This window comes from Rhodothermus bifroesti (assembly GCF_017908595.1).
GTDB classification, from domain to species: Bacteria; Bacteroidota; Rhodothermia; order Rhodothermales; family Rhodothermaceae; genus Rhodothermus; species Rhodothermus bifroesti.
The window spans coordinates 112485-169269 of sequence record NZ_JAGKTL010000004.1 but is presented as its reverse complement, the minus strand read 5'-3'; the positions used below and the strand labels follow the sequence as shown (position 1 = coordinate 169269).

Annotated in this window: 52 protein-coding genes and 1 tRNA gene (2 of these 53 only partly in view); 25 read left to right on the top strand and 28 right to left on the bottom strand. The window is 56.1% G+C overall.

What is annotated here, in order from left to right; translation table 11 throughout:
- Positions 1-53, bottom strand: the 5' portion of a protein-coding gene (locus tag J8E65_RS09920) for a cupin domain-containing protein (protein ID WP_210375597.1). Its footprint begins 421 nt before the window's first position; 53 of the gene's 474 nt are visible here — the first part of the coding sequence; it begins with the start codon at positions 51-53; its stop codon lies beyond the left edge, outside the window.
- 87 nt (positions 54-140) lie between these two features.
- On the opposite strand from J8E65_RS09920, the gene J8E65_RS09915 reads away from it, so the two are divergent.
- The gene (locus J8E65_RS09915) at positions 141-548 is read left to right on the top strand and encodes a hypothetical protein (RefSeq protein ID WP_210375596.1); all 408 of its coding nucleotides are present in this window, start codon (positions 141-143) and stop codon (positions 546-548) included.
- Here the strand turns inward: J8E65_RS09915 and J8E65_RS09910 are convergent.
- The 14 genes from J8E65_RS09910 to J8E65_RS09845 all read right to left on the bottom strand — a co-directional run bounded on the left by J8E65_RS09910 (position 545) and on the right by J8E65_RS09845 (position 15392).
- Positions 545-1999, bottom strand: coding sequence for a lipopolysaccharide biosynthesis protein (locus J8E65_RS09910; RefSeq protein ID WP_237181883.1), 1455 nt, complete (start codon positions 1997-1999; stop codon positions 545-547). The two genes, J8E65_RS09915 and J8E65_RS09910, sit on opposite strands and share 4 nt — an antisense overlap.
- A 6-nt stretch (positions 2000-2005) precedes the next feature.
- Positions 2006-2953 carry a GNAT family N-acetyltransferase gene (locus J8E65_RS09905; protein ID WP_237181882.1) on the bottom strand — a complete coding sequence of 316 codons (948 nt, stop codon included), beginning with the start codon at positions 2951-2953 and terminating at the stop codon, positions 2006-2008.
- Positions 2954-2969: 16 nt separating this feature from the next.
- Positions 2970-4397, bottom strand: coding sequence for an ATP-dependent protease ATPase subunit HslU (hslU, locus tag J8E65_RS09900; RefSeq protein ID WP_237181881.1), 1428 nt, complete (start codon positions 4395-4397; stop codon positions 2970-2972).
- A gap of 36 nt (positions 4398-4433) precedes the next feature.
- The gene (locus J8E65_RS09895) at positions 4434-5381 is read right to left on the bottom strand and encodes an NYN domain-containing protein (RefSeq protein WP_210375595.1); all 948 of its coding nucleotides are present in this window, start codon (positions 5379-5381) and stop codon (positions 4434-4436) included.
- Between the two features lie 54 nt (positions 5382-5435).
- Positions 5436-5984, bottom strand: a complete 549-nt coding sequence (gene hslV / locus J8E65_RS09890; protein WP_210375594.1) for an ATP-dependent protease subunit HslV — start codon at positions 5982-5984, stop codon at positions 5436-5438.
- 75 nt (positions 5985-6059) lie between these two features.
- Positions 6060-7556: a D-alanyl-D-alanine carboxypeptidase/D-alanyl-D-alanine endopeptidase gene (dacB, locus tag J8E65_RS09885; protein WP_210375593.1), complete on the bottom strand. Its 1497-nt coding sequence runs from the start codon at positions 7554-7556 to the stop codon at positions 6060-6062.
- A gap of 22 nt (positions 7557-7578) precedes the next feature.
- Complete coding sequence (gene mreC, locus J8E65_RS09880; protein WP_210375592.1) at positions 7579-8400, bottom strand: rod shape-determining protein MreC; 822 nt, start codon at positions 8398-8400, stop codon at positions 7579-7581.
- A 3-nt stretch (positions 8401-8403) separates the two neighbouring features.
- Positions 8404-9414, bottom strand: a complete 1011-nt coding sequence (locus J8E65_RS09875) for a rod shape-determining protein (RefSeq protein ID WP_210375591.1) — start codon at positions 9412-9414, stop codon at positions 8404-8406.
- A 152-nt stretch (positions 9415-9566) separates the two neighbouring features.
- Positions 9567-11162 carry a bifunctional phosphoribosylaminoimidazolecarboxamide formyltransferase/IMP cyclohydrolase gene (purH, locus tag J8E65_RS09870; protein ID WP_210375590.1) on the bottom strand — a complete coding sequence of 532 codons (1596 nt, stop codon included), beginning with the start codon at positions 11160-11162 and terminating at the stop codon, positions 9567-9569.
- Positions 11163-11166: 4 nt separating this feature from the next.
- Complete coding sequence (purN, locus tag J8E65_RS09865) at positions 11167-11829, bottom strand: phosphoribosylglycinamide formyltransferase (RefSeq protein ID WP_237181878.1); 663 nt, start codon at positions 11827-11829, stop codon at positions 11167-11169.
- Positions 11830-11923: 94 nt separating this feature from the next.
- Entirely contained in the window at positions 11924-12868 is a 945-nt protein-coding gene (locus tag J8E65_RS09860) for a S66 peptidase family protein (RefSeq protein WP_210375589.1), read from the bottom strand.
- Positions 12859-13950 carry a magnesium/cobalt transporter CorA gene (gene corA / locus J8E65_RS09855; protein WP_210375588.1) on the bottom strand — a complete coding sequence of 364 codons (1092 nt, stop codon included), beginning with the start codon at positions 13948-13950 and terminating at the stop codon, positions 12859-12861. The genes J8E65_RS09860 and corA overlap by 10 nt, the downstream gene beginning before the upstream one ends.
- Positions 13947-14240 carry a LapA family protein gene (locus J8E65_RS09850; RefSeq protein WP_210375587.1) on the bottom strand — a complete coding sequence of 98 codons (294 nt, stop codon included), beginning with the start codon at positions 14238-14240 and terminating at the stop codon, positions 13947-13949. The genes corA and J8E65_RS09850 overlap by 4 nt, the downstream gene beginning before the upstream one ends.
- A gap of 78 nt (positions 14241-14318) precedes the next feature.
- Positions 14319-15392 (bottom strand): glycosyltransferase family 2 protein, encoded by a 1074-nt coding sequence (locus tag J8E65_RS09845; protein ID WP_210375586.1) that lies wholly within the window; start codon positions 15390-15392, stop codon positions 14319-14321.
- 75 nt (positions 15393-15467) lie between these two features.
- On the opposite strand from J8E65_RS09845, the gene J8E65_RS09840 reads away from it, so the two are divergent.
- A complete protein-coding gene (locus J8E65_RS09840) occupies positions 15468-16148 on the top strand; it encodes a WbqC family protein (protein WP_210375585.1) in 681 nt (226 codons plus the stop codon).
- Positions 16149-16284: 136 nt separating this feature from the next.
- Here the strand turns inward: J8E65_RS09840 and J8E65_RS09835 are convergent, their stop codons facing one another.
- The 6 genes from J8E65_RS09835 to J8E65_RS09810 are packed head-to-tail and all read right to left on the bottom strand — an operon-like array spanning position 16285 to position 25097.
- Positions 16285-17727 (bottom strand): NADP-dependent isocitrate dehydrogenase, encoded by a 1443-nt coding sequence (locus J8E65_RS09835; RefSeq protein ID WP_210375584.1) that lies wholly within the window; start codon positions 17725-17727, stop codon positions 16285-16287.
- A 20-nt stretch (positions 17728-17747) separates the two neighbouring features.
- Complete coding sequence (locus tag J8E65_RS09830; RefSeq protein WP_210375583.1) at positions 17748-18356, bottom strand: NUDIX hydrolase; 609 nt, start codon at positions 18354-18356, stop codon at positions 17748-17750.
- Positions 18357-18361: 5 nt separating this feature from the next.
- Positions 18362-20401 (bottom strand): TonB-dependent receptor family protein, encoded by a 2040-nt coding sequence (locus tag J8E65_RS09825; RefSeq protein WP_210375582.1) that lies wholly within the window; start codon positions 20399-20401, stop codon positions 18362-18364.
- Positions 20402-20414: 13 nt separating this feature from the next.
- On the bottom strand, positions 20415-21779 hold the full coding sequence (locus J8E65_RS09820) for a SpoIID/LytB domain-containing protein (protein WP_341481758.1): 1365 nt from the start codon (positions 21777-21779) through the stop codon (positions 20415-20417).
- Positions 21776-22600: a LytR/AlgR family response regulator transcription factor gene (locus J8E65_RS09815; protein WP_210375581.1), complete on the bottom strand. Its 825-nt coding sequence runs from the start codon at positions 22598-22600 to the stop codon at positions 21776-21778. Before J8E65_RS09815 ends, J8E65_RS09820 begins: the two co-directional genes overlap by 4 nt.
- Before the next feature lie 28 nt (positions 22601-22628).
- Positions 22629-25097, bottom strand: a complete 2469-nt coding sequence (locus tag J8E65_RS09810) for a histidine kinase (protein WP_210375580.1) — start codon at positions 25095-25097, stop codon at positions 22629-22631.
- Positions 25098-25248: 151 nt separating this feature from the next.
- Between J8E65_RS09810 and J8E65_RS09805 the strand changes: the two genes are divergently transcribed.
- The gene (locus J8E65_RS09805) at positions 25249-26034 is read left to right on the top strand and encodes a TatD family hydrolase (RefSeq protein ID WP_210375579.1); all 786 of its coding nucleotides are present in this window, start codon (positions 25249-25251) and stop codon (positions 26032-26034) included.
- Positions 26035-26109: 75 nt separating this feature from the next.
- Here the strand turns inward: J8E65_RS09805 and dnaK are convergent, their stop codons facing one another.
- Entirely contained in the window at positions 26110-28020 is a 1911-nt protein-coding gene (dnaK, locus tag J8E65_RS09800) for a molecular chaperone DnaK (RefSeq protein ID WP_210375578.1), read from the bottom strand.
- Between the two features lie 206 nt (positions 28021-28226).
- Between dnaK and J8E65_RS09795 the strand changes: the two genes are divergently transcribed.
- From J8E65_RS09795 to J8E65_RS09775, 5 genes are all read left to right on the top strand, one after another.
- Positions 28227-28820, top strand: coding sequence for a CDP-alcohol phosphatidyltransferase family protein (locus J8E65_RS09795; RefSeq protein ID WP_210375577.1), 594 nt, complete (start codon positions 28227-28229; stop codon positions 28818-28820).
- Positions 28810-29466 carry an orotate phosphoribosyltransferase gene (pyrE, locus tag J8E65_RS09790; protein WP_237181876.1) on the top strand — a complete coding sequence of 219 codons (657 nt, stop codon included), beginning with the start codon at positions 28810-28812 and terminating at the stop codon, positions 29464-29466. The genes J8E65_RS09795 and pyrE overlap by 11 nt, the downstream gene beginning before the upstream one ends.
- Positions 29463-30722, top strand: coding sequence for a competence/damage-inducible protein A (locus J8E65_RS09785; protein ID WP_210375576.1), 1260 nt, complete (start codon positions 29463-29465; stop codon positions 30720-30722). The genes pyrE and J8E65_RS09785 overlap by 4 nt, the downstream gene beginning before the upstream one ends.
- Before the next feature lie 94 nt (positions 30723-30816).
- On the top strand, positions 30817-31860 hold the full coding sequence (gene recA, locus J8E65_RS09780) for a recombinase RecA (protein ID WP_210375575.1): 1044 nt from the start codon (positions 30817-30819) through the stop codon (positions 31858-31860).
- Positions 31857-32447, top strand: coding sequence for a phosphatase PAP2 family protein (locus J8E65_RS09775; RefSeq protein WP_210375574.1), 591 nt, complete (start codon positions 31857-31859; stop codon positions 32445-32447). The genes recA and J8E65_RS09775 overlap by 4 nt, the downstream gene beginning before the upstream one ends.
- Before the next feature lie 47 nt (positions 32448-32494).
- On the opposite strand, the gene J8E65_RS09770 is transcribed toward J8E65_RS09775, so the two are convergent.
- The 3 genes from J8E65_RS09770 to J8E65_RS09760 form a co-directional block, all read right to left on the bottom strand.
- Positions 32495-34387, bottom strand: a complete 1893-nt coding sequence (locus J8E65_RS09770; protein ID WP_210375573.1) for a methyl-accepting chemotaxis protein — start codon at positions 34385-34387, stop codon at positions 32495-32497.
- Between the two features lie 21 nt (positions 34388-34408).
- Positions 34409-34972 (bottom strand): ABC transporter substrate binding protein, encoded by a 564-nt coding sequence (locus tag J8E65_RS09765; protein WP_210375572.1) that lies wholly within the window; start codon positions 34970-34972, stop codon positions 34409-34411.
- Positions 34973-35113: 141 nt separating this feature from the next.
- Positions 35114-35186: transfer RNA gene (locus tag J8E65_RS09760), tRNA-Met, on the bottom strand.
- Between the two features lie 144 nt (positions 35187-35330).
- On the opposite strand from J8E65_RS09760, the gene J8E65_RS09755 reads away from it, so the two are divergent.
- The 6 genes from J8E65_RS09755 to J8E65_RS09730 all read left to right on the top strand — a co-directional run bounded on the left by J8E65_RS09755 (position 35331) and on the right by J8E65_RS09730 (position 42008).
- Positions 35331-36554, top strand: a complete 1224-nt coding sequence (locus J8E65_RS09755) for a DUF1015 domain-containing protein (RefSeq protein WP_210375571.1) — start codon at positions 35331-35333, stop codon at positions 36552-36554.
- Between the two features lie 17 nt (positions 36555-36571).
- Entirely contained in the window at positions 36572-37780 is a 1209-nt protein-coding gene (locus J8E65_RS09750; protein ID WP_210375570.1) for a phosphoglycerate dehydrogenase, read from the top strand.
- Between the two features lie 14 nt (positions 37781-37794).
- Complete coding sequence (gene serC, locus J8E65_RS09745) at positions 37795-38913, top strand: 3-phosphoserine/phosphohydroxythreonine transaminase (RefSeq protein ID WP_210375569.1); 1119 nt, start codon at positions 37795-37797, stop codon at positions 38911-38913.
- A 139-nt stretch (positions 38914-39052) separates the two neighbouring features.
- Complete coding sequence (locus tag J8E65_RS09740; protein ID WP_210375568.1) at positions 39053-40186, top strand: Re/Si-specific NAD(P)(+) transhydrogenase subunit alpha; 1134 nt, start codon at positions 39053-39055, stop codon at positions 40184-40186.
- Positions 40187-40206: 20 nt separating this feature from the next.
- On the top strand, positions 40207-40527 hold the full coding sequence (locus tag J8E65_RS09735; protein WP_210375567.1) for an NAD(P) transhydrogenase subunit alpha part 2: 321 nt from the start codon (positions 40207-40209) through the stop codon (positions 40525-40527).
- A 23-nt stretch (positions 40528-40550) separates the two neighbouring features.
- A complete protein-coding gene (locus J8E65_RS09730; protein WP_210375566.1) occupies positions 40551-42008 on the top strand; it encodes an NAD(P)(+) transhydrogenase (Re/Si-specific) subunit beta in 1458 nt (485 codons plus the stop codon).
- Here J8E65_RS09730 and speE read toward each other — a convergent pair.
- Positions 41995-42846: a polyamine aminopropyltransferase gene (gene speE / locus J8E65_RS09725; protein ID WP_237181874.1), complete on the bottom strand. Its 852-nt coding sequence runs from the start codon at positions 42844-42846 to the stop codon at positions 41995-41997. The two genes, J8E65_RS09730 and speE, sit on opposite strands and share 14 nt — an antisense overlap.
- Positions 42847-42997: 151 nt before the next feature.
- Between speE and J8E65_RS09720 the strand changes: the two genes are divergently transcribed.
- The 11 genes from J8E65_RS09720 (at position 42998) to lepB (J8E65_RS09670) (ending at position 55610) form a co-directional block, all read left to right on the top strand.
- The gene (locus J8E65_RS09720) at positions 42998-43729 is read left to right on the top strand and encodes a YggS family pyridoxal phosphate-dependent enzyme (protein WP_210375564.1); all 732 of its coding nucleotides are present in this window, start codon (positions 42998-43000) and stop codon (positions 43727-43729) included.
- Between the two features lie 69 nt (positions 43730-43798).
- Positions 43799-44623: a DivIVA domain-containing protein gene (locus J8E65_RS09715; protein ID WP_210375563.1), complete on the top strand. Its 825-nt coding sequence runs from the start codon at positions 43799-43801 to the stop codon at positions 44621-44623.
- A 2-nt stretch (positions 44624-44625) separates the two neighbouring features.
- Positions 44626-45495, top strand: a complete 870-nt coding sequence (locus J8E65_RS09710; RefSeq protein ID WP_210375562.1) for a purine-nucleoside phosphorylase — start codon at positions 44626-44628, stop codon at positions 45493-45495.
- Positions 45496-45508: 13 nt separating this feature from the next.
- A complete protein-coding gene (locus tag J8E65_RS09705) occupies positions 45509-46186 on the top strand; it encodes a hypothetical protein (protein WP_210375561.1) in 678 nt (225 codons plus the stop codon).
- Between the two features lie 112 nt (positions 46187-46298).
- A complete protein-coding gene (gene ileS, locus J8E65_RS09700; RefSeq protein WP_210375560.1) occupies positions 46299-49508 on the top strand; it encodes an isoleucine--tRNA ligase in 3210 nt (1069 codons plus the stop codon).
- A 66-nt stretch (positions 49509-49574) separates the two neighbouring features.
- Complete coding sequence (locus tag J8E65_RS09695) at positions 49575-50024, top strand: TraR/DksA family transcriptional regulator (RefSeq protein WP_210375559.1); 450 nt, start codon at positions 49575-49577, stop codon at positions 50022-50024.
- Positions 50025-50052: 28 nt separating this feature from the next.
- Positions 50053-50649: a signal peptidase II gene (lspA, locus tag J8E65_RS09690; protein ID WP_210375558.1), complete on the top strand. Its 597-nt coding sequence runs from the start codon at positions 50053-50055 to the stop codon at positions 50647-50649.
- Between the two features lie 81 nt (positions 50650-50730).
- Complete coding sequence (lepA, locus tag J8E65_RS09685; RefSeq protein WP_210375913.1) at positions 50731-52536, top strand: translation elongation factor 4; 1806 nt, start codon at positions 50731-50733, stop codon at positions 52534-52536.
- Positions 52536-53357, top strand: a complete 822-nt coding sequence (locus J8E65_RS09680) for a hypothetical protein (protein WP_210375557.1) — start codon at positions 52536-52538, stop codon at positions 53355-53357. The genes lepA and J8E65_RS09680 overlap by 1 nt, the downstream gene beginning before the upstream one ends.
- A 45-nt stretch (positions 53358-53402) precedes the next feature.
- On the top strand, positions 53403-54536 hold the full coding sequence (gene lepB, locus J8E65_RS09675) for a signal peptidase I (RefSeq protein ID WP_210375556.1): 1134 nt from the start codon (positions 53403-53405) through the stop codon (positions 54534-54536).
- A 12-nt stretch (positions 54537-54548) separates the two neighbouring features.
- Entirely contained in the window at positions 54549-55610 is a 1062-nt protein-coding gene (gene lepB, locus J8E65_RS09670; RefSeq protein ID WP_210375555.1) for a signal peptidase I, read from the top strand.
- 52 nt (positions 55611-55662) lie between these two features.
- Here lepB (J8E65_RS09670) and J8E65_RS09665 read toward each other — a convergent pair whose 3' ends face one another.
- Both J8E65_RS09665 and J8E65_RS09660 read right to left on the bottom strand, forming a co-directional pair.
- Positions 55663-56640, bottom strand: coding sequence for a L,D-transpeptidase (locus tag J8E65_RS09665; RefSeq protein ID WP_210375554.1), 978 nt, complete (start codon positions 56638-56640; stop codon positions 55663-55665).
- Positions 56641-56777: 137 nt separating this feature from the next.
- Positions 56778-56785: the 3' portion of a hypothetical protein gene (locus J8E65_RS09660; RefSeq protein ID WP_210375553.1), read on the bottom strand. The gene runs 496 nt beyond the window's last position; only the last 8 of its 504 coding nucleotides appear in the window; its start codon lies beyond the right edge, outside the window; the stop codon is at positions 56778-56780.

Sequence of the window (56785 nt, the reverse complement as noted above, 5' to 3'; positions counted from 1 at the left end):
GAGTGCGCCTGAAAGCGCCGTAACGTAGCCGGTAGTGTCTGCACTTCTGTCATGGGCGGTCGAACTTTGAAAAATGCACTTATTGGTCGATACAGCCCACAGGTGGAGAGAGTTTCCTGTTAGGCTTTTTTTGAAGAAGCATGCTTGGCTGTGCACCTGAAGGGCAATGGAGCCCGCAAGAAGGGTTGGCCTTGCTATGGGCCGCCTTTGCAGCGCAAGCTCGGCAAGAAGACCCCGAAGGGTACTGGTTGGCGCGGCTTTGTCCTGAGGCTACAGCGTACGAGTTGCAACGTTTGATGCAAACTGGGCGCACAGGGTATGCCACAGATAACGGTCCCGCACTGGTGCGGTGGGTCGTGGAGAGCCACATGCCGCACTGGCCGCGAAAATATCGTCGCCGCGCGTTGCGGGTGCTGACCGATTGGGCTGTGGCCTGCGGTGCACCCCGAAGCCAGGTACAGCTCCTACTAAAGTTGGAGCAGCTGCAACGGAGCAAAGCAACACAACGCGTTCGGTCGGTCCGTAGAGGAGATCGACCACCACGTTAAGCCTGCCAGGGGTGGCGTCGGTCTACCCAGGTGCTTAACGCGAGATAGAGCAGAAAGCTCAGTACGACAAGTCCAAAAAGCAGTGCAGGAGTGATGGTAGCGGCAAGGCTGTCTAAGATCAGCACCAACGGTAGACTGCAAAGCCCATAACGCCCAATGAGAGCCAGGGCGGCCTTTTGAGGAAGCTGCGCCAGGTGAAAAAGTAGCCCAAGCTGAAATGCGCGTCCAGCAAAGCCCGCAAGCCCGAACAACTGAAGGGTGATTTCTGGGTTGCCCCGCAGGCCCCCGGCGATGAGTGCTAGCGTTTGCAGCACAAATAAAAACAGGCTGGCGATAAAGTCAGCACGCTGACGTTCCAGCACGTCAAACAGACGACTCAAGGGTGAAGCTATTCCGGCGAGCAACAGCCAAGGCGCAATCCATCCGGCATACAGCCCAGCTTGGCGCCAGGGCGCGCCGAATACGAACGCAAAGAGCTCGGGACCCAGCGTGACAAGGAGCAACGTAGGATAAAGCCCTAATTGAAACAAGGGTTTTACCACACGGGCGGTTAAATGGGCCAAGCTCTGCGCTTGGCGACGTAGCGATGCTGCCCGCACGAAGAAGACTTGCCCTGTGGCCCCACCAAGCAGGTTAAGCGGCACGCTGAGCACCATGAATGCGCGTCCAAAAAGGCCCAGCACGTGCGCGTCGAAAAAAGTAAGCAGCAACAAGAACGGTAGGCGCATGCTGAGCGCATTAAGCAAAGCGGCTGGAAGCGTAAATAGCGGAAAGCGCCGATATCGATAGGCAAGGAAGGCTAGCGAAGGTAACGCGGTTGCAGGGGACATACCTGAACGGCGTAGGCGCCAACCGTAAAACAGCAAGGCGCTTAGGTGTCCAGCCAGAAATCCCCCAATTAATCCGCTGGCGCTGGTCTGCACAGGGGGAATGCCAGCCGCCAGGCGTAGGGCCGTGGTGCTGAGCGTACGCAATGCGGTCCCGGCTGCCAGCGTGCGAAAGTGTTCGCGGCGCATGAGCCACAGTTCAGCCAGGCGTCCGCTTCCCATCAGCCAGAGGGCTGGGGTTAGCCAAAGCGCCCACGGCAGGAGTGCTTCACCTCCCAGATGCTGGATCAACCCTGCACCCCAGAGGCTAAAAACCCCCCAGACCAACCCCGTGCTTAGCAACATAAAAAGGCATAGGCGCAGCAAACCTCGGGCCTCCAGCTCATTCTCGGGTAAGAGCAAGGCGTCCTCATAGCGCAGCGTGCCTACCACCAGGAGCAAGCTGGCCAGCGCAACAAATGCATCCGTCACTCCAAACGCTTCGGGTGTGTAGAGACGTGTCAGGACCGGCTGGCTTAGGTAAGCAAGCACAAGTGTCAGCGAAGAGCCCGAAAGCAGCGTTAGGAGTGGACCTCGGAGCGAACGGGCAGCCATGGGTGAAGGATTGGCATCAAAAGCAGCCATAGGCGTTTAGCGAAGCCCGGGCAGGCGACGCAGCAGCGTGTGCAGGGCAGATCGGTCGTATTCCAACCGAAAATACAACCGTAACTTTGGTTTAAAGCGCCGCTTAAATTCTGCAATAGAGGGCGTATTGGCGCCTACAAAGTCGAATATCTCGAATCCTTCTGCCTGTAGGCGTTGCCAAAGCTCCCCCAGCAGCACGGTCATGGCTGGTCCAGGCTCACTACCCGCTAGCCAATACCAGGCATGGGGAGGGTGAACTAGTAGGGCTACGGCAGCTTCAGGATAAGCCCGGTCATTGACCACTCCGAAAAGGCGCAGTAGACCCGAGGGAAGGAGCTCTTCAAGCAAGGTCCTCAGTTGCGTTTCTGGCAAAGGGGGGTGTCGGCGATGTCGCGCGTAGCTTAAGCGTACAAGTTGGGCTAATGCAGGTGCTAAGGCGGCGTCTTCTACGAAGTGATACTGAGCGCGGGCTTTTCGGAAAAGACGCCGAGGATTTTCTGACCAGTGTTCCGGTCCGCTGTGGGTGAGTGAAAGTTGATAAGTATATAGGGGCCGAGCTCGCCAACCGCGCCATAGCGCGGCACGTACATCAACCCATCCTGGGGGCAGGTGCAGGTCGATGCGGGCGTAGCGATGCTCCAGCAACTCGAGCAGTGCCGCAAGTTGCTCGGGGCTAGGCGCAGTAGCTGCGTGGCTGCGTAGGGCTGCATAAGGCAACAGGGGCAACTGCGCAGCCACGTGCCAAAGATGTTGGTGACGGACAAGAAGGGCTGTCGCCAGTACGTTTCTGTCAGCATCCGACAAAATCACCTCAACCCTGCGTCCAAAGTGCCGTGCCAGTGTTGTTAGCACCAAAGTCTGCGCAAACGGTGCAGGGCAAAGAAGCTCTAAGGCTTCCCACCGCTGCCGACAGAGGGGGTCGTCCAAGGTGCCTATGAACGCCTGACCTTTCAAAGTAAAGCCAAGCCGCTTACAGGATGTATTGGCTCAGGTCACGATTTTGCACAATCCCTGAAAGCCGTTTTTCGACCATGTCGGCATCGACCACGATCTTGCCGCCTTCAGGCACTTGATCGGGCACGTGAAACAGAATGTCTTCAAGCAGTGTGGTCAGCACGGTGTGCAGGCGCCGTGCCCCGATGTTTTCCACCTCTTCGTTGACGCGCGCGGCAATTTCGGCAATTTTACGTACAGCAGCGTCGGTAAACTCTAGCTCCACCCCTTCTGCTTGTAGCAAAGCTTGGTATTGCTTGAGCAGAGCGTTTTTGGGCTGCGTTAGAATCTTGTAAAAATCTTCTTCGGTTAGGCTTTTGAGCTCAACGCGGATGGGGAAGCGGCCCTGCAATTCTGGAATCAGGTCACTGGGCTTGGCTAGGTGAAAGGCCCCGCTGGCAATAAAGAGGATATGGTCAGTGCGGACCATACCGTACTTGGTCATTACGCTGCAACCTTCAACAATAGGTAGCAAGTCGCGCTGCACGCCTTCGCGCGAGACGTCGGGTCCACCATGCATATGGTCGCGTGCAGCGACTTTGTCGATCTCATCAATAAAGACAATGCCCGACTGCTCGACGCGCTGCAAGGCTTCACGGGTGATCTTGTCCATGTCGATCAGCTTTTGGGTTTCTTCCTGCGTCAGCAGCTCTCGGGCTTCAGCCACGGTTACGCGCCGTTTTTTGCGGCGTTGTCCTGCCAGGTTGCCAAACAGCTCTTGCAGGTTGAGCCCCATTTCTTCGATGCCTAGCGGGCCAAAGACCTGCACCATGGGGACAGTGTCGGCGGCAACTTCAATTTCAATCTCCCGATCGTCCAGCTCTCCAGCCTGCAGCTTTTCGCGAAAGCGCTGACGTGTGCGTTCCCGGGTTTCGGTTTCAGCAGTACTGTCGGCATTGGCTGGGGGTGTGGTTTGCAGGAAAAATCCGGGGCCAGCCACCATTTCCTTTCGGGACGCGGGTTGCGGTGGGGGAACCAAGATATCCAGAATGCGCTCTTCGGCCAATGCGCGGGCACGGTCGCGCACGCGTTGCTCGTGCTCTTCGCGTACCATATTGACCGCAATGTCAACCAGCTCACGGATCATGCTGTCTACATCGCGGCCCACATAGCCTACTTCGGTGAATTTGGTAGCCTCAACCTTGATAAACGGAGCCCCTGCTAGCTTAGCCAACCGCCGCGCAATTTCGGTTTTGCCCACTCCGGTTGGGCCAATCATGAGAATGTTGTTGGGCATAATCTCGTCCCGCATTTCCGGAGCGGCGTTGAGCCGGCGCCAGCGGTTACGCAGCGCAATAGCTACGCAGCGTTTTGCTTCTTCTTGACCGATAATGTATTTATCCAGCTCCGCAACAATTTCCTGAGGCGTTAATTCTCGCTGCTTCATGCCAGGCTCGCGTTCCATAGTAGGTTCCTCCAGCCGCTATTTGTAACCGTCAGCTCAAGACGTTGAAGGAGCAGGCGTGTTGAGCGCTTCAACGCGTGCTGTGTTAGAGAGCTCTTTGGTTTCGGTTATCTGTGTGGTAAAGGTTTCCCGGACGCGCTGCACATCCGGGTGCGCACTTTCTACAATAAGTACGGTATAGTCATAGGGGAAGCCGCGCCGCCGCTCTAAGCGAACGGCACCAGCAGCTTCTAAGCGATTAATCACTTCTTTGGGATCGATTTCGGGGGCAAAGGTTTCCGACATTTTACGAAGTAAGGGTGTAAGGTAAACTTCCTCGTAGCGACCAAAATGCTCTTCAATGAGCGCCAGCGTTTGAAGGGCTATAGGATCGTCGCCTAGCGCATGAAACGTGGGCGTAGCGGCTGATCGGCTTTCGGCAGTGCTTTCCAGGCGGGCTAGCAGGTGTCGGCTGCCTGTATGGTCCATGAGCATATGTGGGTCTAGCAGAGCCCGCTCGCCCAGTCGTTCCAGCACGTGGTCTTCGGGCGAAAGCAGCTGCAACAAGGCCACCTGCCGGCCACGCGCTCTGAGGTGCTCCAGTAGGGGTAAATACGAGCTGCGCCCGCTTACCACAATAAAAGCTTGAATTTCGGGATAGCTGTTTAGCGTGCTTAGGGCATCGACGCACAATTGCAGTTTGGCATCCAGGTGGTCGAGCTGAGGGATAAAGCACGGTGTTAGCCCTTGTTCAGCCAATGAACGTTGAATAAACAACCCGTCGGGTAAAGCCTCAAAGTCGCCGTAGACGCGGGCATGCACAACGCGCCACCGCCGGCGCAGTAAAAGGTAGCGCCGCAGGTTATAAAGTAAATCCGAAAGATAGCGGTCTGCAGGGGCGTCAGTGCTTACTTTCTGGGCAATAAGCGGGTACAGCTCTTCATAATCTACGAACAGGGCAGCGGGATAAACGGAGGGTTTGGAAGAACGCAAGCGATGCGGCATAGCACAAGGTTATTTTCAATTCGTGAAGGACCCAATCAAACAACGCCAGAGGCTTTAGGAAGCTTCAATTTCAAGGATTGTTAGCTCATGGTTGGTATAGATACAAATGTCGGCAGCAATCGAAAGCGCCTCTTGAACAATGGCCCGGGCAGACATATCTGGGCGATGTCGGCAAAGGGCGCGGGCAGCTGCCAGGGCGAACGGTCCGCCAGAGCCAATAGCCACGATGTCGTCGTCGGGCTCAATGAGGTCCCCGTTGCCGCTGATGAGTAAGAGCCGTTCTGGTGAGGCTACCGCCAACAAGGCATCCAGGCGTCGCAGGTAACGGTCGGTACGCCAATCTTTAGCCAGCTCGACGGCAGCGCGGGTCAGGTTGCCTCCGTGTTGCTGGAGCTTGTTTTCAAAGCGTTCAAACAGCGTTAGCGCATCGGCAGTTGATCCGGCAAAGCCAGCTAAAATCTTGCCATTGTAAAGGGAGCGCACCTTTTGGGCGCGCCGTTTCATAACGGTCGTGCCCAAGGTAGCCTGGCCGTCGGCGCCTAAAGCTACTTTGCCCTGATGCCGCACGCCCAGTACGGTGGTGCCATGTAGCGTTTTCTGCATAGGCTTGTCTGTGTGCAATAGCATGCGCAAAACTCGCATCGTGAACGGCTTCAGCACAGGGGTTGATCCCAGCGCTTACGGTCGGTAGCGGGCTAGGCGTTCGACAATGGCGTCTTGTGTGGCACGTACGCGTGCGGTTGAGACCGTATAGTGATTGCAAAACAAGACAAAAGCCAGCAGGCGTCCATCCGCGGCGCGGAGGTAGCCTGCCAGGGAGCTGGCGTTGCTTAGCGTGCCAGTTTTGGCCCGCACATTTCCTTGGGCCATGCCCTGACGGAGGCGATACTCCAGGGTGGTTCCGATTTGGCCACCAGCAGGCAACGACGCATAAAAAGCCTCCCAGACGTCGTGTTGCGGGTGCAGGGCCATGTAAGCCAGCAGGCGCACGGTAGCCTCGGGCGAAAGAAGATTCAGCTGCGAGAGGCCGGAGCCGTCGACCATTCGGATTTGGCTGGTATCAATCCCGGCCTTTAGCCAAGTGCGAGCTGCTGCAGCTAAGCCCATGGCAGCAGATCCTGGCGTACGTGTCGTGTCGGCAACCGGGCGTTCGGTGCCTAACGTGCGCAGTACCATCTCAGCATAAAGGTTTTGGCTGCGCTGGTTGACGATGCGGATCATCTCCCGCAGCGGTGGTGAAGTGTAGGTCGCTACGATCCAAAAATGGGGTTGGGTGTAATCAGGTTTTTCGGGCAGCTCGTCCACATCGACGGGCCGGCCCTGCACAACGATACCTTCGCGCGTCAGCACCTCCTGAAGGACGTGCACAAAGTAACGTGTGGGGTTGGATATGGTTAAGGATTCGGTCTCCACACGTCCTTCTGGCACTTGGCTGCGTAGTAGGATTGTGTTGGTGCCCGGCTTGCGTTCATAGCGTTCCCGGAGGGAGCGGTTGGGTGGCACGGTACGGGTTTGGTTAATAAGCTGCACGTAGGTTGTACGTAGCGGCTCCCAATGCAAGCGAGCTGGCCTCCCCGCGCGCGTTCCCTCAAGGGTGATATCGACACAATTATCATTGAACGAGAGGGCGCTGATTTCGGCAGCATACCAATAGGTTAAGTCATCCCAGCTCCACCCTGCGCCTAAAGGGGTATCGTCGAAGTAGTCGTCGTCACCAATGAGATCGCCGGCAATTGTGTGAATGCCGCGTTGCCGCAGGGAATCAGCCCAGGCGCGAAACAGTGCTGTACGATCGCCTTCGGTAAATCGCCCTCCAATAGCGGGATCGCCTGCACCACGCACGATCAGGTTGCCTTGTAGTACACCGTCGACAACGGGTCCGTCGGCCCAAAGGCGCGTGACGTAGCGAAAGTCTGGGCCAAGTTGCTCCAGGGCCGCGGCTGTGACGAACAGCTTGGCCACCGAAGCGGGAATGAAATTCTTGCGGCTATGTCGTTCGTAGAGTACTGTACTGTCACGCAGGTCCAAAACGAGCACACCCCAGTGGGCATTTCGGTATTCGGGTCTGTCCAACAGCCGGTCGATCGCTTGGCGCAGGGAAGCTGTTCCGTTTTGCGACCAGACCGCAGGGGCAAGCCCAAGCGTCAGCATCAATATCCCTAAGGAACGACGCATGGTAGGACGTCGCTGGGCTTTGTTAAGGTGCTGGCGTTTCCAGTAAGCGGCGTTCGGCATCGGGTGCTTTGAGTACGACAAAAACGTAGGTCGCTTGGTCTAGCGGAGAGGCGGGTTCCAAATAGATTCGCAAGGTGCCCTGCCCCGTCGGGCGGGTTACTTCAGTAACCGTTCCAATCGAAAAACCTGCTGGGAAAAGCTCACTGTAGGGTGCTGTGACCACCAGCATACCTGGTTCGACGGGTTCGGTACGGCTGACAAACTCCATCAGCAGCCGACGGGGATCTACACCATCCCACCGCACGACCCCCATCACGTCCAGGGCAGCAATGCGAGCAGCTACCCGAAAGTCGGTGTTTAGGTAAGGCAGGACGCGGGCGTAGTGGCGCGTAGCCAGGACAACGGTGCCGATGATGCCGCGGTCATCGACGACCGCCATGCCAGGCAATACCCCATCGTCACGGCCTACATCTAAGGTGAGCAGGTTTTGTTGGCGCGTGATGTCTTTGGTGATAATGCGGGCTGCCCGAAGCGGCAAAGTCTGTAGGCTATCGCGCAGCGCAAGCATGCGCATTAGGCGCTCGTTGGTGATTAGTGCCTCGCGCGCGCGGGCCAACTCGCCAGCTAGCCGGATATTCTCGGCACGCAGACGTTCGTTTTCTTCCAAGGCTCGGAAGTAGTGGCCTGCCCAGGCTAAGCGTGCCTCGACGCGTGCAGTGGCCTCGAGCGCTACGGCTCGCAATCCCCTCAGGATGGGTTCATTATGCAAAAGCAAAAGGCTTACTGCACAGCTGAGCGCTGCAAGGAGCAGGAGGCTATCGACGAGCCAGTTTTCGCGCGCCATGGATTACACGAGAACACGCTCGTAGCGGTCGAGGTCTTCCAAAACTTTTCCCGTGCCTCGGGCCACGGCGGTCAGGGGATCTTCGGCAACGTACACGGGCAATTCTACCCGGTTGCGGATTAGGACGTCCAGACCTTTAAGAAGTGCACCGCCACCGGTTAGCATAATGCCTCGTTCTAAAATGTCGGCCCCCAGTTCTGGCGGTGTGCGCTCTAGGCAGCGCAGTACAGCCGCCGCAATCTGACTGACCGGATCGCGTAAGGCTTCACGCACATCTTCTGAAGAAATTGTACGGATCTTGGGGATGCCGCTAACCAGGTCGCGGCCTTTGACCGAAAGCTCTAGCTCAGGATCCAGTTCGACCGCGCTGCCAATCTCACATTTGATGCGTTCGGCAGTACGCTGACCAATGAGCAGGTTATGGTTACGCTTGAAGTACTGAATGATGGCGCTGTCCATTTCGTCGCCACCAATGCGAATCGATTCGTTGACAACAATGCCGGCGAGCGCTATGACGGCAATTTCTGTAGTGCCACCGCCAATATCGACCACCATGTTGCCCACGGGCTCTTCTACGTTCAGCCCAATGCCAATAGCCGCCGCCATAGGCTCACTGATAAGGTAGACGCGCTTGGCTCCGGCATGCTCGGCCGAGTCCCGCACGGCACGCTTTTCCACTTCGGTAATGCCGCTGGGAATGCATACCACCATGCGACGGATCGAATGCATCCAGCGCGTTTGGACCTTTCGGATAAACCCCCGAATCATTTGCTCAGCCATCTCAAAATCGGCAATGACGCCGTCTTTGAGCGGGCGAATGGTTTCGATTTCCGGATGCGTCCGCTCGTGCATCTGAAGCGCTTCTCGGCCGATTGCAATCACCCGTCGGGTGCTGCGATGCAGCGCCACAATGCTGGGTTCGTTCAAAACAATGCCTTGACCCTTAATGTAAACCAGCGTATTGGCCGTTCCCAGGTCAATCGCAACGTCGGTAGAAAAGTTGAGCAGCCCCATGCGTGTCCTCTTTGGGTTTAAGCAGCCCCTGCTTGCCCTTTACCGGGTAGCAAGGGCGCACAGCTAGATCATCTTTTGGCTGATGCAAGATAAAATATGGGCAGGCCTTGGCGTGCCACGTCCCGGCAGAAAACTACAAAAATCAAACCCGATTAGTGTGCAAAATGTCGTGTCCCCGTAAAGACCATGGCCACGTCGTGTGCATCGGCAGCCTGGATGACTTCTTCATCGCGAATAGAGCCTCCAGGTTGGATAACGGCACGGGCGCCATGGGCTACAGCGGCTAGTAGACCATCGGCAAAGGGGAAAAAGGCATCTGAAGCTACCACGCTGCCGGTAAAATGGTGCCCTTCTTGCAGGCCTTTGCGTACGGCGAGTTCAGCGGCGTCAACGCGGCTCATCTGGCCTGCGCCTATGCCGAGCGTAGCCCGATCGCGAGCGTACACGATCGCGTTACTTTTGACGTGCTTGACCACCCGCCAGGCAAAGTCCAGGTCGCGCCACTCGGCTTCGGTTGGTGCGCGGCGGGTGACGACGCGCCAGCTGGAGCGTAGCACAGACAGTGGGGGGAGTGCACTATCGGGCGTTTGGACCAACAAACCCCCGACAACCGTGCGCATTTGCAGTGTTTCCGAAACAGGGCGAAGCTGCTGAATAATGCGTCGATTGGCTTTTTGCTGCAGGAAAGCGAGGACGCCTTCGTCAAAGTCGGGCGCAATGATCACTTCCGTAAAGAGCTGGTCAATTGCCTCAGCTGTTTCCCGATCTAGAGGCCGGTTGACCACCACGATGCCTCCAAACGGTGAGCGTCGATCAGTGGCGAGCGCGCGCTGATAGGCAGCAACCAAAGTTGCTGCTGTCGCAACGCCACACGGATTGGTGTGTTTGAGGATGGCGCAGGTAGGATCGGCTTCCCGGAACTCTTCAATTAACCGCAGTGCGGCATTAAGGTCTAGGAGGTTGTTGTAAGAAAGCGATTTACCATGAAGCTGGCGAAAGAAGCGTTCCGGATGACCATAAAAGGCGGCCTGCTGATGGGGATTTTCGCCATAGCGCAAGCACAGCTTGCGAGGTAGCGCCAGCAGCAGCTGTTTCGGCAAAGGCTCTGAGGCAACAAAGGTTCTTTGAGCAAAGTATGTGGCAATCGCTTGATCGTAAGCAGCCGTGTGGGCAAAAGCTTTCTGCGCCAGTTGCCGACGCGTTTTCAAGGTAAGCGCCCCTTGGTGTTGCACCAGCTCGTTGGCGACGGCTTCATAATCGGCCGGATCAGTGACTACCGCTGTAAAGAAGAAGTTTTTAGCCGCTGCCCGAATCAAGGCGGGTCCACCGATGTCAATATTTTCAATGGCTAACGCCTCGTTTTCTGGGTCCTGCTGAATGGCTGCTTCAAACGGATACAAGTTGACGACGACCAAGTCGATGGGCACAAAGCCTTGTTGGGTTAGCTGGGCCAGATCTTCGGGCACATTACGACGGGCCAGCAAGCCTCCATGTATGGCTGGATGTAACGTTTTAACGCGCCCGTCGAGCATTTCCGGAAAACTGGTCAGCTCCGATACGTCGCGTACGGCTAGTCCAGCTGCGCGTAGCGTGCGGGCAGTACCGCCCGTTGAAATCAGCTCAATACCCAGCTTGGCCAGTTGCTGAGCGAACGTTACCAGGCCAGTCTTGTCAAACACAGAAAGTAGGGCCCGTCGGACGGGTTGTACCTCGGGGGGTGCTTCGTGCGTTCTGGGTTGGTGCAACATAGCTTTAAAGGGTTGAGGACGAAGGAGGGAGGATGCGTACATGGCGACCGTCGACCACGATGCGACCTTCGGCAAACAGCCGTAGCGCTTCGGGATAAAGGCGGTGCTCCACAGCGAGCACCCGGGCAGCTAACGTCTCGGGGGTATCCTCTGGGTAAACGGGCACGGGCTCCTGTAAAACAATTGGCCCGTGGTCGTACACTTCGTCGACCAGATGCACGGTAGCTCCGGTCCAGCGTACTCCATAGTTCAATACGGCCTCGTGCACACGGCGGCCGTACATCCCTGGCCCACCAAAGGCCGGCAGTAACGAAGGGTGCACGTTCAGGATGCGGTTCCGATACGCTGCCACCACATTGTCCGGGATTTTCTTGAGATAGCCGGCTAGCGCAATAAACGCAACCGCATGCTGCTGGAGCACCGCAAGCAACGCTTCTCCAAAGGCGGTTTCGGTAGGAAACGCGCCAGGGGAAAGGATGGCTGTTGGAATATTTCGGCTGTGGGCGCGCGTTAGCGCTCCTGCCGTAGCCCGGTCGCTAACGCACAGCACAACCTGTGCCGGTAGCCTACCGGCCTCAATTGCGTCGAGGATGGCCTGAAAATTGGTGCCGCTACCCGAAGCAAAGACGGCTAGCCGCATTGGCGAGGGTTCGCTGTGGGGCTTCATAGTATTCAGGCGGTTGCCGTCTCAGTATAGGCATGTTTAGCGTGCCGTTACTGAAAAAATTGCAGGAAAAGCTTTTAGACAAAAGCACACGGGCTCAACGAACTACTGGTTCCAAGAGCCTTAAGGTGGCCGTGTCTCCATGGGCTTGTAGGCAGGCTTGCGTGCCTATCGGCAGCGTATTTTTCTGGGGTTGGTGACCATAGGGAAATCCAACCACCACCGGATAAGAGGCTTGACCAAAGTAGTCTTCCAACACTTCACCCAGCGTAAGCGAGGGCGTTTCCGAAACCGGATCGGATTTCGTGAACTGGCCTAGCACGACGCCGGCTAAGCGATCAAGCACGCCGGCCAAGCGCAGCTGTGCCAGCATGCCATCGATGCGATAGGGCGCTTCGCCTACATCCTCTAAAAACAAAATGCTCCCGGTCAGATCGGGCAGGTAGGGGGTCCCCAGCAGCCGAACCAGCACCGAGAGGGTTCCGCCTACAAGGGGGCCCTTGGCATCGCCTGGACGCAGTACGTGCAGCTTCGCCGAACCCACAAGCGGAAGTGGATCTGGCGTTGCGCCTTGAGCCAGCTCCCAGAAACGGGCCTCGGTTTCTGTATCGAGTACGGGCCAGTCGACGGCCACCATTGGTCCAGAAAGTCCGGGAACGCCTGCTTGGGCAAGTACAGCCAGCTGAAGTGCGGTAATGTCGCTGTAACCGATAATTAACTTGGGCATGCGGATTGCTGCCTCATAGTCCAAGAGCGGGAGCAGTCGTAGGCAGCCGTAGCCACCCCGGGCGCAAAAGATGGCGTGTATGTCCGGCCGGCGAAAGTAATGGTTAAGCTCTTCGGCCCGCAGCACATCACTGCCGGCCAAATAGCCACGCTGTGCCGTAAGCGTACGTCCACGCTCGATCTGAAGCCCAGCTTTTTCCAAGCGTGCAATGCCGACTTCAAGCGCTTGGACGTTTTGTGGAGGGCTAGCTGGGGCCACAACCGCAACCCGAGCGCCTGCCTTAAGTGGCCGAGGAAAATGACGTGCTAAAGCCATCCACGACGCCAAAATCCATACAACATGCCCAGGCCCAACCCCAACATGAGCAATAGTACGGCCGGATACCCGTAACGCCATTCCAACTCGGGCATGTATCTAAAATTCATACCGTAGATGCCTGCCAGAAAGGTAAGTGGAATAAAAATAGTCCCCACCATGGTCAGCACTTTCATGATTTCGTTCATGCGATGGCTCAGCCGGGATAAGTATACATCGGTCAATCCTGCAAGCAGCTCGCGCAGCGACTCAATAATATCGATTACCTGCACTACGTGATCGTAAGTGTCGCGCAAGAACGTGCGGGTCTCGGGCGCAAGCAAAGGGGACTCGAGCCGTTGCAATTCGCTAAAAACTTCGCGCAGCGGCCACACTGCTCGGCGCATGGCAATCAGTTCTCGTCGAAGGCTAGCCAGAGCCCGTTGGACTTGGGGGCTAGGGTCCTCCAGGATGTGGGCTTCAAGCTGCTCGGCGCGTTCACTAATGGCCTCAAGTACCACAAAGTAGTGGTCTACAACAACGTCGAGCAACGCATAGGCCAGGTAGCTGGCATCACGCTGACGCAGGCGACCAACCTGCTGGCGCAGCCGAACGCGTATAGGATCAAAAACATCTCCTGGGCGCTCTTGCAATGTTAAAACCAAGTCTTGGGTCAGAATCAAGCTGATTTGCTCGGCTTCAACCAACCCCTGCACCTCATTAAAGGTTAGCATGTGGCAGACTACGTAGAGGTAGCCCTGGCCCTCTTCAAACTTCGGACGCTGACCGATGCTGACAATGTCTTCGAGCGTTAGGGGGTGAATGGAAAGTAGCTTGCCCAGCTGGTGGATGAGCTCAATGTCGTGCAGGCCAGTTACATCAATCCACGTTACGGCTGGGCGGGATGTTTCTGCCAAAACACCCTCGAGTTCATCAGGCCGAAGCGATCGCTCAAAAAGTTGTTCGGCATCGTAAGCGATCAGGTGTAGCGTAACAGGCTCGGTCGGTGGTACCTCGGGGGGCAAAAGCGTGCCTGGCGGCAGGCCGACTTTGCGCCGCCTCCGAGCTAGCATGTGCCGAAACTGCGAAAGCGCTTGGGTCATTGGAGCGGGCGATCAGGTGCAGCAGAAAACGATGTAGGCGGCTCATGCCCCGTCTCGGCTAGCTGCTGGCGCAGCCGCCGGATTTCACGAGCGCGCTTCAGCTGTCCAGGAATCATGGCCAACATCCCCACCAGCGCCCCTAAGATGAAGCTCACAAAAATGATTAACGCGGCGGTCTGCTCAACTTGGTATGGTCCTAAGCGCACCGTGATATAGCTCGGGTTTTGAAGCGCAAAAATCAAGGCAGCCAGCGCAATCAAAAGTGCTAAAAGCAAAAACGAAGCGCGCATGTCTAAAGGACTTTTTGTGTGCGCATAATGCACAAAATACTTACAAATGTGCCTTGAAGCTCAACGTGAAATTAAAAATCACGTAACTAAACGCGATTTCCAGGTCACGCGCTTGCGCCAATGTGCTAGGGCCGAGTCGAGCTGCAGCACCCAGGCCAACAGGTGCGATACGGGTGATAGCAGGCTTAGCCAAAGGGGATGACCCATAAGGCCATCCACAAAAAGCTTGAGGCCTACAATCGAGAGCAAAAAGATCCAGTTCACTAAGGGTGCCCACACCAACGTGAATCCGTAGCCAATCCAAAGGAGCATAAACGGCATCACACGACCTCCCATGAGCAGATAAGCGTTTTTGCGAAAGCCTTGCCAGGCCGCTTTCAGCGAAGCATACATGTACACCGCCAGTTCCTGGCGCAGGTCAAGCATCACGGGAATCAGGCCATGCTGCTTTAGGTAACGGCCAATTTGAACGTCTTCGAGCACCTCGTTTTTATGGTGGCGGTGCGGCTCGAGCTGATGGTACGTGGTGGCGTCGATGAGCCAGCACTGGCCGTTGAGCGCTGCCAGCAATGGATGGCGTACGCGGTGCACCAGTGGCCAAGGTAGTCCAGCCAGGATCATCAAGGGCACTAGGCTAACGAGAAGCTGGCCACCCCCACGCATTTGAGGAAGTGCTGTAACCACCGTGCTTGTTGGCAATGCCCGGTAGCGAGCAACAAGGCGCCGCAGTGCATCCGGACGCAGCAGTTCGGTATCGGCGTCCAGAAACAGGTAGAGCGTTCCGCGTGCCTTACGTGTAGCCTGGTAAAGGGCATGTACCTTGCCCACCCAGCCTGGCGGCACGCCCTCGCCACGCAGCACACGTAGCCTAGGATCGCTACTGTAGCGGCGGAGAATAACGGGCGTAACATCTTCGGAAGCGTCGTCGTACACAATGAGCTCTAGCTTAGGATAATCCTGACCCAGTAAACTGGGAAGCAAGCGGCTTAGGTTAGCGGCTTCGTTGCGGGCTGGGACTAATACCGACACGAAAGGCCACGCGTCACCTGCTGGCTTAAAACGAGCATGCTTTTGAAGATAGCGCCAATTGGCCAAAAGCACGATCCAGAGCAAAAGGTGAAGTGCGCTAAGAAAAACAAGTAAGAAACTCATGTGGCGCTATGGCGAATAGCTTTTCGAAAAAAACAGACGTTAAATTTCCCTTCAGCTTTAGCAGTTTGCTTGGGTATGCTGGCCGTCGTGCCTCCGGAGTACTTTCCGCGGCTAGAGCGGATAGCGTTGGCGCTGCGCGCTCACCGTGTCGTGCTGGCCGATACGTTCCAGTACAGCCGGCAGTCGTTCCATAACCGCACGCGACTGCGCAATCCGCAGGGGTGGCAGTGGCTTTCGGTGCCGTTACGGGCCCATCAGCACGGCAAGCCGATTTACCGGGTTTTATTGGGTCAGGATCCCTCCTGGCGACGTCGTCACTGGCGCGCCTTCTGCTACAATTATCGCACGACCCCGTATTTCGAGTTTTATGAGCCTCGTCTAGAACGCCTCTTTGCGCACACGTGGACCCATTTGGGAGAGCTGGCTTCGGCAACGTTTGTGCTGACGCTTCAGCTTTTTGAAATCCAAACGCCGGTTGTGCGCGCTTCTGAGCTAGCCGATCAGCCTGCTACAGTAGAAACTATAGCCCGCCTGCTTGCTGCGGATACGCTACTCTTACCTGAAGCCACGGCTCGCATTGACCGAGGCGCGGCGGCTTGCGTCTACACGCTGCGGTTTGAGGAGCCCATCTACCGCCAAAACTTCCCTGGCTTTTTTCCTGGCATGGCTGCTCTGGACCTGTTGTTTAACCTTGGTCCTATTGAAGCGCGGACGTTGTTGCTCCAACAAAGCCAGATTGAGGCGGAGCAACCATAAAAAACCCCGGCCGCGAGGACCGGGGTGGTGCGGAAGATTCCCAAAACGCCGAGGAGGAGAAGCGTCTTGGGACAAGACGTCTACGAAGCAGCAAGATGCAGGTTGCATGTAGTTAACGTGTTAGAGGGTCATTTTATTATTCTGCCTGGGCTAAAGAGTACCCGGGCTGCCCTTCAAACGTGTAGAGGTGCTCCGTTTTAATAAAATCTAGACCTGCCTCGTGAAGCCTTCGGAGTAAGTCGAGGATTTCTAGAGGTGTGAGGTTTTCCTGAGCAGCGACAAAACGGCAGCGCCAATGGTCGGTGCAGAACGTTTCGGGTAGACCGCCGGGATAGACTTTCACGCCACGGTTAGTAATGACGTGCAGACGGAAAGCTTCGCCCGCCAGCGCCTCTAGCGTACGGCCTAGCACCTCAGGATTGCGCCCCTCCGCATCCCAGTCGAGGAACACGTCAACGCCTACGAGTTGTTTAGGCTGGCGTGGCACTGGGTGGATGGCGACCGATATTCCAGGCTTGCGGAAGTGCACCGGCTTAAGATGCTGCGGCTCTTGTCCTAGGCGAGCAATGACGGCTTCGGCAAAGGCTTGCGTACCGACCTTCTGGCGACTTTTGCCAGGCCGATAAATGTCGGCTGTATGGATCCCGTCTTCGATGGTGCGCAGCCATGCGTTCTCAATGCGTGCGGCTACGTCGGCCAGCCCCAAGTGCACCAGCATCATGACGGCTGCATTGAGTAGCCCAGAAGGGTTAGCTACATCTTTCCCAGCAATGTCGGGAGCCGAGCCATGGATGGCTTCAAACATAGCCGCATGGGTTCCTACGTTTGCCGACCCACCTAACCCTACCGATCCGGCCACCTGTGCGGCAATGTCGGACAAAATGTCTCCGTAAAGGTTGAGCGTGACAATCACGTCGAGTGTTTCCGGGCGTGCAGCCACCAGCGCTGCACCGATGTCGATAATGCGGTGCTCTGCTTCGATTTCGGGATAGGCTGCGGCAACCTCGTCAAAGATGCGGTGAAACAGCCCGTCTGTCATCTTCAGGATGTTATCCTTGGTCATGCAGGTTACTTTCCGACGGCCATAGGCGCGGGCGTACTCAAACGCATACCGAATGATGCCTTCGCTGCCTGGGCGCGTAACCAGTTTAAGGGCCTGCACCACCTCGGTTGTTTGCCGATGTTCAATTGCCGCGTACAGGTCTTCTTCGTTTTCTCGAACGATTACCAGATCGATGTTGGGATAAGGGGTTTCAACATACGGATGCAGCGACTTGGTTGGTCGAATGTTGGCAAATAGTCCAAGTGCTTTACGGATGGTCACGTTGAGGCTTTTGTAGCCTTTGCCTTGAGGCGTAGTAATTGGCGCTTTGAGAAAGACGCGGTTGCGGCGCAGCACTTCCCAAGCCTCGTCTGGAATGCCCGAGGTAATGCCGCGTTGGTAGACTTGTTCGCCAATTTCGATGACGTCGTATTCAAGCGGCGCGCCAGCAGCCTCAAGCACGGCCAGCACAGCCCTCATGATTTCGGGGCCGATGCCGTCTCCGTAAGCAATCGTCACGCGGTGCGTTGGTGTCATTTTTCTAAGGGATCGGTGCTCTAGGTTAGTTGGGGAAAGCGCTGAAGGTACTGTAGCGAAGAGGTAGGGTCTTGCTGCTCCAGTTGCTTAAGGCGCTGGCGTACTTCGGGTTTTTGGAGGAGACGGGCTAAGTAGTAGGTGCCCCCAAAGGCCAGTGCTAGGGCCAGCAGTAGTAGGCCGATCACCAGTGCACGCGAGGCTACTGGGCCAAGCGCGCGGCCTGAAGTTCTCCGCTCAAGCTCTGCAGGCAAGCGAGCTAGCAAGGCACGCAGACCGTCCTCATACACTTGTTGCTGCGCTTTGGCTAGCGGCATCCACTGCCGCTGGCGCTCGGCTTGCTCTGGCCATTCAGGAAGTTCTTCAGTGACTTCCATAAGGTACACGTCCACCCAACGCTGGTCGCCTGGACGGCCATGCAGATAACACCCTAAGGGTTCTGGATCGATACGACCGCGCAGGCCGGCCTCTTCAAAAGCTTCTTTACTCGCAGCTTCCTGTGCCGTTTTTTTTCCAACATTGCCCTTAGGAATAACCCAGCGACCTACGGTACGCGAGGTTACCAGCAGCACTTCAAGTTGCCCATTGTGCCAACGAAACGGTAGCACGCCAGCTTGACGTTTGCTTCCCATGCGCATTACAGGGTTCCGATCGTGAGGCCAAAACGGAGGCTTCGCGGCGCAGCCGGTTCGAAGTAGCGTCCCCCACCGGCATTGACCACCACCGAGCCCACATAATGCCGGTTGCTTACATTTTGTACCGAGACAAAAGGCTGCACCCGAAAGCCAGCCACAAGCGAGCGTTGGGCGCCTAGGGTTAGATCAAAAATGACGTAGCCGCTTACGCGAATGCGGTTGGCATCGTCAGCGTAGAAAGGTCCTACAGCGGTTGCCGTGCTTTCAATCCAAAGCGGCCCGGGCATATAGCGTAGTGCAAGGAAGCCCCGATGACTGGGCAGGCCGGGAATGTGATTGCCGCGTAGGGCCGCATCTTCAAACCTAAAGCGGCCGCCTGTATACGAAGCACGCACCTGGAGCTTAGGTAAAAGCTGTGCCTGCAACCAGGCCTCAAGGCCATACTGGCGACTACGTCCGGCATTACGATAAAACGTGCGGCCATCGGCTTCTAGCTGAAAGGGTAAGAGGCGACCGCGTACCCATTGGTAAAACAGGGTCAGGTCCGCCTGAAGCTTCGAGCTATGGTGACGCCAGCCTAGCTCAAAGCCATAAAGCTGTTGCGGCTTGAGCTCTGGGTTGAAGCCGCTGTGGCCATCGGGTCGGTTGACCAACTCTGTGGTTGTTGGCGACTCGAAAGCCGTGCCAAAAGTAGCAAAAAGCTCTTGCGTTGCTTGTAGGCGATAGTGCACGCCGATTACGGGGGTCCAAGCCATGAAGCGGCGATGACCAGACTGATCGCCATCGACAAACCGGTAGTCCGAGAGGGTAAAGTACAGGTAACTCATACGCAGGCCTGCCAGAAAGCTCAGCGCAGCCGACAGCTCATGTTGGCCCAGAGCAAACAAGGCCAGTTCACTAACACGTTCTTGCTGATCGAGGAGCAGCGTGGGGCCAGGTCGACCGGTTTGGTTGGTGAAGTTTTTCCGCTTGTCGTCCTGGAGCATAAAGTCCAGCCCTGCACTGAAACGCCAGGACGTCAGGGTACGCGTCACTGTAGTGCGCATCCCGGCTGCCTGGCGCTGCAGCTGAATGTATGCGTAGGGGAGGGGGTTATCGAGCTGGCGCAGCAGGCCAAAGAGGGAAAAATTAGCGGTATGCGTTTCGGCATGCTGCATAAACGTAGCTCCAAGTTGGGCTTGGCGGCTCGTTTTCCCCGCTCGGGTTTGTATGTTGCGAGCACTAGCCTGCCGTGGGTTGCGAGCGACTTCTTCGGCAGTGAGAGAGCCGGGATGCTCGGCATCAAGCCAAGCGGCTGCAGCGCTGAGGCGTAGCAGGCTGCTTGGCGTAAGCCCAAAGTGCGTTTGTAGACCCAGGCGAGTGAGGCGGGTATGGCTGTAGACGCGGTAGCCCTCCTGGTCTAGATGCGAAGCATGAACCACTAGAGCATGAGGACCCAAGCGCGTAGCGACCTCACCGTCGATGCGGCGCAATCCGTAGCTACCAGTGATCAGACGCCCGTGCACACCGGGCTGCAAGGGTTCAGGCCAAGTGGAAAGCACCAGCGCACCGCCACTTCCGTTGCCCCAAAAGACCGCAGAAGGCCCGCGCAGCAATTCTGCCCGGCGAACGAAAACGGGGTCCACAGGATCCAAGACTGCCTGGCCGTCGGGCATGGTTAAAGGAATGCCGTCGAGGATGACCTGCACGCCACGCAGTCCAAAAGCAGCCTGCCAGCCGGCACTGCGGATAATTAAACGTTCCCCTAGGGCGTAGTTTTGACGGTCGTTTAGCCACAAGCCTGGCAGCTCCCGAAGCGTTTCGGTTAACGTTAAGGAAGGGGTAAGTGCAATTTCCGGTCCGCGCCGCGTCAGCGTTAGGAGCGGCAGCGCGTCCCCTAGTCGCGTTGTTGTACCACGCGTGGCCTCAACCACGAGCGGCGGTAGGGCAATAACGCGCAGCGAGTCTTCGGTCTGTAGCGTATCGGGCCGGAGCGGCTGTGCATGGACAGCCATGCTAAGGCCCCAAGCAACCCATATCCCGTAAAACACAGACATTTGCATGGCGATGCAAAGCTTACCAACCGATACGTCGGCGGGGGGGTTGAAGCGAAGAACTTTCCGAGGGTGTGCCCCATCCTGACACCGTACGGAGGGTAGGTATGGTCTTTTCTGAGGAGACTTCTGGGGCACGGGAAGGTGCTGTTACTTCCAAAGTTGGCTGAGGTATTGACGGGGTTTCTTGTTGCATAGCCAACAAGGGACTTTCTTCGTAGTGTGTGATTGTCGTTCCCGGATAATAAAAGGCTAAAATTTGCTGGTAATTGTGCCCTTGGCGGGCCATTTCCAACGCACCGTACTGGCTCAGACCTACACCGTGGCCAAAGCCTTTACCCTCGAAGCGATAGGTGTTGCCTTCGCGTTGTGCTTGGAAAAACGTGCTGCGTAGGGTATGACGACCAAAGTGATCGTTGACCAATAGGCGAAACTCATTCGCTCGGATGCGCAAAGGAGGCTGGCCTTCGCGCAGCAGTTCGATCGTAGCCACACGGCCATCGGCGCTGCGCTCGCCGATCCGAAATCCTGTGATGCGTGTGCCGTATCGCTGCGAAAGCACGTGAAGTAGCCGGTCACGTGGGATCAAAACCTCCCAGCGCTGATAAGGACTAGCTTGATCATAGGGATCAGGCTGGCCACGCAGGTAGGGTTGGGGTAGGCCATCCCAGACGGTTTCGTTATTCGCGGTGTGCCCACCACTTGAGGCCGAATATACAGCCTCGATCAACGTACCCTGGTAGGTAAGCACTTCCCCCTGCGTTTGCCGCACGGCTTCACGGATTAGCGGCGTAACGCGATCGATGCCTTCATACATCTGATGAGTTTCATAATCTACGGCCTCTTGCGCAGTGTCGGGGTGCAGCATGCGGCGCAGCGCATAGGTCCGGACGGCAACAGCCAGGGCTTTGGTGCTTTCCAGGTCGTCGAATTGATGCTCGCGGGCTACAACAGCTGCCACATACGCTTCAAGGGCTACGTAATTGACAATGGAAAGTCCCGCATTGCCTTCCGGAGCAATGCGAAGCCATCCAGGATACGTAAAAGGGCCTGCGTTTTGGCGGCTGCGCTGGGCTGCTAGGCGCAGTAGTCCGCTGCCCGTAGGTTGTATGCGAATCCAGCGGGCAAAGAGCGTTCCCCCTGGCGTGCGTAGCCGAAGCTCTGGGCCTCGTCGGTCAACCTGAAGCGAGGCGCCGGCAGGCAGACGCAGGAGCGGCTGCGTGTAGTTTTCGGCAAAAAGCAGCGCATCGGCTTCTACTGCTGTAACTTCCAGCGTTTCTGGGCTTAGCTGTTCAAATAAACGCACGCGTAGCGTATCGGGCTGGGCTGTTGCCTGCAGGGCTCCCCAGCATAGCAGTCCTAGCAGTACGCGTAGATGCACGCTCACAGCACTAAGCGGTCTTTGAGTAGTTTGGACCGTTCGCGACTGGCTATCACCTCGTGATTTCCCGTAAGCAGCAGCTTGTAGCGCCCGCTAAACCAGGGCACCAGCTCTCGTATGTGGCGCAGCTGTACAATGGCTGATCGGTGTACCCGCATAAATGCCTGGGGATCCAAACGCGCCTCCAGCTGGTCCAGCGTGTAGCCGACAAGGTGCTGGTGCAAACGGGCATGGGTATCTTCTTCAAGAACGTACAGCCGCGTGATGCCGTGGTGGATTTCAGCCGATACCAGGCGCTCAACGGGGACAATCAAGATGCGATCTCGGTAGGGGATTGAAAGCTGCTGCAGGTAGCCTCCTTCGGGTACAGGTGTCGGCGGCCCAGCAGCGCGCTGCTGGCTTTCGAGCCAATCTAAAAGCTGTGACAAGCGCTCCTCTTGGGCTTTACGTAAGGCCGCGGCCTGCCAATGCTCAACGCGGCTAATGGCTTCTTGGAGGCGCTCTTGGTTGACAGGCTTAAGGAGATAGTCAATAGCATGAGCTTCAAAAGCCTTCAGGGCATAGTCGTCGTACGCCGTGGTAAACACTACAAAAGGACGGCGGTCTGGATCGATACGCTCTAGCACCTCAAAGCCATCCAACTCAGGCATGCGCACGTCAAGCAAGAGCAAATCGAAAGGCTGCTGGTGTAGTTTAGCCAAGGCTTCAAAGCCATCGGCCGCCTCTTCAAGAAGCGTTAGCCTGCCCGATGCAACGAGCGGTTCAAGCAGTTTGCGTAGCCGCTGTCGGGCAGGAGGTTCATCGTCAACAATTAACACGCGCAGCATGGCATTAGACGGTTTAGGTTGGCGCACGTTACGGGGCAGTGCTTATGGGAACGTAGAGCCACACGCGTGTGCCTTGCCCCGGAGCGCTCTCAAAACGAAGCAAATCACTCCGGCCGTAAAGCTGTTCCAAGCGTTCGGCCACGTTGCGTAGTCCTATGCCAAAAAACGGCAGTCGCCCCTGGACCTGCCCATTTTGTTCCCAAAGTGCCGGGATGCCTATCCCCGAGTCCGCAACCAGCACTTCAAGCAAACCGTCTGGTAGGCGACGCGCTTGAATGTGCAGCGTTCCTCCCTTCCGCAGTTTGCCTAAACCGTGTTGAACGGCGTTTTCGGCCAGTGTTTGAACAGCAAAAGCAGGAATAGAGGCTGCGCCAAGCCCTGGTTCTACTTCAATGTGCACACGCAGCTTGCGTCCAAAGCGGATTTGCTCGATGCTCAGGTAGTGGCGTACTAGCGTGAGCTCTTCTTCCAGTGTTACAAAAGGACGGGCGCTGGTATGGAGCGTGTGTCGAAAAATTGCTGCTAAGTGTTCCACAACAGCCTCGGCTTCATCTGGACGCTCTGTAATGAGCGCGGCAATCGTATTGAGGGTGTTGAACAAAAAGTGGGGGTTGATTTGTGCACGTAAGGCCACCAGCTGCGCTTCGGCACTCTGGCGGATCAGCATTCGCTCTCGTTCGACCAAGTGGAGCCGTTCAATAGCCAAGGCCAGCTGGCTGCTCAAGGCGCGTAGCAAGTCAAGGTCTTCGAGGTTGAAAAAATCTCTTCGGTCGCGTTTGGCCCCTAAAGCGAGCACTCCTAAAGGTTGGCCATCCCCTAGGATAGGGATCAAGAGCGTTATGCCACGACTTTCTAGCAGCTGGGCTTGTGCTTCAGGTAGGCGGCTTTCGTTGAGTTCTGGATTGCGGGCCCAAATGCGACCTTCTTGATAGATAAAAGGCCAAAGGGCCTCAAGCACTTGTTCGGTCAGGTAAGGCGGTTCTGGATGATAGGCACTGCTAATCCAGCGTTCGGTTTCTGCAGGTCGGAAAAACAGCCGGGCTGAGCGTACGCGAAACGCCTCGCCTACGACTTCCACTGTCTGCTGTGCTAGGGCTTCGTAGCTAAAGATGTGGCGTAGCTGCTCCTGGAATCGGCTGAGCATTTGGCGGGTGCGTTGCCGCTCTGTAGAAAAAACCGCAGGTAGCTCGCGCTGCAGCCAGCGAGCCATCCGTTCAAAAAAGATCAATAGCAGCACCACATACACGCCACCCACAACCTGCCAGGGCGTTGTGGTGCGGGCCAAAACTGGCTCTATCAGCGACATGCCTCCTACAAAAGCCAGAAAAATTAAACCTAAAACTGTGCTATAGCTGAGTGTGCGTTCCAGTACCAGATCCACTTTGCCCAGCTTTAGCGTAGCCAGCGAAACAAGTCCTACGGGCGCAACCGAAAGCAGCTGAGCACTGACAATCAGCCAACCCACCGCACTGTCGCTGACCAGCCCCAAAAGCGGCACTACATCCAACACCGAAAGCCCTAGCAGGACAGCAAAGCCAAAAGTCAGCAAGCTGCCCGTGCGGTTCCACCTCCTAGAATCTCCACTTCGGCGTCGGGGTATCCATAAAATCAGCCCTGCCGTTAGGCTGATGTAGCAGCAGGCATAAAACAAAATGGGAGCAACAAAAGCCTCGAGCGTTACTGGCAGCGGGATAGGCCGAAAGGTAGCTGCCACCACAGCCAACCCAAGTACCAAAGGGGGAAAGTATACGCTCCAATGCCATGGCGTATAGATGAGGTGAAGCTCCTGAAGCATGTAGCGCAGCAGCAGGACCGGAAACCCAATCCAGCCTACCAATCCCGTGAATGTCAGCAGTTGAAAAGCACGATCGGTCATTCCCCCTGGAAGCGGTGGGCCAAAAAATTGGATAATCAGCAGGCGAAGCAAGTTGCTCCCAATCCAAAGTGCTGAAACCAAAATAAGCAGCAAAGACCATCGGGCCCGAAGACCTCGCCGAGCCAAAGGAAAGACTAAAATCAAGGCCAGCACGTGTACAACAGCACCTACGACAAAACCCCACAGCGAAAACTGCCATAATGAAGCCGAAAGCGGGTAGAGAAACGTTGGATAGCGCGTAAAGCGCACGCGCAGCTCTAAGTAGTTCCCGTCGCGGAAGAGGGCATATGTATGTACGCTTCCCGGCGCCAGGCCATCAATAGCCCGCTTGAGATCCTCGACGTTGAAAAACTGCTGGAAGTCCAACAGGTAAAATACATCGCCTGCCTTTATACCGGCTCGTGCTGCTGGGCTTTGGGGAAAGACGTAAGCGGCTACAATGCGGCCTTCGCGCTCTTGCCAAACTACCCAGTCGAATCCCCGTGGGGGCGCTTCAGGAAGCGCCCCCACAAGCCGTACTAGCCGCCAGCCGTCGTAGGCTATACGCCCGACGGGCCAAAGCGTTAGCAACGCCACTAAGCTTAACAGTCCAGCAATCCGCAGTCGGCGTGGAAGACGCACGGGGGGTCTGAGGTAGGCGGTTGGCTCTTTGAGAAAATTACAAAAAAGAAGGCAGGATCCTTTGCTGGCTATGGACGCGATCGGTTGAAATCCCGATCAAACGATCTGGCAGCGTGCTAAAGCGTTGCCTAAGCAAAAGGCCTACGAGATCATGTGGATCGATACGCACGCACACCTCTATCTAGACGCTTTTGATGCCGATCGGGAGGCGGTCATAAACCGAGCCCGAGAGGTTGGGGTAACAGCGATTGTGATGCCTGCCATCGATGTGGCTTCGATACATCGGGCACTCGCATTATGCGATCGCTATCCCGACTGCTATGTCATGGCCGCGCTCCATCCTGCGGAAACCCGCACGGCTACGGAAGCTGACTTTGCGGCTATTGTTCAGCTCTGTGACGATCCACGCGTTGTGGCCATTGGCGAAAGTGGTTTGGACTATTACTGGGACCGTTCGTTTATGGCCCGCCAGCAAGCATTTCTCCGAAAGCATATCCGGTTAGCTATAGAGAAAGACTTACCGTTAATTTTGCACAACCGGGATGCTTCGGAGGATCTCGTACGCATTTTGCGAGAGGAGCGTGCAGCTAGTCGTCATCCAGAGCGATTGCGCGGCATTTTCCACTGTTTTACCGGACCGGCTTGGGTAGCCGAAGCGGCTATGGAGCTGGGCTTTTTGCTGGGCATTGGAGGCATTGTGACCTTCAAAAACAGTGGATTGGCAGATTTGGTGCGCGAGTTACCTCTGGAGCATCTGGTACTGGAAACAGATGCGCCGTTTTTGGCACCGGCCCCTTACCGAGGAAAGCGTAACGAACCAGCCTATGTGCGGTACGTGGGGGAAAAGGTAGCCGCACTTAAGGGCGTTACCCCTGAGGTGGTAGCCCAAGTTACTAGCGCCAATGCCAGGCGGCTTTTTCGACTCCCTGAGCCTTAAAAAAGCCCCGGCGACGGGGGATATGCCGTCGCCGGGGTAGTGCCCATCTATCTTCAGCGTAAGCGCCTTAGGCGCTTACGACTTAGAGCGATCATTTTCGTCGATCACTTCGTAGTCGGCCTCGCGGACGCCACCTTGCGCCGAGCTGCCGTCCGAAGTCTGGCTGGCGGCTTGTTGGGCCTGGTAGAGCTCTTGGCTGGCCTCATTCCAAGCCTGGTTGAGCTGCGCGATGGCCGAGTCGAGCTCGTCAAAGTTGCGCGCCTTGTGCACTGTTTTGAGGCGCTCGAGGGCCGATTCGATCTTGCTGCGCTTAGGCGCAGGAATTTTGTCGCCGTAGTCACGCAGGTTCTTTTCGGTCATGTAGATAAGCGAGTCGGCCTGATTGAGCTTTTCAACCTGCTCACGCCGCTTCCGGTCTTCGGCGGCATGCCGGCGTGCATCCTCACGCATCTTTTCAATTTCCTGCGGCGTCAGGCCGCTGGAGGCCTCAATGCGGATGGACTGCTCTTTGCCGGTTGCCTTGTCGCGAGCCGACACGTGCAAAATGCCGTTGGCGTCGATATCGAAGGTGACTTCGATCTGTGGCACGCCCCGCGGTGCTGGAGGAATACCGTCAAGGATGAACCGCCCCAGGCTGCGGTTGTCGACAGCCATCTCACGGTTCCCTTGCAGGACGTGGATTTCGACCGAAGTTTGGTTATCCGAGGCCGTCGTAAAGATTTCGCTCTTGCGGGTGGGGATGGTTGTGTTGGCCGGAATAAGTACAGTCATCACACCGCCGAGCGTCTCAATGCCCAGGTTGAGCGGTGTTACGTCCAACAGGAGCACATCGTGCACTTCCCCCGCAAGTACGCCCGCTTGAATGGCGGCGCCCACTGCCACAACTTCGTCGGGGTTGACCGACTTGTTCGCTTTCTTGCCAAAGAACTCCTCAACGGTCCGTTGCACCAGCGGAATCCGCGTCGATCCACCCACCAGGATCACTTCGTCGATGTCTTCCTTGCGGAGTTTAGCATCCCGAAGGGCCTGTTCCATGGGCGGAATGGTACGTGCCACCAGATCTTCGATGAGCTGCTCAAACTTGGCACGCGTGATTTCCATCACCAAGTGCTTTGGACCTTCGGGTGTAGCCGTAATGAACGGCAGGTTAATTGTGGTCTTCATGGCGCTGGAGAGTTCAATCTTGGCCTTTTCGGCCGCTTCTTTGAGCCGTTGCAGCGCCATGGGGTCTTTCCGAAGGTCAATGCCTTCCTGCTTCTGAAATTCATCAGCGATGTAGTCAATCAGCCGCTGGTCAAAGTTGTCACCCCCCAGGTGGGTGTCGCCGTTGGTCGCTTTTACCTCAAAGACCCCGTCGCCTAGCTCTAGAATCGAGATATCGTAGGTGCCTCCACCCAGGTCGTAGACCGCGATCTTGAGCTCTTTTTCTTTCTTGTCCAATCCGTAGGCTAAAGCCGCCGCGGTAGGCTCATTCAAAATCCGGCGCACCTTTAGACCGGCGATTTCACCGGCTTCCTTTGTGGCCTTGCGCTGCGCATCGTTAAAGTAGGCCGGAACAGTGATCACAGCTTCGGTAACTGGTTCGCCCAGGTAGTCTTCGGCCGTCTGTTTTAGTTTTTGCAAGATCATAGCCGAAATCTCCTGGGGCGTGTACAGACGCTTTTCCCCGCCTACCTCGACTTCTACGCGGACAGTATTGTTGTCGCCCCGCACGACCTTGTAGGGCACCATCTTGATCTCTTCGGTCACCTCATCATAGAAGCGCCCCATAAAGCGCTTAATCGAAAAAATCGTGTTTTTAGGGTTTGTGATCGCTTGTCGCTTGGCTGGGGCGCCCACGAGGCGTTCGCCATCTGTCGTAAAAGCCACTACCGATGGTGTGGTACGCGAGCCTTCTGCGTTGACAATTACCTTGGGCTCGCCGCCTTCCATAATGGCTACAACCGAGTTCGTCGTGCCCAGGTCGATGCCGATAATCTTGCCCATAGTACAATCACCCGCTGTTGAGGTCAGACAATTTGCACGTTTGCTGTGACGCGCCTAGACTTTATCAAGAACAATGCCGTGCATGGAAATGTGCCAGAATGTCAGGCAGCCGTTGATAAAAATCTCGTAGCCGCAGGATGAACTTGCAGGCGCACTTGGCCGTTTGTACTCTTTAGCAAAACTTTCGTGGGCCAACGTCCACGCGGATGCGTTACTTACCTAATACGCTTACGTTTGCGCGCATTGCGCTCACGCCGCTGCTTTTGCTGTTGCTGCTCAACGGCACGTTTACTGGACACTTGGCGGCGCTGGGGCTTTTCGTTGCGGCTGCGTTTTCGGACTATTTAGATGGCAAACTGGCTCGCCGCCTTAAAGCACGCACGCGGTTGGGGCAGTTCCTGGATCCGTTTGCGGATAAAGTGCTGGTGCTAGGAACGTTTGGCTGCCTAGCTGTACTCCTGCCTAAGCATGTGCCCTGGTGGGCGGTCGGGGTTATTGCAGGGCGGGATCTGCTGGTGACTGCGCTGCGAACTTGGGCCGAGGCGCACGGCCGAAGTTTACGCACGTTACCGCTGGCTAAAACAAAAACGGCTGTGCAGCTGGCGTTTCTGATAGGAATGCTGCTTTTAATGGTCTTGCGCCGCTTGCCAGGTGCGGCCGGCGAAGGTGCCCGTGCTGTTTTGGGTAGCTCCCTGCCACTGATCGCCTTGCTGGCGTTGTTGGCGCTGACCGTTGCTACCGGCCTCTGGTATCTTTACGGGACTTGGACACAAACTACCCTTGATCGGCATGACGCCTGAAGATGTGCTGGCGCGACAGGTGGCTACGGTGCTACTGACCATTGGCGCCGTTTCGTTTGCACCCGAGACGCCCTTCTGTTGGGCTTCTGGCTTGAAGGCCCCAATGTATTGCGATAATCGGTTGCTCATCAGCTATCCCCAGGTTCGACGCAGCATCGTCGAGGGCTTTGTGCAACTCCTGCAGCGGCACAAACTGGAACCAGAAGTGATCGCAGGAACGGCCACGGCAGGCATCCCACACGCTGCCTGGCTTGCCGACCGCTTAGCATTGCCCATGGTGTATGTGCGCAGCCAGGCCAAGACGCATGGTCGTGGTCGCCAAATTGAGGGTCGCCTCGAGCCAGGTCAGCGTGTGGTGCTTATTGAAGACCTGATTTCAACGGGAGGGTCTTCCTGGGCCGCAGCTGAAGCACTGCTGGCCGCTGATGCCCGTGTAGAAGCTGTGCTGGCGATTTTTTCTTACGGCTTCCCAGAAGCCCAAGAACGCTTTGCGCAGCTGGGAATCCCGTGCTACAGTCTTACCAACCTAGCTGCATTGCTGGAAGTGGCGCAAGCGCATGGCTTACTCACCGAGGAGACCGCCAAGGTCTTGACCGAATGGCAGGCCGATCCGTATAGCTGGTCCCAAGCTCAGCGTATGCTATGAGGGCTATTGTGGTGACCATTGGGGATGAGTTACTGGTGGGAGATACCATAAACACCAACGCGGCGTGGCTTGGTGCTGCACTAAGCGCTTGCGGCATAGAGCTCGTTCGCATCGAAACGGTTGGAGATGATCCTGAGGCTATTTGCCAGGCGCTGCGCCGAGCACGTCAGGAAGCCTCCCTTGTGCTGCTCTGTGGGGGACTAGGCCCTACGCATGACGACCGTACCCGCGAAGCACTGGCAATGTGCTTAGGGCGATCGTTGCAGTTGCGCGAAGATATTTTGTCCCAGATTGAGGCTTATTTCCGGCAGCGACAGCGCCCCATGCCGGAGCGCAACCGCGTGCAAGCCCTGGTGCCAGAAGGGTTTGAACCCCTGGTAAACACCGTAGGTACTGCTCCCGGCCTCTGGATGGAAGATGCCCAGGGGGTGGTTGTAGCGCTGCCGGGCGTGCCGCATGAACTGGAGCACCTGATGCAAAATGCCGTGTTGCCCCGTTTAACTCGCCGTACAGGCCGACGCGTGGTGCAACAGCGCACACTGATAACTGCTGGTATAGGCGAGTCCGCGTTGCAGCAGCAACTGGAAGGGGTTGAAACACTGCTCGATGAGAACCTTTCGTTGGCTTATTTGCCAGGTCCTTATGGGGTGCGTCTGCGCCTGACGGCTCGCGCGCACAACGCGGAAACAGCACAACAACGCTTGGAGCAGTTAGAAGCTTTTGTACGCGACCGAATTGGTACGGCGCTGGTAGGCACCAATGGCGATACGCTCGAAGCCGTGGTCGGACGCCTGCTGCGGGCCCAAGGTAAAACGCTGGCTATAGCGGAAAGCTGCACCGGTGGGCACATCGCCGATCGGATCACCGACATCAGCGGTGCCTCGGCCTATTTCCAAGGAGGTATTGTTGCCTATAGTAATGCCGTCAAAGTTACTCTGCTCGGCGTAGATCCCCAAATATTGGCTCGTGAAGGGGCCGTCAGCGAAGCGGTGGCCGTGCAAATGGCGCAGGGCGCACGACAATACCTGCAGGCCGATGTGGGTTTGGCCACCACCGGCATTGCCGGACCAACGGGAGGCACTGCGGAAAAGCCTGTAGGGACTGTATGGATTGGCCTTGCCGATGCACAAAACGCTTACGCTCGGCAGTATTATCTGCCCGCCGATCGTTTGCGCTTTAAACAGCGGGCTACAGCCATGGCCCTTGATCTGCTGCGCCAACATCTGCTGCAAGCCATCCCTGCAGCGGTAGTGTGACAAACATTTGACACCCACTCATAGGATCTTGGTAAACGCAAAGAAATTCTTTACTTTTTAGGTACAATCCTTAAAGGTTAAGTCGAGCTCTGCTATGGCAATGAACGATTCGGCCAAGGCCAAAGCCCTGGAACTGGCCGTCAAGCACATTGAGAAACAGTACGGCAAGGGAGCCATTATGCGGCTGGGGGACGCGCCAGCGATTGCTGTGGACGTGATTCCTACGGGCTCGCTGGCTTTAGATGCTGCCCTGGGTGTTGGGGGTGTGCCTCGGGGGCGCATCATTGAAATCTTTGGCCCTGAGTCGTCTGGCAAAACGACGCTTGCACTGCACATCATGGCAGAAGCCCAAAAGCTGGGCGGGTCTTGTGCTTTTATTGATGCCGAGCATGCTTTTGACGCACGCTATGCGGCCAACTTGGGGGTGGACCTAGATAATTTGCTGGTCTCTCAACCCGATACCGGCGAGCAGGCATTGAACATTTGTGATACGCTGGTGCGCAGTGGCGCCTTGGATGTCATTGTGGTCGACTCGGTGGCGGCTTTGGTGCCTCAGGCGGAAATTCAAGGCGATATGGGAGACAGCCACGTAGGCTTGCAAGCACGCTTAATGAGTCAAGCCCTTCGAAAGCTGACCGGTACCATCAACCGCACGCGTACGGTGCTCATTTTCATTAACCAACTGCGCGAAAAAATCGGCGTGATGTTTGGGAACCCTGAGACCACCACTGGGGGTCGGGCGCTCAAATTTTACGCTTCCGTACGCATGGACATTCGGCGTGTAGGCTCCATCAAAGAAGGCACCGATATTGTAGGCAATCGCACGCGCGTTAAGATTGTTAAAAACAAGGTGGCCCCGCCGTTCCGTGAAGCCGAATTCGATATCATCTACGGCGAAGGCATCTCGACGCTAGGTGAGCTCGTTGATTTGGCTGTGGAGTACAACATTTTGCAAAAAAGCGGCTCCTGGTACGCTTACGGCGAGGAACGTATTGGACAGGGACGCGAGGCCGCCAAGGCGTGGCTTAAGGAACACGTGGAAGCGCAAGAGGCCATTCGGCAGCAGGTCAAAGAGGCTCTAGGTGTAAGACCCCCGCGTACGCGGGCAGAGATGGACGAACTCTACGTAGAAGAATGAGCTTTCGGTGGCTGTGGCTTTTCATTGGCGCATGGGGGATAAGCGTAGCAGCCCAGGCGCAATCGGCCTGTACGGGGAGGGATGCGGTAGACCTACGGCTGCTGTGCACGGTCTATCATACGGATAGCCCTGCGCTTAGCACCTATCTGCAAGTGGTGGATAAGACAGCCTATCCCTTTTTTGCAGGGCTTACTGCTGTAGCGTGGGGTGCAGCGTTTTATGACAAGATGCCGGAGACCGCAGCTTGGCAGATCACTCTTACAGCTGCAGGTACTACAGTAGCTGTGTTGGCTCTAAAAGCCGTCGTTGCGCGCCCAAGGCCGTTTGCGCAGTGGGACGATATCGAGGCGCGGGGGTCTCAACCGACGTCACATGCTTTCCCTTCGGGTCACGCGGCGCTAGCCTTTGCGTTGGCTACGTCTTGGAGCCTGCAAGCCCGAGCTATTTACGTTACGGTACCTGCCTATGCCTGGGCTGGAAGTGTAGCAGTTGCTCGCTTATGGCGAGGGGTGCACTATCCCAGCGATGTGCTGGCCGGTGCTCTGCTAGGTAGTGGTATGGCGCTGCTGGTTTACGCACTTTGGTAAAAACGCGAAGGCCGCCTGTGCTAGGCGGCCTTCGACGTGTAAGGGATTTATCGCACCCCATCGCCTACAGACAGCGTTGTGGCTCTGGGGCGCTCGGCTGCTGCATGATGGTTGATGCGGAAACGTTCGATTAAACGACGCATTTGCACCACATGATCGTTGAGAATGCTTGCGGTAGCAGCCAGCTCTGAAGTGGCCCGAGAGACCTCGTTAGCTACCGAAGAAATTTCTTCAACGCTTTGCGAGATCTGGCTGCTGGTAACCGACTGCTGCTCACTGGCCGAGGCGATCTGATTGATCATGAGCACCATCTGGTTGATCGAGTGCAAGATCTCGCCAAAGGCATGGGAGGCTTCGTCGGCCAGTTTGAGACCACTTTCCACCTCTTTATTGCCACGCGTCATCGAGTCGACAACCTCCCCGGTATTTTGCTGAATCCGGGTGATCATTTGCTCGATTTCTTTTGTGGCGCTGGTGGTGCGTTCGGCCAGTTTACGCACTTCGTCGGCTACGACCGCAAAGCCGCGGCCCTGTTCGCCAGCGCGGGCAGCCTCGATGGCTGCGTTGAGCGCCAGTAGGTTTGTCTGATCTGCAATGCTGCTGATCACCTGAATGATTTCACCGATTTGGGCACTGGACTCGCCGAGGGCCATGACTTTTTGGGTGGAATCCTTCACAATGCCTGCAATGCGGTGCATGCCCTCGGTGGTCTTGCGAAAGATTTCTTCCCCACTGGTAGCCAGTTGGGAAGCCCGTTGTGCCATGCGGTTAGCTTCATGGGCATTTTGTGAGGAAGAGGCAATGGTCCGCGTCATTTCTTCGATTGCGGTGGCCACCTCCATGGTCTGCTGGGCCTGGTTGCTTGCACCAGCGGACATTTGCTCTGCTGAGGTTGATACGTTGTGGGCAACTTCGGCCAGCGCATTGCCAGTGGTGTGGATTTCGCGAACCAAGGCCGTTAGGTCTTCGATCATCTGGTTGATCTGGTGCATAAGGGCGCCCACCTCGTCGTCATCGAGGACCTGAAGGCGGTGGGTGAGGTCGCCCTGCGTAACGGCAACGATCACCTCAGAGATCTGACGGAAGCGATCTTGCAACCGGCGACTGGTTTCGTCGGCTTGCCGACGTAGGGCTTCGGCCTGGGTACGCGCGGTTTCGGCAGCCTCACGCTGCTCACGTAGGGCCTCCATGTTACGTTCGCTGGCCTCTACCATGGCATTAAATGAGGCCGCAAGCTGCCCAATTTCGTCCTGCTGGGCAATGGCTACGCGTACGCTCAGGTTACCTTGCTCGACTGCTTGTGCAGCTTGGCGAAGCTGATCCACCGGTCGCACGACCGTGCGTTGAACCATAATCAAAATCCCCCAAGCCACCAAAGCGATAAAAGCTGGGATCAAGAGTGAAAGCCAAAAGCCTGTGCGCTTTTGCGCTTGGAGCACTTCGGCCGGTAGGGCAACAAGCACCCGTCCCAAGTACTGGGTGCCTTCATTGAGCGTTACCGGCGCTTGGGCGACCAGAACAGGTACGCCGGCCCGTGTTTGCGTCCAGCTTAGCAACGCCGCTTCGGTGGTGTCTTCGGGCTTGGCTAGCGCTGCAGTTTCTAGTACGTCCACGTTTTGCGCAGCCACTATAGAATCCCCGGTATTGAAAAACGCACCGGCAAGGGCATTTCCGGAAGCTACCATATGCTCCAGCGCCTGCTGCAGGCCTTCTTCATCCAGCATGAGCAGGGCCAGTGCATTCTGGCTGGCCAAGGTTTTGGCCAGGAGCTCCCCACGCTGCGCAAACTCGCGTTCCGTTACGCGCAAAGAATACTGGGCGTAGCCAAAAAACAGTACAAACGTAAGCGCAGCCAGGCCGCCCAAAAACACGATAAAGCGACGGCGCAGGTTCAGGCGCGTTAGCCACGTGTAGAGCGAATGGGTCCGCGTCGATGCCATTGGCCTTTCGGTTTAGTTGATTTAGTTCATTGCCAAAAAGGCCGTGCGGTCCTGGTATTTGGGTGGAATGGTAATGCCCATAGCCTCGGCGACGGCTTTGTTGACCAGCAGCCGGATGCCATCGGCATCTTTTTTCCAGGTCACGCAGGCCCCTTCTTTGAGCCAGGCCTCAGAAGGCGCAAAAACCGGCATTCCGGCCTGTGTTGCATTTTTAATCAGAAAGCTTCGCGTTGCAGCCTGAGCCAGCAGCCCGGCATCTTCCAAGATCCAGATGGCCTGCACCTGATGTTCACGCTGCAGCGTTCGAAACTGGGGTGCTACTTCCTGCAGGCTGGTGACTTCGGCCACGATCACTTTAACATTTGTTGCTGCCGAGGCCCGCTGCAGTTGAGGTAGTACCTGGTCACGCTGGGCAGAATTTTTGTCCCAAATGACGCCAATGCGCTCAATACCAGGCTTCAGCTCTTTGATCAAGAAGAGCTGCTGAATTGGCGTGACCTCGGTCTCTGTTTCTAATCGGCTTGTTGGCGCTGTAAACACTAGTACAAGTCCTACAGCAAGCAGTTGGATTTTGCGCATGCGCATGACCATCGTAGGTTTGGGTACACGGGGTTCACGTACCCATAGAATCGGCCATCGCTGCGTCGACTTAAGCCGAAGGGCCTTGCACGATGTAAAGAAATGCAAAAAGCGCCCAGGCTGCTTAACAACCTGGGCGCTTCTTTGTAGCGGGGGCGGGATTCGAACCCGCGACCTTCGGGTTATGAGCCCGACGAGCTACCAGCTGCTCCACCCCGCGGTGTTGGGTTTCTCAAGCTATGGCCTTTAACCCTGCTCTAGCAAGTGAAGTTTCCAGGGATCGCTACGCTAGGCTAGAGCACAAGCTGATTTTTTTGCAGCGTCGCTTTATACTAGACGCATCTAAACAGGTTGGCTAGGGAAGATGTCGCTTTTGTATCCATTCCGCGCGTTGCGTCCTGTTCCTCATCAGGCGGCACAGGTTGCTTCGCCGCCTTACGATGTGATCCGTACGGAAGAGGCGCGCCGCCTAGCAGAAGGTAAGCCGTGGAGTTTTTTGCATGTGATTCGTCCTGAAATTGATCTGCCCGAGGGGACCGACGAGCATGATCCGGCCGTCTATGCGAAAGGGGCAGAAAACCTGCGGCGTTTTCGAGAGGCTGGCATTTTGATTCAGGATGAGGTGCCCAGCCTCTACCTCTACCGGCAGCAAATGGATCGCCACGTGCAGACGGGAATTTTTGGCTGCGTGCCTGTGAGCGCTTATGAGGACGGGCGCATTGTACGCCACGAGAAGACGCGGCCGGATAAAGAAGAAGACCGCACACGGCACATTCTAGCCCAGCGTGCCCATGCTGAACCAGTGATGCTGGCTTTCCCTCCCCAAGCGCCGCTTGAAGCGCTCATGGCCCGCTGGACAGCGCAACCGCCGATGTATGATTTTACCGCTGAAGATGGGGTGCGCCATACCGTGTGGCGCGTACCGGATCCAGAGGCTTTGATCGCAGCTTTTGCTTCAGTAAATCGACTATATGTAGCCGATGGGCACCATCGTTGTGCAGCTGCTAGTCGTGCAGCTGCACAGTTGCGTGCTCAGGGGGTGGGGACCGCTGGGCTAGCCGAGTACGAGATTTTCCCCGCTGTCCTTTTTCCCCTACATACGCTGCGCATCCTTCCCTATCACCGAATTGTGCGGCGGCTACCCATGACGCCAGAAGCATTTTTACGTGCCTTGGAAACGCGCATGCATGTGATACGCCAGGTGCCCAATCCGACCCCACCAGCCAAAGGAACGGTGGCACTTTACCTTGCGGGCAGCTGGCATTGGGCGACGTTGCCCCCGACACAGCGCTCTACGGTAGCCGATCAGTTAGACGTGGCGCGCCTCAACGAGCACATTCTGGAGCCAATTTTGGGCATCGTTGATCCGCGTACAGATCCTAATCTAGACTTTGTGGGAGGGATTCGGGGCCTTGAGGCGTTAAAACAAGAAGTAGATCAGGGAAGGGCAGCGCTGGCCATCGCAATGTACCCCACCAGTATCGAAGAGCTGGTAGCTGTTTCCGACGCAGGACTGCTCATGCCACCTAAGTCTACATGGTTTGAGCCCAAGCTGCGGAGCGGTTTGCTGGTGCACGTATTCGACTAAAAAGCTACAAAACAGCCATGAAAGTACTGATTGCCGACGTTTTACCTTCTACCTGTCTGGAAGCGCTTCGAGATCGGGGTTTTACTGTGCAGGTGCAAACCGATGCTGCTCATGTTGCCCTTTTGGAAGCGCTTTCTAAAGAAAGACCCCAGGTGCTTGTGGTGCGTTCTACCGAGGTGACCGCTGCCATGATGGATGCGGCGCCCTCGCTGGAACTGATCGTGCGCGCTGGGGCTGGCGTTGACACCATCGACGTCGAAGCCGCTGCGGCTCGAGGAATTTTTGTAGCCAACTGTCCGGGCAAGAATGCCGTCGCTGTGGCCGAGTTAACGTTTGGACTTATGGTAGCGTTGGACCGACGTATTCCGGACAACGTGGCTGATGCGCGGATAGGGCGCTGGAACAAAGCAGCTTATAGCAAGGCCAAAGGTTTAAAGGGACGCACACTGGGCGTGCTGGGTTTGGGACATATTGGCCGCGAAGTCGTGCGCCGGGCCCATGCCTTCGAAATGCACGTGGTCGCCTGGAGTCGTTCTTTAACTGATGCGCTGGCGCAAGAGCTCGGCGTCGTGCGCGCCCGTACCCCTTACGAGCTAGCAGCTGCTGCCGACATTGTGACCGTTCATCTGGCTGCTACGCCAGAGACAGAGCGCCTAATTAATCGCGCTTTTTTTGAGGCTATGAAGCCCGGAGCCTATTTTATCAATACCAGCCGAAGCACGTTGGTTGATGAAGAAGCGTTGGCTTGGGCTTTGGAAGAACGTGGAATTTGCGCAGCGCTTGACGTCATCGAAGGCGAGCCAGCAGCCAAGTCGGGTCCGCTCCACCATCCATTGGCAGCACACCCGAACGTATACCTCACCCATCATATCGGGGCTTCTACCGAGCAGGCGCAGCAAGCCATTGCCGACGAAGTAGTGCGCATTCTTCAAACCTATGCCGAAACAGGCCGCGTGCTCCACTGCGTCAACCTCGAGCTCCACTCGCCAGCGACCCATGTGCTGACGGTACGTCACCTGGACAAAGTGGGTGTGCTGGCTGCTGTGCTCGACGAAGTGCGGCGGGCCGGATGGAACGTCCAAGAAATGGAAAATCTGATCTTCTCTGGAGCACGGGCAGCCTGTGCCCGCATTCGGTTTGACGGAAGCCCAAGTGCTGAGGTCGTTCGCCGCATTGCGGCACACCCAGACGTTCTGGCCGTTTCATTGATCCCGTTGAACCCTTAAACCAAGAACCTGCCATGACCCAACCTGCAACTTTACAAACCCCGGTATTTCGCACCGCTACTGGTCGGGTGTATAATTTTTCGGCAGGACCGGCGGTACTGCCCGAGTCGGTGCTGCTTGAAGTCAAAGAAGAGTTGCCAATGTACCGCCAGCTGGGCACCTCCATTTTAGAGATCAGCCACCGCTCGCCTGAATACACTGCTATCGCCGAGTCGGCCAAATCGCTTTTGCGCAAGCTTTTGGGACTCGATGAGACGTGGCATGTACTGTTTTTACAAGGAGGAGCTTCGCTGCAATTTTATCAAGTGCCCCTTAACTTTTTGCCCCCAGGAGGCTCGGCCGATTATTTGATCACCGGCCACTGGGCGAAACGGGCTTTTCAGGATGCCCAGCTTGTGGGACGCGTGCGTGTGGCGGCCAGCAGCGAAGATCGCCAGTTTTGCGCCATTCCAGATCCCTCAAGCTGGGATTTGGATCCGCAAGCGGCCTATCTGCACTTTACGTCCAACAATACGATCTATGGCACGCAGTTCCCGTCTGAGCCTGAAGTCAGCGTGCCGCTGGTGTGCGATGCGTCGAGTGACTTTCTCAGCCGGCGCATTGATCCCAGGCGGTATGGGCTAATCTATGCCGGTGCGCAGAAAAACGTGGGGCCCGCAGGCGTAACCCTTGTGCTTGTGCGCGAAGACTTTTTGCAGCGCCGCAATCAACCCCTACCCCCTATGCTGGACTATGGCGTTCATGCAGCCAAACTCTTCAATACGCCCCCTGTGTTTGCCGTTTACATCGTCGAAAAGGTGCTGCGCTGGCTGGAAGGCTTGGGCGGACTACCAGCCATTGAAGCCATCAACAATCGAAAAGCCGAGCTGCTTTACCGGCGCATTGATCAAAGTGATTTTTACCGGGGTACGGCCGAGCCAGCTTCGCGCTCAAAGATGAACGTGACGTTTCGCTTGCCCAGCGAAACGCTCGAAAAACAGTTCATCGAAGAAGCGCAGCAGGCCGGCCTTATCGGGCTTAAAGGACATCGGTTGGTTGGCGGATTGCGCGCATCGATCTACAATGCCTGCCCAATAGAAGCCGTCGAAGCTCTTATATCATTTATGGACTATTTTGAGCAAAGATATGGTTGATTTTTTGTGATGCCACGATCAATCGCAGCATAAGCCGTTGCAGAGCGCAGCCCTTTCGTGCTTTATTAGGCTCCAAAGTGGTGGAAGTTTGTAATTGTGAAGCCCAAGGGGGAAAACTTAAACTTTTCGTAGCGACGCAATGGCATTACGAATTGGTGTACCGGCTGAAACGGCGGTAGGGGAGCGGCGGGTGGCTTTGGTTCCAGAGGTAGTGCGGCGTCTGGTGCAACAGGGCATGGAAGTCTGGGTGGCCAAGGGGGCGGGCACGGGGGCTTATTTTCCCGATGCGGCCTATGCGGACGTCGGGGCCCGCATGGTCTCGCAAGAAGAAGCTTGGGGGGCCGACGTGGTGGTGCACGTGCAGCCACCTTCAGAAGAAGAAATTGCCCTCATGCGGTCGGGCAGTGTGTTGATTGGTTTTCTGAGCCCGTTGGATCAGCCTGAAGTGGCCGATCGCTTGGCGCGACAGGGGGTTGTTGCCCTAGCCATGGAGCTGGTCCCCCGCATCTCACGTGCCCAGAAAATGGACGCGCTTTCGGCTATGGCTGCTGTAGCTGGTTACAAGGCCGTGCTGATTGCTGCCAACCTGTTGCCCAAGTTTTTCCCGCTGCTGACAACCGCAGCCGGAACGGTGCGTCCGGCCAGCGTGCTGGTTTTGGGCGCTGGGGTTGCTGGTTTGCAGGCCATCGCCACGGCCCGACGCCTGGGAGCGCGCGTTTCGGCCTACGACATTCGGGATGTGGTCAAAGAAGAAGTGCAAAGCCTAGGCGCCACGTTTGTCGAACTTCCATTTGAGGTGCCCGATGCCCAAGATGTTTCGGGCTATGCGAAAGCACTGGCTGAAGAAAAGCAGCGCCAGCAAGCCCAGCTCCTGGTACCCCATATTGGCCGGGCCGACGTGGTTATCAGCACGGCTCAGGTTCCCGGACGGCGTGCACCTGTACTGATCACCGAAGAAGCTGTAGCAGCCATGCAGCCCGGATCGGTGATTATCGATCTGGCTGCGCCCAACGGGGGCAACTGTGTGCTGACGCAACCGGGCGAAACCGTAATACATAACGGGGTCCAGATTGTTGGCCCCCTGAACCTGCCCGCTGAGATGCCCGTGCATGCCAGCCAGATGTACGCCCGCACGCTTTTGGCCATGATTCAGGAGTTTGCTACCCCCGAAGGCTTCAAGCCAAACTTTGAGGACGAAATCTTTCGTGGGGTATGCCTAACCTATAACGGTGAGGTGGTCAACGAGCGCGTACGCGCGTTGCTGGCTGCCTAACGCAACCAGACCAAACAGCTATGCTGGACAACCTGATCATCTTCGTACTGGCCGCTTTTGTTGGCTTTGAGGTTATTAGTAAAGTGCCCCAAACGTTGCATACCCCGCTTATGTCGGGGTCAAATGCCATCAGTGGCATTACGATTGTCGGTGCCTTGGTGGTCGCGGGTATGATTGGGGGCACCTGGTCTAAATGGTTAGGACTGCTGGCCTTGATTGCGGCGACGATCAACGTGGTCGGGGGATTTTTGGTGACCGACCGCATGTTGCAAATGTTCAAAGCCCGTCAGCCAGAGCAAAAAGCCCAGGCCTCTGAAAAACAAGCCGCTTCTGTGGCTTAAGGGTACGTAAGCATGTTTGCGCTATGAAAACAACCCTGATTGATCTTAGCTATTTGATTGCAGCCGCCCTGTTTATTTTTGGCCTGAAGCGTCTTCAATCTCCTAAAACTGCCCGTGGGGGCAATCTGATTGCGGCGCTGGGGATGTTGCTGGCGGTGGTGGCAACGTTGTTTTTGCATCGGATTATCACGCCCATCGAGATGCTCGCTGGGCTGGTGCTTGGCAGCGCCATTGGGGCTGTCTTAGCCTTGCGTGTGCCCATGACGGCGATGCCCGAAATGGTGGCTGCATTTAACGGATTTGGCGGATTGGCTTCTGCCCTGGTGGCGATTGCCGAGGTGGCTCGCTATCTCATCCCAGAAACAACGGGATTGGCTGCATTACTACCGCTTCCTGTGGAGCAGCCGCCCTTTGACGTGCAATTGGCCATCACCGTGGTGCTTAGCATACTCATTGGGATGGTTACGTTTTCGGGAAGCTTCGTAGCTTTCGGCAAGCTGGGGGGCTACATTACGGGCAACCCAGTGCTGTTCCCCGGGTTGCGGCTGCTGACGCTTTTGGTTGCGCTGGGCACGTTGGTGTCGATGGGGTTTGTGATCGCAGGGGCCGAAACCTTTCCACTGATTGCTGATCCAGTTGTCGGTGGGATGGTCGCGCTTGCTGGACTAGCCCTGGTGCTGGGTGTGCTGCTGGTGATCCCAATTGGTGGAGCCGATATGCCGGTGGTGGTCTCGCTCTTGAACTCTTACTCTGGTTTGGCGGCTGCTGCGACCGGTTTTGTCTTAGATAACACGGCACTGATCGTGAGCGGTGCGCTGGTGGGTGCTTCGGGCTTGATTCTGACGCGTATCATGTGCGAAGCAATGAACCGCTCGTTGCTGAATGTGCTCTTGGGAGGGTTTGGCGGCGAGGCTGGCGAAGGAAGTGCTGTGGCGACGGCTGAAGGTAAGACGGTGCAGGAGGCTACGGTGGAAGATGCGGCTATTTTACTGGCTTATGCCAACAAGGTGATTATTGCACCAGGCTATGGCATGGCTGTAGCGCAGGCGCAACATCAGGTGCGCGAGTTGGCCGATTTACTGCAGGAACGAGGCGTTGAAGTTAAGTATGCTATTCATCCGGTAGCTGGGCGGATGCCGGGCCACATGAACGTTCTGTTGGCTGAAGCCAACGTGCCTTACGACCAGCTTTATGAAATGGACGAAATCAACGATGAGTTTGAGAGTGCCGATGTGGCGCTAGTAATTGGGGCGAACGATGTGGTGAATCCTGCCGCCCGCTACGATAAAAGTAGTCCGATCTATGGGATGCCGATTTTGAACGTAGACCGTGCTAAGACCGTTCTGGTGCTTAAGCGAAGCATGCGTCCTGGCTACTCGGGTATTGAGAACGAGCTGTTCTACTTGCCCAATACACGGATGCTTTTTGGGGATGCCCGAGAGTCGCTGACCAAGCTAATCAGTGAAATCAAGGCGTTGTAGCGACGGCGTTGGCGATGAGCTCTGTATGCCACCAGGTGGGAAGGGCAAACGCCGCGCGGTGAACGTCGGGGTTGTAATAGCGCCCGGTCCACAGACGTTGGGGCTTCTTGGCGGAGTGGCCGTCTTTGGTGCAGACCACAAAAGCCATCTGGGCACCGACATAGGTAAAGATGGTGGCTTGGTAGACTTCAACTGTAGGGAACACCTGGCGGAGGCGGGCTACCCCTTCCCGCAAGATAGGACCGTCAAACAGGGGCATGCACAAATGCCGGGCAAAGACCCCAGTGGGTTTTAAGCAGGCATATGCGTTGCGGATAAACTCAGGGGTAAACAGCACTTCGCCTGGGCCGACCGGATCGGTCGAATCCACTAAGATGGCATCAAACGGTTGTGCTTGGACTTCTGGGCGGGCTACGTAGCGTGCGGCATCGGTAATGTGTAGGGTCACACGAGGATCTTGATAATTCCCATGAAAGCCTAAAAATTCTTGGCAGCGTTGGATGACCACCGGGTCGATCTCGACCATTACCACCCGGCGAACCCAGTTGTGACGCAGTACCTCTCGGAGCGTACCGCCATCCCCTCCACCGATGATCAGCACCGAGGCTTCTTGCAGCGTTTTGGGCAAGGCTCCCAGCAGAGGTACGTGCGTTAGCATTTCGTGGTAGATAAACTCATCCCGCTGGGTTACTTGCAAGTTGCCATCCAGAACCAAAACGCGCCCAAAAAAGGGATGCTCATAGATTTCTAGTAGCTGATAAGGCGTGCGCTCGTGGTGCAGTAGGCGCATACGCAAACCCAGCGTAACGTCTGGGGTGCCGGTTTCGTACCACCACATAAGGGCATTGGGTGTAGCGTCGTAAGCCCTCATGTTTCAACCTGAGTAGATTCTCTGTTACATTTCCCAACCCCAGGGTGCAAAATACGGTTTCCTGCACGGAACCTTTTGTTCGGGGTTTAACATTGGAAAGCGAAAAAATGAACATGCCATGACTGAGCTTTCTCTGCTGGACGCGGCCACGTTTCGGGATCGCCTGGCACGCATCCAAGAGCGTATTGTCCAGGCCTGTCGCCGTGCTGGGCGAAGTCCAGATGAAGTCATCCTGATTGGCGTGACCAAAACGTTCCCAGTCTCGGTAGTACAACTTGCTTTTGAGGCTGGGCTTCGTCATTTTGGAGAAAACCGAGTGCAGGAACTGGTGGCTAAGGCAGCCGTTTTGCCGGGGCACATTGAAGGAGGGACGATTACCTGGCATATGATTGGCCATTTGCAACGCAACAAGGCTAAGGAGGTCGTGGCTCATGCAGACTGGCTGCACAGCCTGGACAATTTGCGTCTGGCCGAAACCTTAGAGCAGCGGGCAGCACAGGCTGAGCGCCGGTTGCCTTGCCTGGTAGAAGTGAACGTTTCCGGAGAGTCTACAAAATTCGGTTTGCCTCCCGAGGCTGTGCATGACTTTTTGGACGCGCTGGCGCCCTTCGAACACCTGGAAATTTGTGGCCTGATGACACTGGCTGCCCCAACCGACGATCCCGAAGCCGTGCGTCCGCAATTTCGCTTATTGCGACAGCTAGCCCAAACGTATGACGCGCGGCGTAATCCACGGGTGCAGCTCCGGTATCTGTCTATGGGCATGAGTGGGGATTTTGAGGTGGCTATTGAAGAAGGCGCAACGCATGTGCGCATTGGCAGTGCGCTATTTGGTCCGCGCCTTGTCTAAGGAGATGGGGTGCAGCGGAGGGCTTTTTTTCCTATCTTCCTATTATGCCAGCCATCCGAGGTCGACATCATGAAACTCACTCCGCTGGACATTCGCAAGCAAGAGTTTACGCGCGCGTTTCGGGGCTACGAAGTCACCGAAGTGCAGGCTTTCTTGCAGACAGTAGCCGAGCAGTGGCAGTCCCTGCTTGAAGAGCATCGCCGCCAGGCGGAGCGCGTCCGGGAACTTGAAGAAAAGCTAGCACACTACCAGCATATCGAAGAGGCACTGCAGCAGGCCCTCCAATTGGCCCGAGAAAATGCCCGGCAAACGCTGGAGCAGGCCGAGCAGCGTGCCCAATTGCTGCTGGACGAAGCCCGCGCACAGGCCGATGAGATCCGATGGAAGGCCGAACAAGAGCGCCATCGGTTGCAACAACAGCTGGCCGACCTGGTAGAGCGTCGGGATGCGCTCCTAGCACGGCTGAGGGCTTGGCTCAATGCAGAGCTCGAAGTGCTTTGCAAATTTGAGGCACGAGAGCAAGAAATCCTTGCCTTACCTCCGCAGCCAGAAGTACCGGTGCCCGAGGTTGCGACCACGCCTGAAGCCGAGGCAGCGCATGTCTCCACGACACCGGAAGCTCCAGCGGAAGACGAAGCAGAAGCTGCCGGCCCGGATGTGGTGGAAGAGGCTTCTGAGGCTATGATCCCGCGCTTTGCTACTTTCCAGACGCAACCGCCCGTCACAGAACCTTCACCTGAGACGCCAGCTGAGCCCCCGCGGGCCTGGAAAGTGCACACCATCGTGGGACCTCCACCGCAGCAACCGGCAAAAGGCGAATCGCCTGCCTCAGAAGCGGAAGAACGCCAAGAAGAATACGAAAAACTGCGTCGAATCCTTAAAGACCTAGACTAACTATGCAGAACCAGCTGTTTGACGTTCAAGCCTATCGCGCTCAGGTAGAAGCGGCTGCAGCCTATATCCGCACACGCACCCGTTTGCAGCCGCAAATTGGGATTATTCTGGGTACTGGGTTAGGAGAGTTGGCCCGCGAAGTTGAGCCCGACGTGGTGATCCCTTACGAGGAGATCCCGCATTTTCCGCTCTCGACCGTTGAATCCCATCACGGGCGTTTGCTTGTGGGCCATCTGAGCGGCGTACCGGTCTATGCTTTGCAAGGGCGCTTCCACTTGTACGAAGGCTACACCCCACAACAGGTAACCTTCCCTGTGCGTGTGCTGGCCACGCTGGGCATCGACACGCTGCTGATCTCGAATGCTGCAGGCGGCATGAATCCGCTTTTTCGCCGGGGCGACCTGATGCTGATTACAGATCACATTAATCTGCAAGGCCAAAACCCCTTGCTGGGGCCGAACGTGGCAGACTGGGGGCCGCGTTTTCCAGATATGAGTGAGCCATACGACCCGGAGTTGCGCCGCTTGGCTGAAGCAAAAGCGTTGGAATTGGGCATTAAGTTGCAGCAGGGTGTGTACGTGGCTGTGCTAGGTCCTAACCTGGAAACGAAAGCCGAGTATCGGTTTCTGCGCCTGATTGGTGCCGATGCGGTAGGGATGAGTACGGTTCCTGAAGTGATTGTGGCGCGGCACATGAACTTGCGCGTGATGGCGATTTCTGTCATTACCGACGAGTGCTTCCCTGATGCACTAGAGCCGCTATCGTTAGCGTCTGTTATTGAGGCTGCTAACGAAGCGCAGCCACGCTTAACGCGCTTGATGAAAGCGGTGGTTGAAACGGTTGGGCAGCAGATCACGGCGTCTTCAAGTTAATCTTAAGGCTACTATGGGGGCCTGGGAAGATGAGTTATGGGACGAAGCGCGATGGGAGGCCTATTTGCGCGCAGAGCGGTCCCGCATGCATCGCTTGCTGGAGGACTACTTTGCTTTTGTGCGGCAGCATCCCTATCCTGAGCCCCGTACCTCGGAGGCTATCCAGCACTGGCGCATGCGCCTGCAAGCTTTTTTGAGGGCGCAAGGCTGGGATGAAGAAGCCATTGGCCATGTCTCACAGCTAAGAGATGAGTTGTTCCCAGAAGCACCTTATGGGGAGGAAGAAGACGAGCCGTTCGCTCTACCCGAAAGTGCGGCCTACTATGCCCTGCATGCCCAGGCTACGAGGTTGGGGGAACGCATTCTGTCTTGGGCCGATGCTTTGCCAGGCCACATGAAAGATAGTACGCTGGTGCACTTTTGCGCGCAGGTGCTTCAGATTCCCTGGCATTTGGCACAAGGGCATCTGTTGGGCTACGAGCGCGAGACCTTAGGGGGTAATATTGTCTGCACCCGCGATGCGCTGGCCGCTGCCAACGCAGCGCTCGACATGCTCGCTGAAATGCGCCAAGCCCCGTACATGAAGGCTACGCACTACTTCGCTTTTTATGAGGCGCTTTACGAATTGCGCAATGCCTTGGCATTGCACGTTGTGCGCCTACGCGCCCGCTTTGAGCTTGGCATTGAGTAAAGCCCGTCTGAACGTTTCTCCCGCATTCTTAACGGGAAGGCCTTCGGCGCTAGGCATCTAGAATGCGTAATTTTAAACGCAGCTTAGGACGTAGATATTGATAAACGTGAGCATGAAGCGCTTTAAACAGGTTGCTCAGTTTCATTATCCGGATATTGAACGTGAAATACTAAACTGGTGGAAAACCCACCAAATTTTTGCGCGCAGTATTGCGCAGCGCGAAGGTGCTCCGACGTTCTCCTTTTATGAGGGACCGCCTACGGCCAATGGTAAACCTGGAATTCATCACGTACTTGCTCGTACGATTAAGGACATCTTTTGTCGTTACAAAACGATGAAGGGCTTCCGCGTGGAGCGGAAAGCCGGATGGGATACGCATGGACTTCCCGTAGAAATCGAAGTTGAAAAGGAGCTGGGCCTGGAAAGCCGCGCGCAAGTTGAAGCCTACGGTGTTGAGCAATACAACGCTGCCTGCCGCCGCAGCGTGCTGCGCTACAAAGCGCTCTGGGACGAGCTGACTGAGCGCATTGGCTACTGGGTGGATCTGGAGCACCCCTATATTACGTTTGAGAACAAATATATCGAGACCGTCTGGTGGTTGATCAAGCAGATCTACGAAAAAGGGCTGCTCTATAAAGGCTACAAAATTCAATGGTATAGCCCTGGTACAGGCACGGTCCTTTCGTCACACGAAGTGAGCTTAGGGTATAAAGAAGTAGATGATCCGAGCGTCTTTGTGCGCTTCCCTGTTCAAGGGGCGGATCGGACCTACTTCTTGGCTTGGACAACGACGCCATGGACGCTCATTTCGAACGTGGCCTTGGCTGTCGGCCCTCACCTCACCTATGTGAAGGTTCGGAGAGAAGATCCAGACCAAGGGACCGAGTATCTGATCCTAGCCTATGATCGGCTTGAGGTGCTGCGGGATGAGAACGTGGAAGTGGTGGCTTCTTTTTCTGGAGCATCACTGGTGGGCCAGACTTACGAGCCGCTATTCCCCTATTTTAAAGCACGTTTTCCACAAGGCACGCTTTGGCGTGTAGTGGCTGCTGATTTTGTATCAACGGAAGAAGGGACAGGTGTGGTGCACCTTGCTCCGGCGTTTGGCGCTGAAGACTACGAAGTAGCCCAACGCGAAGGCCTGCCGCTCATCAACCCCATTACGCCAGAAGGTACGTTTACGCAAGAAGCACCCCTGGTAGCAGGCCTTTGGTTCAAAGATGCTGACCGGGTAATTGCAAGAGACTTACGCCAGCGCGGTTTGCTTTTTCGCCAGGAAACGTACCGGCACAACTACCCGCATGATTGGCGTAAAGGCACACCACTGATGAATTATCCGGTCGAAAGCTGGTTCATCCGCACTACAGCGGTCAAAGACCGCATGATTGCGCTCAATGAGACCATTCACTGGCATCCCCCGGCCATTGGAGAAGGGCGTTTTGGCGAGTGGCTGCGCGGCAATGTGGACTGGGCGCTAAGCCGACGGCGCTACTGGGGGACGCCGCTGCCTATCTGGCAAAGCGACCGCAATCCAGACTACATTGAGGTCATTGGCTCAATCGAAGAGTTGCGCCAAAAGTTGGGCGGGACGTTCCCTCCAGAAGCCTATAACCCTGAAACAGGGCAGCTCGACCTGCACCGGCCTTATGTTGACCGGCTCACGTGGCCTGCGCCAGATGGGGGCACCATGCGGCGCGTACCCGATTTGATTGATGTTTGGTTTGACTCGGGGGCTATGCCCTATGCCCAGTGGCATTATCCATTCGAAAATCAAGAGGCTTTCTGGCGGACGTTCCCTGCGGATTTCATTGCTGAAGGGGTGGATCAGACGCGGGGTTGGTTTTACACGCTGCATGCCATTGCTACCATGGTGATGGACAGTGTGGCCTTCAAACACGTTGTGGTCAATGGTTTGGTGCTTGACGAGAAAGGCGAAAAAATGTCCAAGTCGAAGGGGAATGTAGTGGATCCCTTCGACGTCGTCGAGCGCTACGGGGCCGATCCGGTGCGTTGGTACATGATCAGTAACGCTCCCCCTTGGGAAAACCTGCGTTTTTCGGAGCGTGAGCTGGAGGCCACATGCCGTCGCTTTTTCAACACGCTGGAAAACGTTTATGCTTTTTTTGCGACATACGCCAATGTTGATGGTTTTACGTATCCTAAAGTGCGGATGCCGGTGGCCGAGCGTGTTGAACTCGACCGATGGATTATCAGTCGGCTCAACAGCACCGTAGCCGAGGTTGAGGCAGCTTACGAAGCCTACCATCCCACACGAGCGGCACGGGCTATCGAGCGTTTTGTAGAGGAGCTGTCGAACTGGTACATTCGTCGTTCGCGGCGGCGTTTTTGGAGTGCACGCACGGGCGAGCAGGAAAACGAGCGTGATAAGCAAGCGGCCTATCAGACCCTCTATGAATGTTTGCTAACCACCGCTTGTCTGATGGCGCCGATCGCACCGTTTTTCAGTGATTGGCTCTATCGGGCGTTGCAAGAAGGTAGCGAGATGCCGGGCGCCGAATCGGTGCACTTGGCGGATTTCCCAAAGGTCGAGACGGCTGCTATCGATGCAGCGCTAGAGCAACGCATGGAGCTGGCCCGTACCATTGTGTCGATTGTGCTGGCGTTGCGCAATCAGGCCCGCATCAACGTGCGCCAGCCGCTTCCCCGCATTCTGGTAGTGACCAGTCCAGGTGTTTCCCGCGAAGTGGTCGAGTCAGTGCGCCCGCTGATCTTAGAAGAGGTGAACGTAAAAACAATTGAATACGTCGAGGGGACCAGCCACTTGGTACGCCGTGCAGCAAAGCCAAACTACGCTCGCTTAGGTAAACGGCTTGGTAAGCTGATGAAAAGCGTGGCTGCTCAGGTAGCCCAACTGACTGAAGAAGCTATCGAACACTACGTGCAAACAGGCCACCTGAGCATGCAGGTGGATGGTCAGACAATCGAACTTGGGCCAGAAGATCTGGAGATCCGCAGTGAAGGACTGGAAGGCTGGCTAGTAGGGCAGGAAAGTGGTGTGACCGTAGCCCTCGATACGTCGCGTGATGAGGCCTTAATCCTAGAAGGCCTAGCCCGAGAAGCGATTAATCGGATTCAAAATCTGCGTAAGAAGGCCGATTTTGAGGTAACCGATCGAATTCATGTGACCTATCGTGCTGATGGATTACTCGCCAAGGCACTTGCGCAGCATGCCGACTGGATCCGGAACGAGACACTGGCCGTGGCGTTGCACCCCTCCGACCAGCCGGCAGGTGAGGTAGTTGAGACGTTCGCCATCGACGAGACAACGTTGACCGTAGGCATCCAGCGCGTCTCGGCTTAACAGAGGAAAAATCCTTGAGCGCTTGGGGCTACTCCCTAAAACGATCAACCCGAAAGCGATACCACTATGGAAAAGCGGCATGAGCAGGAAGCCGCGGCGACGCCTGAAAAAACGCCGCAAGAACAAGAAACCGCTGAAGTGCGCCGCACGCCTTTTACGGACGAAGAGCTGGAATACTTCCGACAGCTTATCCTGGAACGCCGGCGCCAGGCGGTAGAAGATATTGAGCGCATGAAAGCGCAGCTGGAAGACACCCGGGAGCAGGCAGGCAACGATTCGCCCTATAGTTTTCATATGGCCGATGCGGGCACGGACGCGATGGAGCGCGAAAAACTGTTTTTAATGATCGCACGCCAGCAAAAATACATCGGGTATCTGGATCGGGCGCTGGAGCGAATTAAAAACAAGACCTACGGTATTTGCAAGGTAACCGGAAAACCTATCCCCAAAGAGCGACTGGAAGCCGTGCCCCATACCGAAGTCTCAATTGAAGCTAAGCTGAAACAAAAGAAATAACCTCACCGTCTGCAGCGCCCGGCTGTTTATGCGCATCCTTTGGATTACGCTGTTTGTTGTGCTCCTTGACCAGCTTACCAAGGTGCTGGTCGTACAGACCATGTATCCAGGCGAGTCGATCCCGGTTCTGGGGGACTGGCTCAAGTTGACGTATACCGAAAATCCCGGGATGGCCTTTGGGATCAATTTTGGTCCTCAAGGAACGATCACGGTGCTGGCCGTGATCGCCACGGTGCTCATTGCCTGGTATCTGTACCGCATTCGCCAAGGATACGGCCCTTATCGGGCTAGCTTAGCGGTTATTCTAGGCGGTGCACTGGGCAACATCATTGATCGCATGTTTTATGGCCTGCTCTACGGCTATGCCGGATTTTTTCACGGCCGCGTTGTCGATTTTATCCACGTTGACCTTTGGCGTGGGTATTTACCTGAATCCATTCCCTGGATTGGCGGCGCCTATGTAGCCCTGTTTCCAATCTGGAACGTGGCCGACATGGCCATTGTCGTAGGTGTCGTAGGTCTGTTTCTTTTCCAAAAAGCCTTTCATGCGCGCTGGCAGCAGCAAGCGTCGCTTACTGCTCCGATCGAAGCACCCGTTTCGGGTCCTTCTGTGGAAGACAAATAAACGCGGGTGCGTAGGGAACCCCAAGGCATAGGAGGTTTTATTGGAGCAAGTTTTCTGGGCTTCCAGTGGTGGATGGCAACGATGAACGCCTACCGCGACTATATCCGCAATTTTTGCATCATTGCCCATATCGACCACGGCAAGAGCACGCTGGCTGACCGGCTCTTGGAGCTGACCGGTACGCTCTCGGAGCGAGAGTTACAAGACCAGGTGCTTGATAGCATGGACCTGGAGCGGGAGCGGGGGATTACAATTAAAAGCCACGCTGTGCGCATGACATACCGCGCCCGCGATGGACAAGAGTACGTGCTCAACTTGATCGATACCCCAGGCCACGTTGACTTTACCTACGAGGTGTCACGGGCACTTAAGGCATGCGAAGGCGCCATCCTGGTTGTCGACGCCTCGCAGGGGATCGAGGCGCAAACGATCTCGAATTTGTACCTGGCTTTGGGGCACGATCTAGAAATTATCCCCGTACTCAACAAGGTCGACTTGCCTAATGCACGGCCCGACGAGGTGGCGCAATCGATTGAAGATCTCATTGGTGAGCCGGCGGAAGACATCCTGCGCATCAGTGCAAAGACCGGCGAGGGGGTGCCAGAACTGTTGGAACGCCTGGTGCAGCGCATTCCACCTCCTAAGGGTGACCCGGAGGCGCCGCTACGGGCACTGGTGTTTGATTCGGTGTTCAACACCTACCGAGGCGCTATTGTCTACGTGCGCGTCTTTGACGGTACGCTCCGTACCGGCGACCGCATTCGCTTTATGTCGAACGATCGAGAATACCTGGCCGAAGAAATCGGCATTTTGCGCCTAGATCGTTACCCAGTGGAGACATTGCGGGCTGGAGAAGTCGGCTACATCATTGGATCCATTAAAGATATTCGCTCGGCTCGGGTAGGCGATACCATCACCCATGCCCATCGTCCTGCCGCCGAGCCCATCCCAGGCTTTCGGCAGGTCAAACCCATGGTATTCAGTGGGGTTTTCCCGACCGACCCAGACAAGTACGAAGAGCTGCGCACTTCGCTTGAAAAACTGCAGCTTAACGATGCCTCACTCACCTTTATTCCAGAAACGTCGGCCGCGCTGGGATTTGGTTTCCGCGTAGGCTTTCTTGGCCTACTGCACATGGAAATCGTACAAGAACGCTTGGCACGTGAGTTTGGCATGGACATCGTAACGACTGTGCCAAACGTTGAGTATCAGGTAGTGCTAAAGTCGGGCGAAGTGCTGACCATCGACAACCCCAGTCAAATGCCAGAAGCAGGTAAGATTGCCGAGATTCGCGAGCCTTACGTGCGCGCCGATATCATTACGCCGACCGAATACGTGGGCGCCTTGATGCAACTGTGCCAAGATCGACGGGGCGTGTATGTGAACCAGCAGTATCTCGACCGCACGCGTGTCAACCTACAGTATGAGCTGCCCCTGGCCGAAATCATTTTCGACTTTTACGATAAGCTAAAAAGTCTAAGTCGAGGATATGCCTCGTTTGATTACGAGGTGCTTGACTACCGGCCTAGCGATCTGGTGCGACTGGACATATTGATCAATGGTGAGCCCGTCGATGCGCTCTCGACGGTAGTGCATCGCAGTAAGGCCTACGAGATGGGGCGCAAGCTGACGCAACGCCTAAAAGAATTGATTCCACGGCAACTTTTTGACGTAGCTGTGCAGGCAGCAATTGGTTCACGCGTGATTGCCCGAGAAACAATCAAAGCCTTACGCAAAGACGTTACTGCCAAATGTTATGGCGGTGACGTAACGCGTAAGCGTAAATTGTTGGAGCGCCAAAAAGAGGGCAAAAAGCGCATGAAACAAGTGGGCCGGGTAGAAGTCCCGCAGGAAGCATTCCTGGCTGTCTTGTCGGTCAATGACTGATGCGGTCTGCACGTACATGGTGGCTATGCTGGGGCCTGGGATGGACGCTTAGCCTAGGGTTACGGTGGGCCTGGGCACAGGAGGCCGAGTTGACGCAACTATTGCGCCGCATTGAAGCTCATCGCCAGTTGGTGTGGTCTTATCACGCTGCTTGGCTGCAGCAGGAAGCAGCACGTAATCGGTTCCGGCTGCCAGTGCGTCCGCCTGAGCCGCTTCCTCTTGCGCTACACGTCCGCTATCCAGTGCTGGCACCTAAAGCTCCCCCTGCCTCTGCGTCAAGGACACCCTTTGCGTTGCATCACTACCATGTGGTGCGTCGTTACGAGCAGGCGTGGTTTCAACGACGCTTTGGCCAAGATGGCTGGGCTTACTTGGGAAGTCAAGGCTGGACGCCACTGGATACGCTACCTACGCCTGAGCTTCGGGCCCGACTGCAGGCGCATTTCGGAGCTCCAACCCGCACGCTAGCCGAGACCGAGCTTTACCAACGCCGCCCACGAGAGGAATACATCCAGTTTGAGTATTGGTTTGTGCTCAACGATTCTATCCCACTACGCGTGCTGGATGTTAACGGACCTTTTGAGCGGGGCATCGTGGTGGCCAGTGCACCGCGCTATCGAGAGCAGCTCAAGCAGCTGCGGGCAGCCCTTTTGGACCGACTGATCACAGATCCGCGCCGCGCAGCTTTTGCGGACTACTACTTCCAAAAAGAAACAGACACCTGGTATGTAACCGGCTTTGACGGACGGGACTTCTGGCTACGTCCTATGCGTGCGCCGCGAAGCCTTCAGGGAAGACCTCCTGTGATTTCCACAGAGTGAACCGAAGCCTACGAGCGGCGTTTCTTCGTCGTTTCCTAGACAAACATGAGGAACCTAACCTTGGCCTCGACGCAACCTGAATCGGCAACGCGGCGCGCCAAGAGGCAGCAGCGTCGCTCGGATGTTCCGTTAGGGCCCAGCACTGACGGCCAGTCGCGCCCACCCAAAAGCAAATTGCGGGAATGGCTGGAAGCGTTGGGCTTCACGCTGGTGGTTATGCTCGTGGTGCGCACGTTCTTTTTCGACCTTTTCCGCATTCCCACACCTTCTATGGAAAAAACCCTGCTGGTGGGCGACTATCTGTTTGTTTCTAAGCTGCACTACGGCGTGCGCACGCCCATCTCTTTGGGCATTCCGTTTACCAAAATCTACGTCAAGGGACTTACGCTGCCGCATACGCGGCTGCCAGGTTTTACCTCCATTCAACGGGGAGATGTGGTCGTCTTTAATTACCCCCCTGAAGATTTGCCGATCGATCGGAAAACGCACTATATCAAGCGGGTGATCGGATTGCCAGGCGACACGCTTTGGATTCAAAACAAGATGGTATACGTCAACGGCGAACCCCAGCCCCTTAGGCCAACCATGCAGCAGCTATGGCGCGTCATCAAGACCGACCCGCGTGTGGTATTGCCGGAAGTGCGGTTGCGAGAGCTTGGCATTGAAGAAATACAACCTACACCAGATCCGCGCCAAGTGCTTCTGGTGGCCACCTCGGCCGCAGCTGCAGCCATGGCTAGTTGGCCTTACGTGGAACGCATTGAGCCTTTTGTGCTGCCTAGTGGCCCTCAGTATAGTGAACTTATGTATCCACCAGGGAAAGGATACTCTCCCGATCAATACGGTCCCATTATTATTCCAGCACGCGGACAAACGATTGCCCTTACAGAAGCCAACTGGCCGATCGTCGAACCCGTTATCCGACGCTACGAAGGACATACTACAGGCAGGGAGCCGGACGGAACCTTTCTGATTGACGGACAGCCAGCGACCACCTACACGTTTACGCAGGATTACTACTTTGTTATGGGTGATAACCGGGATAACTCTGAAGACAGTCGTTTCTGGGGATTCGTCCCAATGGATCATATCGTGGGGAAAGCCTTGTTTGTATATTTTTCTTGGGATGGCGAACACCATTTGCCGCGCTTTGAACGGTTGTTTACGCGCATTCATTAAGTCGTGGTGCTGATGGCGCAGGAGGTCTTTGTTGCTCGGGAGAGAGAGACAGTGGCTGAGGGTGCGCGCTGGCGTAGACGAGGGCGTGACTGGCTGGTTGCATTACTGCTGGCCACAGGACTAGCCTTACTGATTCGCCTTTTGGCCTTGGAAGCCTATCGGATTCCCTCGGCTTCCATGGAACAGACGCTGCAGGCCGGAGATTTTGTGCTGGTTTCTAAGCTGCACTATGGCGCACGGTTGCCCCTGTCGCTAGGGCTGCCCTTTAGCGCATGGTATATCCCCGGTATCAGGCTACCCTATTTCCGCTTGCCTGGCTTTACGCACATCCAACGGGGCGACGTGATCGTGTTCAACTACCCCGTTGAAACCGGTCCGGTCGATCGCAAAACCCATTATATCAAACGCGTGGTGGGGCTTCCGGGCGACACGCTCTGGATTCATGATAAAATTGTGTATGTTAACCGCATACCTATAGCTGCACCAGAACAGGCCCAGCAGCGTTGGCTGTTGCAGCTGCGGACAGGCACTGAGCTATCCCTAGATTCGCTTGAAGCGGCTGGCGCACGCAACATTTCACGCTCGGCTTTTCATGCCGGGCTCTTTTTCTTTGATGCCACAATGGCTGCAGCGCGGACTATTGCCCAGCGCCCTGAAGTGGAAATGCTCCGGCCCTATACAACGGCTGCCCTGCTCAGCGGAGAAGCTGCCCAGCTGGCCCGGCAACAAGAAGACTTTGGCCCTTACTACATTCCTGGCCGCGGCGACACGCTCTGGCTTTCTCCACGCACCTGGCCGTTTTATCGCGAACTGCTAACGCGCTTTGAAAACCATCAGGTCTATCCACTCCCCAATGGGCTGTTTATGATCGATGGCCAGCCGGGGCGCTTTTGCATTATCCAACAGGACTATTACTTTGTGCTTGGTGACAACCGCGATAACTCCCTCGACAGCCGAGCTTGGGGCTTGGTGCCCGCCGATCATGTGGTAGGCAAAGCGCTGCTGGTCTACTTTTCCTGGGACGCGGAGCAGCACCGGCCGCGGTGGGAACGGCTGTTTCTTCCAGTGCGCTGATTAGGCAACCAGGCCCAGCACTGCCCCGCCTTCGTCTCAAACGCGCAGCTTCTTAACGCCGCGATGAGCTAGGAGAAACCTGCGCTGCAGCTGCCCGAAGACGGTCAAAGTATTCCTGCTGGGGCGTTCCTGGAGGTACGTCGTAAGGATGCGCAGGCAACTCCACAAGCTTTAACACCGGGTATTGCTTCTTAAAGAGGAAAGGCCGAGGTCTGCCTACAGGATCTTCTCCAATGACCAGCACGGTAGTTCCCTGCTTGAGGATTCGGCCATTCCGTGAACCCACACCAGTGCCTCCAGCCGTTGTCTTCCAGGGATCTGCCCAGAAAAATACCCACTTGGCATCTGCATCAATTAAGCGCACACATCCACGACTGGTAGGTCCACCGGTGGGCATTGGATATTGATGGACGTGAATGCCCCGTGCATCATGAAAGTTGAAGACCCAGTACATCTCCCACGGCTCGCCTGGTGGGCTTAGCGAAGAGATGCGGTACTCTTCCTTCCAGTTGAAGTTGAAGCGGCCGTTAGGCGTAGGGTTTTCTGGAGACCCCGTGTTGATAACGCCCCAGCGCACCAGTTTTCCGTATTCGTAAGCCGCAAAGGCCTGTACGGTTTTGTCCATAATGAACAGCTTATCAAAATCTCGTCCCCCTGGATAGTACCGCGGAAAAGGTGAGTAGGCCCGGAAATCCAGATCGAATCGGCTAGGGATGACCAGTGTATCGCCAATATTGAGGTTGCGAATCAGCACGCGATTGAGCAGCTCAACCAGACGAGCACGCTTTTGCCCTAGTTCTAAGTCCCCATCACCAAGCTCTTTGTAAAGCGTATTGCGCGCCAGGACGTTATTCCCTGAACTGTGATGCAGGACATAGTACCGATAGTGTACCTCGGGGATAGCATCAAGATCATCGTTTTGGTTATTCAGAATGTCCTCCAAAGCGGTCTGGCTAATGTAGTCCTGCGCTTGCAAGGGCAGTGTTATGCTTCCTATCAGTAAAATTCCCAGCAGAATAACAGGCCGCATTGTGCTTGATGCTGTTGGTTCGTACCTCTGTGAAGACTTCCGACGATGCATGCGCTTCCGGGGTTTCCGTTATCCAGAGCTCAAAGGGTAACCCTTTAGCAACAAAGGGTATGCCGCGCTTGGCGCGAGCGTCAATGTTAGGCCG

Bases quoted from the DNA above. Each gene is read 5' to 3' on its own strand.
- J8E65_RS09765 (WP_210375572.1), bottom strand. From the start codon at position 34,972: ATGCGCATGCGCAAAATCCAACTGCTTGCTGTAGGACTTGTACTAGTG.
- J8E65_RS09740 (WP_210375568.1), top strand. From the start codon at position 39,053: ATGGCATTACGAATTGGTGTACCGGCTGAAACGGCGGTAGGGGAGCGG.
- J8E65_RS09695 (WP_210375559.1), top strand. From the start codon at position 49,575: ATGGAAAAGCGGCATGAGCAGGAAGCCGCGGCGACGCCTGAAAAAACG.
- J8E65_RS09795 (WP_210375577.1), top strand. From the start codon at position 28,227: ATGCGTTACTTACCTAATACGCTTACGTTTGCGCGCATTGCGCTCACG.
- J8E65_RS09665 (WP_210375554.1), bottom strand. From the start codon at position 56,640: ATGCGGCCTGTTATTCTGCTGGGAATTTTACTGATAGGAAGCATAACA.
- serC (WP_210375569.1), top strand. From the start codon at position 37,795: ATGACCCAACCTGCAACTTTACAAACCCCGGTATTTCGCACCGCTACT.
- J8E65_RS09775 (WP_210375574.1), top strand. From the start codon at position 31,857: ATGAGCTTTCGGTGGCTGTGGCTTTTCATTGGCGCATGGGGGATAAGC.
- J8E65_RS09715 (WP_210375563.1), top strand. From the start codon at position 43,799: ATGAAACTCACTCCGCTGGACATTCGCAAGCAAGAGTTTACGCGCGCG.
- purN (WP_237181878.1), bottom strand. From the start codon at position 11,829: ATGAAGCCCCACAGCGAACCCTCGCCAATGCGGCTAGCCGTCTTTGCT.
- J8E65_RS09705 (WP_210375561.1), top strand. From the start codon at position 45,509: ATGGGGGCCTGGGAAGATGAGTTATGGGACGAAGCGCGATGGGAGGCC.
- ileS (WP_210375560.1), top strand. From the start codon at position 46,299: ATGAAGCGCTTTAAACAGGTTGCTCAGTTTCATTATCCGGATATTGAA.
- J8E65_RS09750 (WP_210375570.1), top strand. From the start codon at position 36,572: ATGAAAGTACTGATTGCCGACGTTTTACCTTCTACCTGTCTGGAAGCG.
- J8E65_RS09825 (WP_210375582.1), bottom strand. From the start codon at position 20,401: ATGCAAATGTCTGTGTTTTACGGGATATGGGTTGCTTGGGGCCTTAGC.
- J8E65_RS09845 (WP_210375586.1), bottom strand. From the start codon at position 15,392: ATGAGTTTCTTACTTGTTTTTCTTAGCGCACTTCACCTTTTGCTCTGG.
- J8E65_RS09735 (WP_210375567.1), top strand. From the start codon at position 40,207: ATGCTGGACAACCTGATCATCTTCGTACTGGCCGCTTTTGTTGGCTTT.
- lepB (WP_210375556.1), top strand. From the start codon at position 53,403: ATGAGGAACCTAACCTTGGCCTCGACGCAACCTGAATCGGCAACGCGG.
- J8E65_RS09840 (WP_210375585.1), top strand. From the start codon at position 15,468: ATGCTGGCCGTCGTGCCTCCGGAGTACTTTCCGCGGCTAGAGCGGATA.
- J8E65_RS09915 (WP_210375596.1), top strand. From the start codon at position 141: ATGCTTGGCTGTGCACCTGAAGGGCAATGGAGCCCGCAAGAAGGGTTG.
- dnaK (WP_210375578.1), bottom strand. From the start codon at position 28,020: ATGGGCAAGATTATCGGCATCGACCTGGGCACGACGAACTCGGTTGTA.
- J8E65_RS09785 (WP_210375576.1), top strand. From the start codon at position 29,463: ATGAGGGCTATTGTGGTGACCATTGGGGATGAGTTACTGGTGGGAGAT.
- J8E65_RS09910 (WP_237181883.1), bottom strand. From the start codon at position 1,999: ATGGCTGCTTTTGATGCCAATCCTTCACCCATGGCTGCCCGTTCGCTC.
- pyrE (WP_237181876.1), top strand. From the start codon at position 28,810: ATGACGCCTGAAGATGTGCTGGCGCGACAGGTGGCTACGGTGCTACTG.
- J8E65_RS09815 (WP_210375581.1), bottom strand. From the start codon at position 22,600: ATGCTGCGCGTGTTAATTGTTGACGATGAACCTCCTGCCCGACAGCGG.
- hslV (WP_210375594.1), bottom strand. From the start codon at position 5,984: ATGCAGAAAACGCTACATGGCACCACCGTACTGGGCGTGCGGCATCAG.
- J8E65_RS09850 (WP_210375587.1), bottom strand. From the start codon at position 14,240: ATGCGCGCTTCGTTTTTGCTTTTAGCACTTTTGATTGCGCTGGCTGCC.
- lepB (WP_210375555.1), top strand. From the start codon at position 54,549: ATGGCGCAGGAGGTCTTTGTTGCTCGGGAGAGAGAGACAGTGGCTGAG.
- mreC (WP_210375592.1), bottom strand. From the start codon at position 8,400: ATGGCGCGCGAAAACTGGCTCGTCGATAGCCTCCTGCTCCTTGCAGCG.
- recA (WP_210375575.1), top strand. From the start codon at position 30,817: ATGGCAATGAACGATTCGGCCAAGGCCAAAGCCCTGGAACTGGCCGTC.
- J8E65_RS09720 (WP_210375564.1), top strand. From the start codon at position 42,998: ATGACTGAGCTTTCTCTGCTGGACGCGGCCACGTTTCGGGATCGCCTG.
- J8E65_RS09805 (WP_210375579.1), top strand. From the start codon at position 25,249: ATGTGGATCGATACGCACGCACACCTCTATCTAGACGCTTTTGATGCC.
- J8E65_RS09680 (WP_210375557.1), top strand. From the start codon at position 52,536: ATGCGGTCTGCACGTACATGGTGGCTATGCTGGGGCCTGGGATGGACG.
- dacB (WP_210375593.1), bottom strand. From the start codon at position 7,556: ATGCGTCGTTCCTTAGGGATATTGATGCTGACGCTTGGGCTTGCCCCT.
- J8E65_RS09830 (WP_210375583.1), bottom strand. From the start codon at position 18,356: ATGGGAAGCAAACGTCAAGCTGGCGTGCTACCGTTTCGTTGGCACAAT.
- lspA (WP_210375558.1), top strand. From the start codon at position 50,053: ATGCGCATCCTTTGGATTACGCTGTTTGTTGTGCTCCTTGACCAGCTT.
- speE (WP_237181874.1), bottom strand. From the start codon at position 42,846: ATGTGGTGGTACGAAACCGGCACCCCAGACGTTACGCTGGGTTTGCGT.
- J8E65_RS09770 (WP_210375573.1), bottom strand. From the start codon at position 34,387: ATGGCATCGACGCGGACCCATTCGCTCTACACGTGGCTAACGCGCCTG.
- J8E65_RS09860 (WP_210375589.1), bottom strand. From the start codon at position 12,868: ATGGCTTTAGCACGTCATTTTCCTCGGCCACTTAAGGCAGGCGCTCGG.
- purH (WP_210375590.1), bottom strand. From the start codon at position 11,162: ATGTTGCACCAACCCAGAACGCACGAAGCACCCCCCGAGGTACAACCC.
- J8E65_RS09835 (WP_210375584.1), bottom strand. From the start codon at position 17,727: ATGACACCAACGCACCGCGTGACGATTGCTTACGGAGACGGCATCGGC.
- J8E65_RS09875 (WP_210375591.1), bottom strand. From the start codon at position 9,414: ATGGGGCTGCTCAACTTTTCTACCGACGTTGCGATTGACCTGGGAACG.
- corA (WP_210375588.1), bottom strand. From the start codon at position 13,950: ATGACCCAAGCGCTTTCGCAGTTTCGGCACATGCTAGCTCGGAGGCGG.
- lepA (WP_210375913.1), top strand. From the start codon at position 50,731: ATGAACGCCTACCGCGACTATATCCGCAATTTTTGCATCATTGCCCAT.
- J8E65_RS09755 (WP_210375571.1), top strand. From the start codon at position 35,331: ATGTCGCTTTTGTATCCATTCCGCGCGTTGCGTCCTGTTCCTCATCAG.
- hslU (WP_237181881.1), bottom strand. From the start codon at position 4,397: ATGGAACGCGAGCCTGGCATGAAGCAGCGAGAATTAACGCCTCAGGAA.
- J8E65_RS09895 (WP_210375595.1), bottom strand. From the start codon at position 5,381: ATGCCGCATCGCTTGCGTTCTTCCAAACCCTCCGTTTATCCCGCTGCC.
- J8E65_RS09710 (WP_210375562.1), top strand. From the start codon at position 44,626: ATGCAGAACCAGCTGTTTGACGTTCAAGCCTATCGCGCTCAGGTAGAA.
- J8E65_RS09730 (WP_210375566.1), top strand. From the start codon at position 40,551: ATGAAAACAACCCTGATTGATCTTAGCTATTTGATTGCAGCCGCCCTG.